55 protein-coding genes and 1 tRNA gene (2 of these 56 running past the window's edge) are annotated in these 56181 nt (G+C 63.3%); 29 read left to right on the forward strand and 27 right to left on the reverse strand.

All coding sequences use genetic code 11. From position 1 onward, the window contains the following. On the forward strand, nt 1–21 hold the end of the coding sequence (locus tag QQK95_RS27200; protein WP_284277498.1) for an aldehyde dehydrogenase family protein. 1437 nt of this gene lie to the left of the window's left edge; only the last 21 of its 1458 coding nucleotides appear in the window; its start codon lies beyond the left edge, outside the window; it ends in the stop codon at nt 19–21. Nucleotides 22–198: 177 nt separating this feature from the next. Then, a complete protein-coding gene (locus QQK95_RS27205; protein WP_284277499.1) occupies nt 199–987 on the forward strand; it encodes a 2-keto-4-pentenoate hydratase in 789 nt (262 codons plus the stop codon). A 21-nt stretch (nt 988–1008) separates the two neighbouring features. Here the strand turns inward: QQK95_RS27205 and QQK95_RS27210 are convergent, their stop codons facing one another. The 5 genes from QQK95_RS27210 to QQK95_RS27230 form a co-directional block, all read right to left on the reverse strand. After that, a complete protein-coding gene (locus QQK95_RS27210) occupies nt 1009–1815 on the reverse strand; it encodes an ABC transporter permease (protein WP_284277500.1) in 807 nt (268 codons plus the stop codon). Continuing rightward, the gene (locus QQK95_RS27215; protein ID WP_284277501.1) at nt 1815–2648 is read right to left on the reverse strand and encodes an ABC transporter permease; all 834 of its coding nucleotides are present in this window, start codon (nt 2646–2648) and stop codon (nt 1815–1817) included. Before QQK95_RS27215 ends, QQK95_RS27210 begins: the two co-directional genes overlap by 1 nt. A gap of 19 nt (nt 2649–2667) precedes the next feature. After that, the gene (locus QQK95_RS27220) at nt 2668–3780 is read right to left on the reverse strand and encodes an ABC transporter substrate-binding protein (RefSeq protein ID WP_284277502.1); all 1113 of its coding nucleotides are present in this window, start codon (nt 3778–3780) and stop codon (nt 2668–2670) included. Nucleotides 3781–3849: 69 nt separating this feature from the next. Continuing rightward, nucleotides 3850–4944 carry an ABC transporter ATP-binding protein gene (locus QQK95_RS27225; RefSeq protein WP_284277503.1) on the reverse strand — a complete coding sequence of 365 codons (1095 nt, stop codon included), beginning with the start codon at nt 4942–4944 and terminating at the stop codon, nt 3850–3852. A gap of 136 nt (nt 4945–5080) precedes the next feature. Next, nucleotides 5081–5968 carry a LysR substrate-binding domain-containing protein gene (locus QQK95_RS27230; RefSeq protein ID WP_140887277.1) on the reverse strand — a complete coding sequence of 296 codons (888 nt, stop codon included), beginning with the start codon at nt 5966–5968 and terminating at the stop codon, nt 5081–5083. A gap of 75 nt (nt 5969–6043) precedes the next feature. Between QQK95_RS27230 and QQK95_RS27235 the strand changes: the two genes are divergently transcribed. The 5 genes from QQK95_RS27235 (at nt 6044) to QQK95_RS27255 (ending at nt 12236) form a co-directional block, all read left to right on the forward strand. Further along, nucleotides 6044–7684 carry a zinc-binding metallopeptidase family protein gene (locus QQK95_RS27235; protein WP_284277504.1) on the forward strand — a complete coding sequence of 547 codons (1641 nt, stop codon included), beginning with the start codon at nt 6044–6046 and terminating at the stop codon, nt 7682–7684. Then, on the forward strand, nt 7671–8603 hold the full coding sequence (locus tag QQK95_RS27240; protein ID WP_284277505.1) for a dimethylarginine dimethylaminohydrolase family protein: 933 nt from the start codon (nt 7671–7673) through the stop codon (nt 8601–8603). The genes QQK95_RS27235 and QQK95_RS27240 overlap by 14 nt, the downstream gene beginning before the upstream one ends. 221 nt (nt 8604–8824) lie before the next feature. Beyond that, nucleotides 8825–10978 (forward strand): transglycosylase domain-containing protein, encoded by a 2154-nt coding sequence (locus tag QQK95_RS27245; protein ID WP_284277506.1) that lies wholly within the window; start codon nt 8825–8827, stop codon nt 10976–10978. A gap of 111 nt (nt 10979–11089) precedes the next feature. Further along, entirely contained in the window at nt 11090–11674 is a 585-nt protein-coding gene (locus QQK95_RS27250; protein WP_284277507.1) for a DUF1214 domain-containing protein, read from the forward strand. Then, nucleotides 11667–12236 (forward strand): DUF1254 domain-containing protein, encoded by a 570-nt coding sequence (locus tag QQK95_RS27255; RefSeq protein WP_284277508.1) that lies wholly within the window; start codon nt 11667–11669, stop codon nt 12234–12236. The genes QQK95_RS27250 and QQK95_RS27255 overlap by 8 nt, the downstream gene beginning before the upstream one ends. Nucleotides 12237–12280: 44 nt before the next feature. On the opposite strand, the gene QQK95_RS27260 is transcribed toward QQK95_RS27255, so the two are convergent. Next, nucleotides 12281–12466, reverse strand: a complete 186-nt coding sequence (locus tag QQK95_RS27260) for a hypothetical protein (protein WP_056563609.1) — start codon at nt 12464–12466, stop codon at nt 12281–12283. 210 nt (nt 12467–12676) lie between these two features. On the opposite strand from QQK95_RS27260, the gene QQK95_RS27265 reads away from it, so the two are divergent. Continuing rightward, the gene (locus QQK95_RS27265) at nt 12677–13711 is read left to right on the forward strand and encodes a hypothetical protein (RefSeq protein ID WP_284277510.1); all 1035 of its coding nucleotides are present in this window, start codon (nt 12677–12679) and stop codon (nt 13709–13711) included. Here the strand turns inward: QQK95_RS27265 and QQK95_RS27270 are convergent. The 3 genes from QQK95_RS27270 to QQK95_RS27280 form a co-directional block, all read right to left on the reverse strand. Further along, nucleotides 13689–14036, reverse strand: a complete 348-nt coding sequence (locus QQK95_RS27270; RefSeq protein WP_284277511.1) for a DUF1491 family protein — start codon at nt 14034–14036, stop codon at nt 13689–13691. The genes QQK95_RS27265 and QQK95_RS27270 overlap by 23 nt on opposite strands. Nucleotides 14037–14243: 207 nt before the next feature. Further along, the gene (locus QQK95_RS27275; protein ID WP_284277512.1) at nt 14244–15035 is read right to left on the reverse strand and encodes a peptidoglycan-binding domain-containing protein; all 792 of its coding nucleotides are present in this window, start codon (nt 15033–15035) and stop codon (nt 14244–14246) included. Further along, entirely contained in the window at nt 15010–16758 is a 1749-nt protein-coding gene (locus QQK95_RS27280) for a sensor histidine kinase (RefSeq protein WP_284277513.1), read from the reverse strand. Before QQK95_RS27280 ends, QQK95_RS27275 begins: the two co-directional genes overlap by 26 nt. A gap of 533 nt (nt 16759–17291) precedes the next feature. On the opposite strand from QQK95_RS27280, the gene QQK95_RS27285 reads away from it, so the two are divergent. Both QQK95_RS27285 and QQK95_RS27290 read left to right on the forward strand, forming a co-directional pair. Beyond that, on the forward strand, nt 17292–17642 hold the full coding sequence (locus QQK95_RS27285) for a DUF5330 domain-containing protein (protein ID WP_284277514.1): 351 nt from the start codon (nt 17292–17294) through the stop codon (nt 17640–17642). A 101-nt stretch (nt 17643–17743) separates the two neighbouring features. Next, nucleotides 17744–18172: a SufE family protein gene (locus QQK95_RS27290; protein ID WP_284277515.1), complete on the forward strand. Its 429-nt coding sequence runs from the start codon at nt 17744–17746 to the stop codon at nt 18170–18172. Nucleotides 18173–18262: 90 nt separating this feature from the next. Here the strand turns inward: QQK95_RS27290 and QQK95_RS27295 are convergent, their stop codons facing one another. Continuing rightward, complete coding sequence (locus QQK95_RS27295) at nt 18263–18688, reverse strand: Ros/MucR family transcriptional regulator (protein WP_019857114.1); 426 nt, start codon at nt 18686–18688, stop codon at nt 18263–18265. Nucleotides 18689–19134: 446 nt separating this feature from the next. Then, nucleotides 19135–19503, reverse strand: coding sequence for an SH3 domain-containing protein (locus tag QQK95_RS27300; protein WP_284277633.1), 369 nt, complete (start codon nt 19501–19503; stop codon nt 19135–19137). Nucleotides 19504–19618: 115 nt separating this feature from the next. On the opposite strand from QQK95_RS27300, the gene QQK95_RS27305 reads away from it, so the two are divergent. The 3 genes from QQK95_RS27305 (at nt 19619) to QQK95_RS27315 (ending at nt 22909) form a co-directional block, all read left to right on the forward strand. Then, nucleotides 19619–21727 carry a S9 family peptidase gene (locus QQK95_RS27305; RefSeq protein WP_284277516.1) on the forward strand — a complete coding sequence of 703 codons (2109 nt, stop codon included), beginning with the start codon at nt 19619–19621 and terminating at the stop codon, nt 21725–21727. An 11-nt stretch (nt 21728–21738) separates the two neighbouring features. Next, a complete protein-coding gene (locus QQK95_RS27310; RefSeq protein ID WP_284277518.1) occupies nt 21739–22365 on the forward strand; it encodes a LysE family translocator in 627 nt (208 codons plus the stop codon). A 154-nt stretch (nt 22366–22519) separates the two neighbouring features. After that, nucleotides 22520–22909 (forward strand): SET domain-containing protein, encoded by a 390-nt coding sequence (locus QQK95_RS27315; RefSeq protein WP_284277519.1) that lies wholly within the window; start codon nt 22520–22522, stop codon nt 22907–22909. A gap of 7 nt (nt 22910–22916) precedes the next feature. On the opposite strand, the gene QQK95_RS27320 is transcribed toward QQK95_RS27315, so the two are convergent. The 4 genes from QQK95_RS27320 to QQK95_RS27335 form a co-directional block, all read right to left on the reverse strand. Next, nucleotides 22917–23864 carry a cytochrome c gene (locus tag QQK95_RS27320; protein ID WP_284277521.1) on the reverse strand — a complete coding sequence of 316 codons (948 nt, stop codon included), beginning with the start codon at nt 23862–23864 and terminating at the stop codon, nt 22917–22919. A gap of 9 nt (nt 23865–23873) precedes the next feature. Beyond that, entirely contained in the window at nt 23874–24311 is a 438-nt protein-coding gene (locus QQK95_RS27325; RefSeq protein ID WP_284277522.1) for a c-type cytochrome, read from the reverse strand. Nucleotides 24312–24473: 162 nt separating this feature from the next. Further along, nucleotides 24474–25073 (reverse strand): superoxide dismutase, encoded by a 600-nt coding sequence (locus QQK95_RS27330; RefSeq protein ID WP_284277523.1) that lies wholly within the window; start codon nt 25071–25073, stop codon nt 24474–24476. Between the two features lie 178 nt (nt 25074–25251). After that, the gene (locus QQK95_RS27335; protein ID WP_284277524.1) at nt 25252–26130 is read right to left on the reverse strand and encodes a branched-chain amino acid aminotransferase; all 879 of its coding nucleotides are present in this window, start codon (nt 26128–26130) and stop codon (nt 25252–25254) included. Nucleotides 26131–26284: 154 nt separating this feature from the next. On the opposite strand from QQK95_RS27335, the gene QQK95_RS27340 reads away from it, so the two are divergent. Both QQK95_RS27340 and QQK95_RS27345 read left to right on the forward strand, forming a co-directional pair. Beyond that, nucleotides 26285–26944, forward strand: a complete 660-nt coding sequence (locus tag QQK95_RS27340) for a haloacid dehalogenase type II (protein ID WP_095770795.1) — start codon at nt 26285–26287, stop codon at nt 26942–26944. A gap of 174 nt (nt 26945–27118) precedes the next feature. Then, nucleotides 27119–27952, forward strand: coding sequence for a L,D-transpeptidase (locus tag QQK95_RS27345; RefSeq protein WP_284277525.1), 834 nt, complete (start codon nt 27119–27121; stop codon nt 27950–27952). Nucleotides 27953–28037: 85 nt separating this feature from the next. Here QQK95_RS27345 and QQK95_RS27350 read toward each other — a convergent pair whose 3' ends face one another. The 7 genes from QQK95_RS27350 to QQK95_RS27380 form a co-directional block, all read right to left on the reverse strand. Then, nucleotides 28038–28850, reverse strand: coding sequence for a 3-methyl-2-oxobutanoate hydroxymethyltransferase (locus tag QQK95_RS27350; RefSeq protein ID WP_284277526.1), 813 nt, complete (start codon nt 28848–28850; stop codon nt 28038–28040). A 9-nt stretch (nt 28851–28859) separates the two neighbouring features. Beyond that, entirely contained in the window at nt 28860–29642 is a 783-nt protein-coding gene (locus QQK95_RS27355) for a hydroxypyruvate isomerase family protein (protein WP_284277527.1), read from the reverse strand. 1 nt (nt 29643) lies between these two features. Next, complete coding sequence (locus tag QQK95_RS27360) at nt 29644–29955, reverse strand: MocE family 2Fe-2S type ferredoxin (protein ID WP_284277528.1); 312 nt, start codon at nt 29953–29955, stop codon at nt 29644–29646. Nucleotides 29956–30067: 112 nt separating this feature from the next. Beyond that, a complete protein-coding gene (locus QQK95_RS27365; RefSeq protein WP_284277529.1) occupies nt 30068–30892 on the reverse strand; it encodes an ATP-binding cassette domain-containing protein in 825 nt (274 codons plus the stop codon). After that, complete coding sequence (locus QQK95_RS27370; RefSeq protein WP_284277634.1) at nt 30892–31893, reverse strand: ABC transporter permease; 1002 nt, start codon at nt 31891–31893, stop codon at nt 30892–30894. Before QQK95_RS27370 ends, QQK95_RS27365 begins: the two co-directional genes overlap by 1 nt. 156 nt (nt 31894–32049) lie before the next feature. Then, on the reverse strand, nt 32050–33030 hold the full coding sequence (locus QQK95_RS27375; protein ID WP_284277530.1) for a sugar ABC transporter substrate-binding protein: 981 nt from the start codon (nt 33028–33030) through the stop codon (nt 32050–32052). Between the two features lie 108 nt (nt 33031–33138). After that, nucleotides 33139–34146, reverse strand: a complete 1008-nt coding sequence (locus tag QQK95_RS27380; RefSeq protein ID WP_284277531.1) for a sterol desaturase family protein — start codon at nt 34144–34146, stop codon at nt 33139–33141. A gap of 284 nt (nt 34147–34430) precedes the next feature. Between QQK95_RS27380 and QQK95_RS27385 the strand changes: the two genes are divergently transcribed. Beyond that, nucleotides 34431–35468: a LacI family DNA-binding transcriptional regulator gene (locus QQK95_RS27385; RefSeq protein ID WP_284277532.1), complete on the forward strand. Its 1038-nt coding sequence runs from the start codon at nt 34431–34433 to the stop codon at nt 35466–35468. Between the two features lie 37 nt (nt 35469–35505). Here QQK95_RS27385 and QQK95_RS27390 read toward each other — a convergent pair whose 3' ends face one another. Beyond that, nucleotides 35506–37053 (reverse strand): helicase HerA-like C-terminal domain-containing protein, encoded by a 1548-nt coding sequence (locus tag QQK95_RS27390; RefSeq protein ID WP_284277533.1) that lies wholly within the window; start codon nt 37051–37053, stop codon nt 35506–35508. Nucleotides 37054–37360: 307 nt separating this feature from the next. On the opposite strand from QQK95_RS27390, the gene QQK95_RS27395 reads away from it, so the two are divergent. From QQK95_RS27395 to QQK95_RS27410, 4 genes are all read left to right on the forward strand, one after another. After that, nucleotides 37361–38803 (forward strand): methylmalonyl-CoA mutase subunit beta, encoded by a 1443-nt coding sequence (locus tag QQK95_RS27395; RefSeq protein WP_284277534.1) that lies wholly within the window; start codon nt 37361–37363, stop codon nt 38801–38803. After that, nucleotides 38800–40920 carry a methylmalonyl-CoA mutase gene (scpA, locus tag QQK95_RS27400; RefSeq protein ID WP_284277535.1) on the forward strand — a complete coding sequence of 707 codons (2121 nt, stop codon included), beginning with the start codon at nt 38800–38802 and terminating at the stop codon, nt 40918–40920. The genes QQK95_RS27395 and scpA overlap by 4 nt, the downstream gene beginning before the upstream one ends. A gap of 75 nt (nt 40921–40995) precedes the next feature. Continuing rightward, complete coding sequence (locus QQK95_RS27405) at nt 40996–41217, forward strand: AbrB/MazE/SpoVT family DNA-binding domain-containing protein (protein WP_284277536.1); 222 nt, start codon at nt 40996–40998, stop codon at nt 41215–41217. Next, nucleotides 41214–41603 carry a type II toxin-antitoxin system death-on-curing family toxin gene (locus QQK95_RS27410; RefSeq protein WP_284277538.1) on the forward strand — a complete coding sequence of 130 codons (390 nt, stop codon included), beginning with the start codon at nt 41214–41216 and terminating at the stop codon, nt 41601–41603. Before QQK95_RS27405 ends, QQK95_RS27410 begins: the two co-directional genes overlap by 4 nt. On the opposite strand, the gene greA is transcribed toward QQK95_RS27410, so the two are convergent. Next, complete coding sequence (greA, locus tag QQK95_RS27415) at nt 41600–42073, reverse strand: transcription elongation factor GreA (protein WP_284277540.1); 474 nt, start codon at nt 42071–42073, stop codon at nt 41600–41602. The genes QQK95_RS27410 and greA overlap by 4 nt on opposite strands. A 109-nt stretch (nt 42074–42182) precedes the next feature. Here greA and QQK95_RS27420 point away from each other — a divergent pair, with 109 nt between their 5' ends. Further along, nucleotides 42183–43559 (forward strand): TIGR03808 family TAT-translocated repetitive protein, encoded by a 1377-nt coding sequence (locus QQK95_RS27420; RefSeq protein ID WP_284277541.1) that lies wholly within the window; start codon nt 42183–42185, stop codon nt 43557–43559. On the opposite strand, the gene QQK95_RS27425 is transcribed toward QQK95_RS27420, so the two are convergent. Together QQK95_RS27425 and QQK95_RS27430 are read right to left on the reverse strand one after the other, a co-directional pair. Then, nucleotides 43552–44556: an asparaginase gene (locus tag QQK95_RS27425; RefSeq protein WP_284277542.1), complete on the reverse strand. Its 1005-nt coding sequence runs from the start codon at nt 44554–44556 to the stop codon at nt 43552–43554. The two genes, QQK95_RS27420 and QQK95_RS27425, sit on opposite strands and share 8 nt — an antisense overlap. A 125-nt stretch (nt 44557–44681) precedes the next feature. Next, nucleotides 44682–45848: an acetyl-CoA acetyltransferase gene (locus QQK95_RS27430; protein WP_284277543.1), complete on the reverse strand. Its 1167-nt coding sequence runs from the start codon at nt 45846–45848 to the stop codon at nt 44682–44684. 344 nt (nt 45849–46192) lie between these two features. On the opposite strand from QQK95_RS27430, the gene betI reads away from it, so the two are divergent. The 5 genes from betI (at nt 46193) to betB (ending at nt 52498) form a co-directional block, all read left to right on the forward strand. Beyond that, nucleotides 46193–46783 carry a choline-binding transcriptional repressor BetI gene (gene betI / locus QQK95_RS27435; RefSeq protein WP_284277544.1) on the forward strand — a complete coding sequence of 197 codons (591 nt, stop codon included), beginning with the start codon at nt 46193–46195 and terminating at the stop codon, nt 46781–46783. Next, nucleotides 46780–48309, forward strand: coding sequence for a choline-sulfatase (gene betC / locus QQK95_RS27440; protein WP_284277545.1), 1530 nt, complete (start codon nt 46780–46782; stop codon nt 48307–48309). Before betI ends, betC begins: the two co-directional genes overlap by 4 nt. Beyond that, complete coding sequence (locus QQK95_RS27445) at nt 48309–49310, forward strand: threonine/serine dehydratase (RefSeq protein WP_409371714.1); 1002 nt, start codon at nt 48309–48311, stop codon at nt 49308–49310. The genes betC and QQK95_RS27445 overlap by 1 nt, the downstream gene beginning before the upstream one ends. Beyond that, on the forward strand, nt 49303–50955 hold the full coding sequence (gene betA, locus QQK95_RS27450; RefSeq protein WP_284277547.1) for a choline dehydrogenase: 1653 nt from the start codon (nt 49303–49305) through the stop codon (nt 50953–50955). Before QQK95_RS27445 ends, betA begins: the two co-directional genes overlap by 8 nt. 79 nt (nt 50956–51034) lie before the next feature. Beyond that, the gene (betB, locus tag QQK95_RS27455) at nt 51035–52498 is read left to right on the forward strand and encodes a betaine-aldehyde dehydrogenase (protein WP_284277548.1); all 1464 of its coding nucleotides are present in this window, start codon (nt 51035–51037) and stop codon (nt 52496–52498) included. A gap of 8 nt (nt 52499–52506) precedes the next feature. On the opposite strand, the gene QQK95_RS27460 is transcribed toward betB, so the two are convergent. Further along, nucleotides 52507–54747: a mannose-1-phosphate guanylyltransferase/mannose-6-phosphate isomerase gene (locus tag QQK95_RS27460; protein ID WP_284277549.1), complete on the reverse strand. Its 2241-nt coding sequence runs from the start codon at nt 54745–54747 to the stop codon at nt 52507–52509. A 180-nt stretch (nt 54748–54927) separates the two neighbouring features. Between QQK95_RS27460 and QQK95_RS27465 the strand changes: the two genes are divergently transcribed. The 3 genes from QQK95_RS27465 to QQK95_RS27475 all read left to right on the forward strand — a co-directional run. Next, nucleotides 54928–55004: transfer RNA gene (locus QQK95_RS27465), tRNA-Pro, on the forward strand. 449 nt (nt 55005–55453) lie between these two features. Next, the gene (locus tag QQK95_RS27470; protein WP_284277550.1) at nt 55454–55906 is read left to right on the forward strand and encodes a pyridoxamine 5'-phosphate oxidase family protein; all 453 of its coding nucleotides are present in this window, start codon (nt 55454–55456) and stop codon (nt 55904–55906) included. A gap of 27 nt (nt 55907–55933) precedes the next feature. Continuing rightward, a protein-coding gene (locus tag QQK95_RS27475; protein ID WP_284277551.1) for a DUF6064 family protein crosses the window boundary here: on the forward strand, nt 55934–56181 show its 5' portion. Its footprint extends 406 nt past the window's final position; only the first 248 of its 654 coding nucleotides appear in the window; the start codon lies at nt 55934–55936; its stop codon lies beyond the right edge, outside the window.

Raw genomic sequence — 56181 nt, forward strand, 5'->3', positions numbered from 1 at the left:
ACTGCTTACGTCGTGGCTTGAGCGGCCGTTGACCGTCCGCATCTCCCTTATCCGCGTTGCGCCTGGCCATAGGCATGGCGAGCGGAACGTGAATGTGGACACTCGATTGCTGGTCACCTAAACCTTGCCTCAACCAGGCGGGTCCACATGACGGAATGTTCTTCTGCTGGGCGCTTCCTTTGATTTCCGGAGGTGATGATGCTCGACGCAGAGAAGGCCAGGGCCGCGTCTCGGTTGCTGGTCGGCCATTGGGACAACGGCACGCGTCTCGACGCCATACCCGAGGCGTTGCGCCCACAAACGCGGCTCGACGGCTACGCCATACAGTCGCGTGTGATGGATCGTTCGTCAGCGCCGCTTTTCGGTTGGAAGATTGCCGCGACCAGCCCTGCCGGACAAAGGCACATAAACGTGGATGGCCCGATGGCCGGGCGTCTTCTGGCCGAAAAATCGGTCGAAGTTGGCGGGACCGTTTCCCTGGCGACGAGCAAGATGCGTGTGGCCGAGATCGAATTCGCCTTCCGCTTCGGCCGCCAATTGCCGCCTCGCCCGGAACCCTATGAAATCGCCGAGGTCATGGATGCCGTGGCGAGCCTGCACCCGGCAATCGAAATTCCGGACTCACGCTACAATGATTTCTGCGCCGTCGGGGCGGCGCAGCTCCTAGCCGACAATGCCTGTGCCAATCTGTTTGTCATCGGCGAGGCTGTCGTGGAGGATTGGCGCGACGTGAACCTCGCGGAGCACCCGGTGGTCGGTTTCGTTTCCGGCAAGTCGCGGCACGATGGATCGGGCGCGGCCGTGCTGGGCGACCCGCGTATCGCGCTCACATGGATCGTCAATGAACTGTCTGGGCTCGGCATAGCACTCGAGCCGGAACAGTTGGTGATTACAGGCACCTGCGTGACGCCGATCAGCGTCGAGGCAGGTGACGAAGTCATCGGCGATCTGGGCAGGTTCGGCCGCGTCTCGGTGCGGTTTGTCTAGTGCCCGCGACGGCGGCGGCCCTCAATGCCCGGCGTGTTGCCTGGTGACCACACTGCGCACCGCCAGCACCAGCACCGTGATGATGATCAGGATGACCGAGAGGGCGGCGATCGCCGGGTCGATGTTGTCGCGCAGGCCCATCCACATCAGGCGCGGCAGCGTGATGGCGTTGACCGAGGTGATGAACAGCGTGACGCCGATTTCTTCCCAGGAAAGCACGAAGGACAACAGTGCTGCTGTAACGATGCCGAACTTGATGTTTGGCATGATGACTCGCGTGGCGCGCTCCCACACAGTTGCGCCGAGCCCCCTCGCCGCAAGGTCGATGCGGCGGTCGAGCTGGCTGAGCGAGACCAGGATCAGCACCGTGGCGAAAGGCACCGTCATGACCGAATGCGCCATGGCGACGCCGAGCCAGGTATCGTAGCCGAAGAACGAGCTGAAGCCGGAGATCGAGGTCAGCAGGAAGTAGAGCGTGATCGCCGAGACCACCGGCGGCACCACCATCGGCAGCAGCACGAAGCCAACGAGGGCTGCGGTGAAACGCGGCTGGAACATCCACACGCCAAGGCTGAAACAAAGCGCCAGCACCGTGGAAATCGCGCTGCTGACGACGCCGATGCGGATCGACAGAAGGATCGACTGGAGCCAGCGCGGATCCTCGATCAGCGAGCGATAGTGGCGCAGCGACAGTTCGCCCGTCGGCATCGCCAGCATGCGGCTCGGCGTCAGCGACACCGGGATGACGGCGAGCAGCGGCATCAGCAGGAACAGCGCCACAAGCGCGGCGAGGATCAGCGAGACGGGACCGGGGCGATAGGTCGGCATCAGATCAACTGCTTCGGTCTGACATAGCGGAACAGCAACGCCATCAGCGCGCCGACGAACAGCACAAGCACCACGCTGATCGCAGCCCCCAGCCCCCAATCCGGGCTCTGGAAAATCCTGAGATAGATCAGTTCGGCGATCATCACGCTGCGGCCGCCGCCGAGGATCGCCGGCGTGACGAAGAAGCCGAGCGAGAAGACGAACACGATCAGCGCCGAGCCGATAATGCCGGAGCGCGTCATCGGCACGAACACCGTCCAGAAGGTGCGCATGCGGCTGGAGCCAAGCCCGCGCGCCGCAAGCAGCACGCGGTCGTCGAGACTGCGCATGGCGGACGCCAGCGGGAAGACCGCGAAGGGAATGAGGAAATGCGTCATGCCGACGACGACGCCGAACTCGTTGCGCACCAGGGTCAGCGGCTCGGAGATGAAACCGATCGATTGCAGCCAGGTGTTGATCAGGCCGCGATTGGACAAAAGCGCCACCCAGCCGAAGGCCCGCGTCAGCACCGAGATCCAGAATGGCACCAGGATGCAGAACTCGGCGACGAGGCGCTGCGCCGGGCTGCCGCGCACCCAGACGACCGTGATGGCATAGGCGGCGGCGACCGACACAACCGTGACGATGGCCGCGATGCGCAGCGTGCGGATGAACACCGACTGCACCAGATCGTCGGTGAGCAACGCCTGGTACTGGCCAAGCCCCGGCGTCGGCAGGGTGAAACTCCACTTCACCACGCCGAGAAACGGCCAGGCATAGGCCAGCACAAGGAACAGGAGCAGCGGCGCCATCAACAGCGCCGCGCCCATCCTGTCGGAGAGAACGCCTCTCATCTCAGATCAGCATCCCGCCTCAGGCGGAGATGATCTTGGTGTATTCGTCGAGCGCCGCGCCGTAGTTCTTGGCGTACCAATCCATGTCGAGCGCGATCTGCTTCTTCATGTTTTCGGGATCGACCGGGTTGATGCGCTTCTTGTCGGCCGGGATCAGCGCATCGGCCGCCGGGTTGGCCGGGCCTTGGCCGAGCTTGTCGAACATGACGAGCTGCTTTTGCGGATCCTGCGCGCTGGCGATGAACTTCATCGCCGCGTCCTTGCCGCCGGGATTGTTCTTGAGCACGGCCAGCGCACCGGGCGAGATCAGGCCCTGGTCCCAGATGAACTTGATCTTGCCGCCGGAATCCTGCTCGATCAGCGAGGCGCGGGTCGACCAGACGATGGCCATCGAGGCTTCGCCGTTGAGCAGCACGCTCTGGCTCTCGGCGCCGCCGCCCCAGTAGGCGACGACGTTTTCCTTGAAGGCGGCGATCTTGTCATGCGCCCGCTTCAGGTCGAGCGGATAGAGCGATGCCGGCGCGATGCCGTCTGCCAAAAGCGCCGCTTCCCAGCTCGACACACCCCATTTGTAGAGCGAGCGCTTGCCGGGGAACTTCTTCACGTCGAAGAAGTCGGCCATGCCGGTCGGGGCATTGCTGCCGTATTTCTCGGAATCATAGGCGATGACATAGGAGAAGAAGTAGGTCGAGGCGGCATATTCCCAGCCGAAGCCGGGACGCATCTTCGTCTTGTCGACGATCTTGTAGTCGATCGGCTCGAGCGCGCCCTGGGCGCCGAGCGTGATCGCCGAGAACGGATCGACGTCGACCAGATCCCAGGTCGGCGCGCCGCTCTTGAACTGCGCCGAAATGGCGCCTTCGGTCGGGCCCGAGCCGTCCATCTTGACGGTGATGCCGGTGTCCTTGGTGAAAGCCTGGCCATAGGCTGCATCATAGGCGGTGATGGCGTCGCCGCCCCAATTGACCAGCACCAGTTCCTTGGCCGCGGCAAGGGCACCGGTCGAGCGCAGCAGCATCGGCGCGCCGGCGAGCACGAGGGCTGCCAGTTGCGTGAACTGGCGGCGCGAGATCTCGCCGCGTCTGGTCCTTTCGGACAGCGTTTCGATGGCGTGTTTCTTGGTGTCGTTCATGTCAGTTCCCCTTTGTTTTCGTTGATTTCAGCCCGGAAGCCGGTGCGGCGTATCAGGCCGCGCCGGCGCTCATTGTCCTCCGTCCGGAAGGAGGAAACCCTTTTCCGCCGGCCAGGTCAGCCAGACCGAATTGCCTTTGCTGAGCGCTGCGGCAGCAACCTCATTCGGCACCGAGACGGTCACCTTCGCGCCCTGCCGTGTGGTCAGATCGAGCTTGGTCGCCGCACCCAGATAGGTCGAAGCAGTGGCGGTCGCGGCAATGCCGTTTTCGCCGACAGCCGCTTCGCGCGCGATCGACATGTGTTCGGGCCGGATCGCCAGGATGGCGTCGCCACGGACCTTCTCGGCCTTGCAATGCATATTGACCGCACGGTCCTCGCAAAGGCCCGTCGAGCCATTGTCGGCGGGCTTGACCCCCTTCAGCGGCAGCATGTTGATCTCACCGAGGAATTCGGCGACGAAGCGGTTGTCCGGCCGGTCGTAGACTTCGTCCGGCGCGCCGACCTGCAGCAATTTGCCGTGGTTGAAGATGGCGACGCGCGAGGACAGCGCCAGGGCCTCGCTCTGGTCGTGGGTGACGAAGACGAAAGTGGTGCCGGTTTCCTGGTGCAGGCGCTTCATCTCGGCCTGCATCTGGCCGCGCAGGCTCTTGTCCAGCGCCGAGAACGGCTCGTCGAGCAGAAGCACGCCCGGTTCGAACACCAATGCGCGCGCCAGCGCGACACGCTGCTGCTGGCCGCCGGAGAGCTGCGAGGGCAGTTTCTTCTCATGGCCGACCAGACCGACGCGCTCGATCATCTCGCCGACGCGCTTCTTGATGTCGGCGGCCGATTTCTTGCGCACCTTGAGCGGGAAAGCGATGTTGGCCTCGACGCTCATATGCGGGAACAGCGCATAGCCCTGGAACACCATGCCGGCGGCGCGCTGCTCGGCCGGGCGGTCGGTGATGTCGGTGCCGTCGCTGAAAAGCTTGCCTTCGGTCGGCTGCACGAAGCCGGCCAGGATCATCAGGAAGGTGGTCTTGCCCGATCCGGAGGGGCCGAGCAGCGTCAGGAACTCGCCGCGGCCGATATTGAGCGACAGATTGTCCAACGCACGGAACGAGCCGAAGCTCTTGCCGATTCCAATTGCCTTGATCTCTGCGGCCCGGCCGGGTTGCTGCATCCTGCCTCTTCCTCAGTCCTGGCTGAAATCGTAGGCAGGCCGGCGGCTCACCGCAACCGAATAGTTTTCGCCTGATCGGCAAATTTGATTCACGTCTGGGCGTTGGGACGCGTCCAATCTTCCCATCCAGGGGCGATTAGAGTCGGCTCTCCGACAGCTTCGCCCTGAGCCAGTCGCTGAAGGCGTTGAGCACGGGATGACCGGCCTTGGCGTGCTCGAAGACCAGGAAATAGGAGCGTGGCGACGGCACGGAAGCTTCAAACGGCTTGACCAGCCGGCCTTCGCTCAGCGCCCGGCGGCCGGTCAGCTCATCGCCCATGGCAATCCCCTGGCCGGCGACCGCCGCCGAGAAGACGAGGTTCATGTCGGAAAAGAAGATGCCGCCTTCGGTATCCGGGTTCTCCACCTTGGACAGCGCCAGCCAGCGCGCCCAGTCCTCGGTGTCGGAGAGATGCAGCAGGTTGGCGCGCAGCACGTCCGCCGGCTTGGAAAAGCCGCCGACCTTGTTGAGCAATGTCGGGCTGCAGAGCGGCGTGAAGTGGACTTCGCAGAGCAGCTCCACCACCCGGTTCGGCCAGTTGCCGACGCCGAAGGCAATGAAGGCGTCGGCGTCCGGATTCGAGACGTCATCGAGTCGGCGCGGCGTCAGCACCGAGAGCGCCACGTCAGGGTACATCTGCTGGAACTCGCCGATATGGGTGCACAGGAACATGGAGGCGAAGCCGGGCGGGCACGAAATGGCGAAGGAGCCGCCGACGCCGGCGCCGTTCGTCTGCGCTCCCGCATCACCGAGCACGGTCAGCGCCTTCCTGACATCGGCTGCGTAGCGCTGGCCGCGCGGCGTCAGCGCCACCCCCTTGCCTATGCGCTGCAACAGATCGAAGCCGAGATCGCGTTCCAAAAGCCGCAGCTGGTGGCTCACCGCGCTGCGGGTGAGGTGCAGTTCGTCGGCGGCACGCCAGACGCTGCCGTGGCGGGCGAAACTGTCGAGGGCGCGCAGCGCCTGTGTGGATGGAATTCTCAAGAGGTGAACCGAATTTGCATGAACCGGGAAAACATATCACTTTTTGGCGAGCCGCTTCACTGCTTTCTTTGATGCATGGACAAACCGGTGACGACATCGGCGCAAGAGACCGCCCTTGCCTGCCTCGACGGCATCCAGCCGCTGCTGTCGGCCTGGACGCGCACCATCTTCGATTTCGGTGAGACCGCCTGGCGCGAATACCAGTCGGCCGCCTGGTATGTGGAACGACTGAAGCGAGAAGGCTTTACCGTCGAGGAAGGTTCCGGCGGCATGCCGACCGCCTTCTGCGCCCATTGGACGAATGGCGCCGGCCCGACGGTCGGTATGTATGCCGAATACGATGCCGTGCCGGGCAACTGCCAGGACGCTGTCACCGTGAAGCAGCCGCGGCCCGGCCTTGGCGTCGAGGCCGGCGGCCACACCGATCCGCATTCGGGGCTCGGCATGGCAAGCCTCGGCGGCCTGCTGGCCGCCAAGGCGGCGATGCAGCACCACGGCATTCCAGGGACGCTGCGCTTTACCGGCGAACCTGCTGAAAAGGTGCGCGGCTCGAAGCCGATCCATGCCGCGAAGGGGTATTATGACGGCCTTGCCGGCATGATCTCCTTCCATCCCTTCTACATGCTGCCGCTTTGCAACACGGCGCGCTGGGACACGCATTGCGGTGCCGCCTACGCCATGATCTACCGCTTTGTGTGCGACGAACCCGAAAGCTGGGTTCGCGCAGGCGATGGCGCGCCGATCCCGCAGGCGCATTCGGCGGTCCGCGCGCCCGGCGCCAACGACGCGCTGATGACGATGTACATGGCCTCCAAGGCGCTGCGCGATTCCATGCTGCCGCATCAGGGCGGCTGGTCGATCAGCGAGGCGATCCTGACGGCGGGCCAGGCGACCGCCGACAATCTGCCGGCGGGGCTGGCGGAGATCCAGTACATGATCCGCGTACCGACGCTTCGTATGGCCGAGCAGGTGACGGCCGTGCTCGACCGCAATGCGGCGGCCGCCGCTGCGATCAGCGGCTGCCGATACGAGCGCCACTGGGTATCGAAATCACGGCCCGGGCTGGCCAATCACGCCATGGCCGAGATTGCCTATGAGGCGCTGTCGACGGTCGGGCCGCCGCGCTGGGACGAGGCCGCCAGGGCGATCGGGCGCGAAATCCAGGTCAATGCCGGTGGTACCGCGACCGAGAACCCGTTCATCGATGAGTTGGAGCGGCTGATTTCCCCACAGGACGCCGAAGCGATCCTGCGTCGCGACCTGCCGCCTTCGCAGGTGAATTCGACCTCCGACGACTATACCGACATGAGCTGGCATACGCCGACCGCGCGCTTTTACGTCGCCCGTCCGGCGCTGCGCTCGACCAACGGCCACGCCTATCCCTCCTGGGTGATGAATGCCCTGGGCGGCATTTCCGCGACGATCGATCCGATGGTCACCTGCGCGGCCAAGACGGTTGCGCTGGCGGCGTTGCGGATGCTCGAGGATGGAAAAGCCCGCGATGCGGCAATGGACGAGTTCACCGCCCGAACCGGCGGCGGCGTTGGCGGCACGAACTGGATCGCGCCGCTCTGCGACTACGAACCGCCGATCAACTTCCGCTGGCCGGAATATGTCACCACCGCGCGCGGCCGCGACTGGTGGATCCCGAGCAACGCACGAACAGACCAACCCTTGAGAACAAGCCCACGAGGAGAACCGCATGACCGTTCATGATCGCATCGTCGCCGAGCCGTTTTCGCTGCAGCGCCGCAATCCGGCCGGCGGCACCAAGCCACTGACATCATGGGGCTTCGCCAACGAAACCGACGTCTTGACCGACGTGCTCTTGGGGTCGCCAAATTTCCTGCGGCATCTGTCGACCAGTTCCCTGTCGCGCAAGCACCTGCGCGAGGCACCCTGCAACGTCCAGATCGCGCAGGCGCAGCACAAGGACCTGGTCGCCGCCTATGAGCATTTCGGCGTCAACATCCACTGGCACGAGCCGACGCCGGAGCTGCCGATGCAGGTCTATTCCCGCGATTCCAGCGTCATGACGCCCTACGGCGCCATCATCACCGCCATGGCCAATTGGTGGCGGCGCGGCGAAAATTATGCCGCCATCCGCACCTATGAGAAACTCGGCATCCCGATCTATGACATGGTCACGGCGGGCACGTTCGAGGGCGGCGACTTCAACGTCATCGAGGACGGTGTGGTGCTGATCGGCTGCGGCGGCGCCCGTACGCAAGAAGAAGGCGCCCGCCAGGTGCAGGCCTGGTTCGAGAAGGAGGGCTGGGAAACCCGCATCGCCTTTATCGACGAGTATTACGTGCATATCGACCTGATGGTGGTGCCGATCGCCGAAAAGCTGACCGCCGTCTGCCTCGCCTGCACCGAGCCCGGCATCGTCGACTGGCTGAGGGGCAAGGGCCACGAGATCATCGACGTGCCCTTCCAGGACACGATGGCGCTCGGCTGCAACTTCATGTCGCTCGGCAAGGACCGGGTGATCGCGCCAACTTCGAGCCAGACGCTCATCGGTCAGCTCAAGGCGCGCGGCTTCGAGGTCGCGGCCGTCGACATGAGCGAGATCTCCAAGACCGGCGGCGGCATCCACTGCATGGCGCAGGCGCTGAAGCGCGAAGCGGCCTGAACCGCCCAGGCCTTTCCTGTCAGTCCGCCCGCCTGCTGTGATCAGGCGGGCGGACGATCGGATAGGACCGTTCCCTGCCCTCCCGTCGACAAACCTTGCAGCTGTGTCCTTGCCGCCCTTGTGGGCGCCCATAAAATGGATGAATAGTCGGGACAGGGCGCTGCCCTGAAATTGCCGGCTTGCGGTTTTCAGGTCACGCCACAGCCGAGCCGGGTTTTTGAATGGTCAGCCCTGAACCGCGCAAGAGAAGAGGTCCGATCGCGTCGCGCCTTCTGGCGCTGGACGCCTGGATCGATTCCTCGCTCTACGAGATCGGGTTCAAGGCGCGGCAGTTCTGGGAAGCGGCGACGATCTTTTCGCGGCGTTTCCGCCTGAAAGGCTGGCGGCGCGGCATCATCGAGATTTTGAGCGAAGGTTTTACGCTCGGCGCCGGCGGCATCGTGGTGATGCTGGCGCTGGCCATTCCGGCGTTCCAGGATACGGCCGGCGACTGGCGCGCCCAGGGCGACTTCGCCGTAACCTTCCTCGACCGCTATGGCAACGAGATCGGCCAGCGCGGCATCATACAGCGTGATTCCGTGCCGGTCGACGAGATGCCGGATCATGTCATCAAGGCGGTGCTTGCCACCGAGGACCGGCGCTTCTTCGATCACTACGGCATCGACGTTCTCGGCCTGTCGCGCGCGATCTTCGAGAATGTCCGGGCGAATTCCGTCGTCCAGGGCGGCTCGAGCATCACCCAGCAGCTGGCCAAGAACCTGTTCCTGACCAATGAGCGCACCTTCGAGCGCAAGATCAAGGAAGCCTTCCTGTCATTGTGGCTCGAAGCCAATCTGTCGAAAAAGGAAATCCTGCAGCTCTATCTCGACCGCGCCTACATGGGCGGCGGCACGTTCGGCATCGAGGCGGCGGCGGACTTCTATTTCGGCAAGAGCGTCAAGGATCTGAACCTCGCCGAGGCAGCGATGCTGGCCGGCCTGTTCAAGGCGCCGACCAAATACGCGCCGCACATCAACCTGCCGGCGGCGCGCGCACGCGCCAATGTGGTGCTGTCGAATCTCGTCGATTCCGGCTTCATGACCGAAGGCCAGGTGCTGCAGGCAAGGCTGCATCCGGCCGACGTCGTCGACCGCGGCGAACAGAAGAGCCCCGACTATTTCCTCGACTGGGCCTTCGACGAGGTCAAGAAGATCGCCAAGCCCGGCCAGCATTCGCTGGTCGCCCACACCACCTTCGACGCCAACATCCAGAAGGCGGCGGAAGAGTCCGTCGAGTTCCACCTGCGCCAGTTCGGCAAGGAGTACAACGTCACCGAGGGTGCCGTGGTGGTCATCGAGACCAATGGCGCGGTCCGCGCCATCGTCGGCGGCCGCGACTACGGCGCCAGCCAGTTCAACCGCGCCACCAAGGCGCTGCGCCAGACCGGCTCGTCCTTCAAACCCTATGTCTACGCCACGGCGATGGAACACGGCTTCACGCCCAACTCGATCATATCAGGCGGGCCAATCAGCTGGGGCAACTGGTCGCCGCACAATTACAGCGGCGAATCAGCCGGCAACATCACGCTGATCATGGCGATGGCCAAGTCGATCAACACCGTACCGGTGCGGCTGGCCAAGGACCATCTCGGCATCGCGCCGATCAAGGCGATGGCCGAGGCAATGGGCGTGGAATCGCCGCTCGAGGCGCACAAGACGATGGTGCTCGGCACTTCGGGCATGACCGTGATGGACCAGGCGACGGGCTACAGCGTGTTCGCCCAAAACGGCTTCGTCGGTTCCCGGCACGGCATCACCCAGCTCGTCACCCGCACCGGCGACGTGGTGTATGACTGGACCAAGGATGCGCCGCCGCCGCACCGGGTGCTGTCCGAGCAGGCGCTGAAATCCATGAACACCATGCTGGCGGCCGTGCCGGTGATGGGCACGGCCCGGCGTGCGCAAATTCCCAACATCGTCGTCGCCGGCAAGACCGGCACGACGCAATCCTACCGTGACGCCTGGTTCGTCGGCTTCACCGGCAACTACACAGCGGCCGTTTGGCTGGGCAACGACGATTTCACCCCAACCAAGAACATGACCGGCGGCTCGCTGCCGGCAATGGTGTGGCAGCGCCTCATGGTCTACGCGCACCAGAACATCGACCTGAAGCCGATCCCTGGCATCGACAAGCCTTTCGTCGACGAGGATATCGCGGCCAAGGCCGCGGAAGCGCAGAAGAAGAGCGAGGAACAGGCCGCGGCCGACGCGGCGGCCGAACGCCCGGCGGTGCTGTCCAGCCGGACCACGCAGACGCTGAGGGACATGACGCAGATGTTCCAATCCGCCCCCAAACTAGACGCCCCCGCCTCGCCCGAAACGCTCTCGGCGCTGTGACTTCGGCCCCGGCGCGGGCCAAGCCACCAGGCAAATGCATCACGCCCGCTTGCCACAAGGCCCCGCGCCGCGATATCCCCGAACGGCAATCCTTCGCGCACGCGGCCCTTCATGCTCAAGAACGCCTTCCTGATGCTGCTTTCGCTTGCCATAGCCATTGGCGGCGGCGGCGCCAGCGTCTGGTATGCGCTGAAGATCCAGGACGGCGTCGGCGCTATCCGCATCGGCCAATGGACCGCCTTCCCCGATATCGGCACGCCAGCCGCCGACCCCTATTCCAAGGCGCGCGTGGCGCGCGAGGGCGTGCTTGCGCTCGGCCGCGCCGAAGGCCTGTCCTTCGTCGCGGAAAATGACGCTGCCGGCGACCAGCTCAAGCGCGAATGCAGCTACAGAATAGAGGGCGGATTCCCGACCGCCCGCTTCTGGACGCTCTATGCCGCCGACCAATCGCTCGGCGTCGTCGAAACCGGCAAGCCGCGGCTTGCAGCACTTCAGTCCTACGAGGTGCTGCGCCAGGCCGACAATTCAGTGATCATCTCGGTCGGCCATCACCCCATGCCCGGCAACTGGCTTCTGACCGACGGTTCCGGACGGATGTATTTCGTCCTGACCTTCTACGACACGCCGATCGCCAGCAGCACCGGCCTGTCGGACGTCTCGCTGCCCAGGATCGTGAAGGCCGGCTGCGATGCGTAACGTCCTGGCCGCGCTACGCCGTCTTTTTCACGCCGTGCTGCTCGGCCTGGTCGGCGCCGGCATCGTGCACATCGTGGTGCTGCTCCTGGTGCCGGAATTTTCGGAACGCGATGCCTGGTCGCGACTGTCCATGGCATCCGACCTCTACCGGATGAACCGGCTCGATGCCGAGGCGGGCGGCGCGCCGGTGGTGAAATCGGTCGACCCGCTGTTCTATGCCTCCGCCTGCCGGTTCGACCTCGAGGAAGGCATGGTCCGCATCAAGGCGCCGGGGAACGTCCCCTTCTGGTCGGTGTCGGTCTATGACCGCAACGGCCACAATATCTATTCCTTCAACGACCATACGGCGACCGGCGGCAAGCTGGACGCCGTGGTGCTGACGCCGGCGCAGATGATCGACGTGCGCAAGGACTTGCCCGAGGACCTGCAGGGGGCGATCTTCGTCGAAGCGCCGATCGACGAGGGCATCTTCGTCATCCGCAGCTTCGTGCCGGACGACAGCTGGAAGCCGATCGTGTCGCGCTTTCTCGATCAGAGCTCCTGCGAGCTGCAGGATTTCTAGGCAGCCAGCCAGAAGTCCAGGCCCTGAAAAACCAGGCCGCGGCTTCAGTGATGCGGCACCGGCGTCCGTGGCGATCCCGGCTTGTCAGGCCCGGCAGGCCGCGCTTCGCCGGTGCTGGACCGCTCATAGCGGATACCGGGAAAGATGATCACCGCCGCCGGTATTTCGGTGGTTTGCTTGGCTCGATTGGTCGGTGCCGCACGCGGCACGAAAGACAGTACCATGCCCATGATTCGCGCATTCCTCTCGGTTTCCCCGGAGCACAACGCAACGCCTCCAAATATCATTAAGGCCGGCAGAGGGTTAACGGAGCGCTAACGGATCACCGCTAACTTGATCTTTGTCTTGAGGTCAGGAGGTTCTGACCGGGGCAACCGCGAAACCGACACAGTCCCGGTTGAGCGTGGTCAAGGCTGTGTATCGAGTATCGGGTATCCTTCGTGTCATCTTCGGACTTCAGGCAAATCGCGATACGGACGGAATCGGGCAAGGCCGAAAGGCTGTTCCGCGCCGCGGTATCGGCGTTCTGCTCGCTGACCCGCCCGTCACGCCGCGAGATCGGCCAGCTCGAAGACCTGACGCTCCCTTTGTTCGACGATGTGTCCGTCGAATCGCGACGCTACGTGGCCGCCGCCCTTTCCGAATGTGAATATGCCCCAGCAGCACTCGTGCGCCGCCTGTGCGAGGAGCCGGTCGACATCGCCGCGCCGCTGCTGATCCGCTCGCGCGCCGTCAGCGATATCGACCTCATCGCGCTGATCGGCCGGCACGGGCTGCCGCATGCGCGCGCCATAGCGCGCCGCAAGGACCTGAACCCGACCATCGCCGATCTGATCAGGGCGCTGGAACGGCCGACACTGGTGCGAGTACGGGAACCGGACGTGCACGCCCCCACGGCGCCAACCGTCGCAGCCGCGAATGCGGAAGCTGCCGGGGACAATGCTTCTAGCCAGCATTCTCCCGGCATTGCCGCCGAAAATGCGAGGCGCAGGCTGCGCTCCATGATGCGCACCAGCGACGAAGCATCGGCGGCGAAGGTCGATGCGTTCCCCGGATCGGAAACCTATGTCAAGTTGCGCGAGACGGCGCTGACGGGGAATGCCGCGTTTTTCCAGACCGCGCTTGCGGACGCGCTCGACATCGATTTCTCGACCGCGCGCTCGCTGACTGCCAGCCAGAACTATACCTCGCTGCTCGCGGCACTGCGCTCGCTCGACTTCAGCGAGGACAGGGCCTTCCTGATCACCGTCGCCATCTATCCCAGCCTGTTCCCGCATCCGCAGGCCATCCGCACCTATCTCGACCGCTACCGCCTGCTGCATCGCGATGTGGCTCTGGACAGGGTACGGGGATGGAAGGCCGAGGCCCTCTCCAGGATGGTTGGTGACGCGTCGCCCGCAAACAGCGACAGCCGCAAGGCCTCGAACAGCGACGAAGCCTCGGCCCCCGCCCTCAGGGCGTCTTCACGGAAATAAGCTCCTCGACGGGAACGGTACCGGCCTCGATCTCGACCACCCAGATGTCGGGATCGAATTTCTTTTCCCTCTGAAGCCGGGCATCGAGCACGGCCGGATCATCGCCGGCGGCGATAAGGCTGAAGAAACGGTCGTCGGGCTTGGCCGAATCGTAGCTTGTCTGCGGCGCAGGCCCGTAGAGGGCGACGTCACCCAGCCTGCCCCGCGTCAGCACGAAAACAGCACCGGCCTCGGTCGCGCCACGGTTGACCACGGCGGCAAATCCGCCGGCGCCGAAAACGCGGCGCACCAAGGCAGAAACCCACAGATCCGATGTGACGCGCATAAGAAAGCTCCGAAAGCGTGCGGGATATCTAAAGCAGATGGCCGTTTCAAGGAAACGGCCATCTGCTCTAACTCTTTGTTTTTGACGCAATTCCCCAGGGAAAGCGCAACGCGCTTTTCCCGGAAAACCGCTCACACTTTTCCTGGAATTGCTTGCCGATAATTCCGCCGCTCGGCGAGCCGTCGTTTCGGCCTCGTTGGTCGGACCTCAGTTGGTCAGGCCGATCTCACGCATCTTGACGTAGACGATCTCGTCGGGCTCGCCGGTCTGCGGCAGGCCGAACAGCGACTGGAATTCCTTGATCGCCGCCTTGGTGCGCGCGCCGACGACACCGTCCAGCCGCATGTCGTCATTGCCGAACGCCTTGAGCCCGGCCTGGATCTTGACGATGCGGGGATCAGGTCCCTGGGTCGGGCCGGCATCCGTCTGCCCGGCATTCGCCTGCCCAGAATTTGTCTGGAGAGACACCGGGACGGCGGACGGCGTATCCGGGCGCGGCTGCGGTTTGGGCACCGAAGCGGTCTTCGGTGTCGCGCCAAGCTGATCGAGCAACAGGGCATCGATCTCGCCCGAAGCGTTGAGACCGACCTTCTGCTGATAGGCCTGTATGGCCTTGCGCGTGTTGGGGCCGGAAATGCCGTCGACCGTGCCGGAATAGAAGTCGAGGTCCTTCAATATGCCTTGCACCTGTTCGACCACCGGATCGCCCTTCATCGGGGCGGGCGCCGCATTGGGCCGCACGATGTTGATCGTCGTCTCCGGCTCGTCGGAGGGCGTGTGCGCCTGGAAGTTGCGGGTGGCGAAGAACGCCCCGGCGTGCGGGAAAGGCTGATACCACAGCGCATTCGCCGAGACGTAGAACAGCGTCACCAGGAATGCCGTCGATCCGCCCACCAGGACGGGGTTGCGCGAAATCATCCCGCCGACCGCGATGGCACCGTCCTGGAAGGCGTTGCTGCGGCGTTTGACCGCCTTAGGCTGTTTTGCGGAGCGAGCCATTTCTGTCCCCTTTCGCCCTCGTCACCGGCATCGTCAGCACCCCTGCCTCGTTCGCCGGGCGCCCCTTCGGCCCGTTGACCGGCAGGCTGATGGTCACCGTAGTGCCCTCGCCCGGCATGCTTTCGATCGACATGGTGCCTTCGTGCAGCGCCACCAGCCCCTTCACCAGTGACAGGCCAAGGCCGGTCCCCTCGAAACGGCGCGTATAGTCGTTCTGGATCTGCGTGAAGGGTTTGCCGAGATTGGCGAAATCCTCCTCGGCAATGCCGATGCCGGTGTCCCTGACCCAGAAATGCAGGCGCGAACCGATCCGCTTGGCGCCGACGACGACATCGCCGCCATCGGGCGTGAACTTGACCGCATTGGAGACGAGATTGATCAGGATCTGCTGCACGGCGCGGCGATCGGCATTGATTTCGCCGGCGTCGGGAGCGATCTGCGTCTGCAGATTGATATTCTTGGCCTGCGCCTGCAGCCGCATCATCGACTGGCACATGTCGACGGCTTCCATGAACCGGAACGGCTCCGGATCCGCCGTGTAGGCGCCGGATTCGATCCTCGATACGTCAAGTATGGATGTCACGACAGCCAGAAGATGCTGGCCCGAATCGCGCACCAGGGTGACATATTCCTTCTGGCGCGGATCCTTGAAGGCGCCGAACATCTCGTGCAGCAGCATGTCCGAGAAGCCGATAATGGCGTTCAGCGGCGTGCGCAGCTCGTGGCTGACCACCGCCAGGAACCGGCCCTTGGCCACTTCCGCGGCTGCCGCCGTCTCATTGGCTTGCGCCAGTTCCTCACGCAGCCGAGCCGTCTCGTCATTCTCGCGCAGCACCAGCGTGAAGACGTCGCTCTGCTCCTCGCCACGCAGCAGTTCGAGCAGGAACGGCCGGTAGTTGTCGGCCATCGAGCGCATGTCATTCTGGCCATTGCCGTTCTGGGGCAGCCTGACGCGCAATTCGAGGCGGCGCGAGACAGCACCATCGCGCATGTCGGCCAGGGCGCTGAGATAGGAGACACGGTCCGACAGATGGACGCGGTCGAAGAAGCCGGTTCCGGAAAGCAGTTCCGGCGGCAATTTCAAGAGCGTGCGCGCCTTGGCGGACGCATCGAGCACCTCGCCATGGCGCGCGACCCGCAGGATCACCGCGTCGATGATGTCTTCCAGCCGGTCGCCGGTATCCAGCGTATCGGCCGCACCGGCGCTATCGCGAAACGCCGACAGGCGCGGGATCAGCGTCATCGCCCAGGCCAGCGGCACCAGCCAATGCCAGGCCGCGATCTGTGCGCCCGCGAAGGGCAGGAAGGCCGCAGCCAGAGGCTGAAGGGCAATGGCGGCAGCGGCCGAGACCGCTCCCCACAGGGCCGCACGCCGCGAAGCGCCGATCCACCAGGCTTCGAAGGGTAGCGCCACGGCAAGCACGGCGACGGGAGAGCTCAACCCGCCGGCGGCGGCGATCAGACCGCCAAGGGCAACAGCCGCCATGGCCAGGGCAACCGGTGCCGCCGCGGCTATCTTGCCGGTAGCCGCCACCAGCAAGGCAACGAACCAGCACAGACCAAAGGCGGCAAAGATAGCGGCCATGGTCACGGCGGCGCCCATGCCTGACGTGACCAGCGTGACCGCGGCACCGGCGGCAAAGAATGGCGCTGCCAGCATGACGCCGATGAAACGGCGCTGGCGCTCGCGGCCGCTCTGCCCAAGAATGGAGGGATGGACCATACGTTCGCAACCGGCGGCAATCGCGCCAGGCAATTCAGCGTATCTGGCCTTGATCGGCATCAACTCAACGCACTCGCACTCGTCGTGAACAGCTCTGCTTTTGCAGATTGTTTTGATTGGCTCCGAAACTCTCATCCAGCGTTTAAGGAATGGATAAGGCAGGGCCGACCAAAGCCCGGCCTGTGGCAAATATCGGGATCGCGGCGGTCGAAAACCCGGGCAAATGCCGCCATAGTAAATGGAGGGTTATCTGCGAACGCCTGCCGTCAGCGGACCATGGACGGGGAGAGAACCGATCGAATTACAGAAAACCGCAATGAAACCAACTAGATACATGGTTATCAAGAGGTAACGAAAATCGTCCCGATATGAAACAAATCCAAGGCAAAACGCTTCGTTTCGAATTTGCCTAAAATTTGAGGAAAATTGTCGCTGTGCGTGCAAGCCGTCCTTTGCGCCTGTGTGCCAACATCCTGCCCATAAAAGAGGTCATGCCATATGATGCATGATCCGGTCACGACGAGAGGCAAGGCATGTTCTTCCTGATAAGAATGGCTTTCTGGTTTTCACTGGTGCTGCTGGCGCTGCCGCTGGGTGTCGGTTCCGACGAGCCGGGGCAGGAAAGCGTCGGGCCGATCCAGGCCCTGTTCGCGGCACGCGACGCGGTGGGCGACATTGCCGGCATCTGCGAGCGCAAGCCCGATGTCTGTGAAACCGGCAAGTCGGCGATGCACACCATCACCGCGCGCGCCAAGGAAACCGCCAAGATCGCCGCCGCAATGCTGGACGACAAGTCCACCGCCCCCGACACCTCGACAATGACGGGAAGCGTGGCGGAAGAGATCGTCCTGCCCGAGACCGTCAACCTGCCGGTCAAGAATTAAGCCGTCTCGACGGCGCACCGCGGGCCGTCTGCCCTCTCGACGCCCGTGGTGTCCTTGTTTTTTCCGTGACGCGGGGCCGCCGCGTGACTATATCCGGGGTCATGACGACCACGATCCAGACGATCCGCGACGACTTCTCCTTCCTTGACGAATGGGAGGACCGCTATCGCTACGTCATCGAGCTCGGTGAGGCGCTGCCTCCCTTTCCCGATGAGGAGCGCAATGCCGCCAACAAGGTGCCGGGTTGCGTCAGCCAGGTCTGGCTGACCACCGAGCGGGGACCGGGCAGCGATCCGGTCATCACCTTCACGGGGGATTCGGACGCCCATATCGTGCGTGGTCTGGTCGCCATCATGCTGGCGCTGTTTTCCGGAAGGACCGCCAGCGAAATCCAGAAAACCGATGCGGAAGCGACGCTGAGGGCGCTCGGCCTGGACGAGCACCTGTCGCCCCAGCGCGCCAATGGCCTTCGCTCGATGGTCAAGCGCATCAAGCGCGATGCCGAGATGGCGCTCAAGCAGACCGCCTGACGCCCTCCGGCCAGCCGGCAATCCTGTTCACCAAAATCAAACGGCGCCCGAAGGCGCCGTCGATGTCGGTTCGACCTGACGGAACAGCGACTACCGCGCCTTGCGCTTGCGGCCAAGGCCCATCTTCTTGGCGAGCTGCGAGCGGGCTGCCGCGTAGTTCGGAGCAACCATCGGATAGCTCGGGTCGAGATTCCACTTTTCGCGATACTGCTCCGGCGTCAGGTCATAGTGGGTCATCAGGTGACGCTTGAGCGATTTGAACTTCTTGCCGTCTTCAAGACAGACAATGTAGTCGTCATGAACCGAGCGCTTCGGGTTGACAGCCGGCTTCTGCTTGTCGGCAGGAGGCTGTTCGGCGGTTCCGCCCACACGCCCGAGAGCGGCATGGACATCGGATATGAGGTTCGGCAATTCGCCGACCGGCACGGGGTTGTTGCTGACATAGGCGGCCACCACATCGGCGGTCAGCTCGATCAGCGCATCGTTGTTTCTGGAAGGTGTTTCGACAATATCCATGGTCTTCAGGCCCCAACAAGAGTTACGTCGGTATACGCCCTTTTTTAAAGGCAGGGCATCGCACGAATTTTGAGCAGGTAGAGTTTCTACGATTCGTGTCGCGGGCACATCAATGCGACCATGGAGCAAGTAAGTCAATTCACCCTTTGCATTATATTTAGGAAAGTTGATCAACTATTCGCCAGTCAGCTTCAATCTTTCGTGCATCATGTAATTTTTCGATATTTCGCTCGCCAAACCGACATCTCCTGACGTTACGTCAGCTGAACGTTACATTCGCGATAACTCACAAAGCAAGTTTCAATGCTCTGGTTTGCTTTGCCAGGGCGCCGTCAATCTTGGTTGTTCACATCTGTCCACAAAACCACAGGTTGCCGCTCATCTTTTCGCAGGCAACCAGGCGGCATGTCCCTCCGGCCGCACCGAGATCGATCGACGACCGTCAATCAATACGGGACGATGTACTTGCCATAGGCCCAGCCGGTAACGAAGGCGCCGTTCTTTGCCGGGTCGTGCCAGACTTCGCACCAGCGATAGCGAGCCGCCTGCTGTTGCTTCCATGCCGGTTGATTGTCGATGTCGAGCAGGTTTACGCCGCCGGTGCATCGTCCGGTCATCTGCAGGACGGTTCCGTTCGGGTATGCGGCCTGCTTCCGGGATGTGCCGGACGGATATTTGCGCACGTTGAGCGTGTCGCCGGACGGTACATTGGCCACTTGCCAAGCCGCGAATACGGTCGCATGAGACTGGCCGGCAAGGACCAGAGTCAGCAAAGCAACGGCGAAAGTCGCAGCGATCCGAGATCGAATAGTCATCATCTTCCTCCCGGCCCGTCTCACGGAGCCGACACCACCTCTAGGTTACGGCCCTTGAACCCACCCTGATCGGCGTGTTCATTCATCATCCAAGATAGTTCCCAAGCGAGACGCAATGACCAAGACTTCCCGATTTCCGATCGTCAGCCCGCCGACACCGCAGAAGCGGCCGATTTTCGACACGCATCACGGCATCACGCGAACCGACGAATATGCTTGGCTGCGGGCCGACAACTGGCAGGAGATGTTTCGGGACCCCTCCCTGCTCGATGCAGGCATCCGCGCCGAACTCGAGGCCGAGAATGCCTACCAGTCGAAGCTGATGGCCGATACTTCAGACCTGCAGAAGCTGCTTTTCAAGGAGATGAAGGGCCGCATCAAGGAAGACGATTCCTCCGTTCCGATGAAGGACGGGCCCTATGCCTATGGGTCTTCCTTCAAGCTCGGCGGCGAGCAGCCGCGCTATTTCCGCATGCCGCGCGACGGCGGAACCGAGCAGATCCTGCTCGACGGTGACCTCGAGGCGGAAGGCAGGGCCTATTTCAGGCTCGGCGGGGTCGACCATTCGGCCGATCACCGCAAGCTGTTGTGGGCCTTCGACGACAAGGGTTCCGAGTTCTACACGCTGCGCGTTCGCGACCTTGCCGATGGCAAGGAACTGGCGGACCAGATTCCCGCTACAGGCGGTTCGGGCGTGTGGGACGCAGGCAATGACGGGTTCTTCTACACGCGTCTCGACCCCAACCATCGGCCTTCGAAGGTGCTGTTCCACGCGCTCGGACAAGACCCTGAAACCGACCGCCTTATCTATGAGGAAACCGATCCCGGCTTCTTCATGAATGTCGACGGCACCCGCGACAACCGATGGATCATGATCGGCATCAACGATCACGAGACCTCGGAATATCGCCTCTTGAGCGCCAGCGATCCGTTTGCCGAACCCAAATTGGTTTCGCCGCGCGAGACCGGCCTTCAATACGAGCTGGAGGAAGGCGGCGACATCTTCTTCATCCTGACCAATGCGGACGGCGCCAAGGACTTCAAGATCATGACGGCGCCGGCAACCGATCCGGTCCGCGCCAACTGGCAGGAACTGGTGCCGCATGAACCGGGCCGGCTGATCCTGTCGGTGATTGGCTTCAAGGACCATATGGTCCGGCTCGAGCGCAAGGAGGGCCTGCCGCGCATCGTCGTGCGCGACCGCACCAGTGGCGAAGAGCATCTTCTGTCTCTCGATGAGGAGGCTTTCTCGCTCGGCCTGTCGGGGTCCTATGAATACGACACCGAGATCATGCGCTTTTCCTATTCGTCGATGACAACGCCGGCGCAGGTGTTCGACTACAATATGCGCACCCGCGAGCGGGTCTTGCTCAAGACCCAGGAGGTGCCATCGGGCCATGACGCGGACCATTATGTCACCAGGCGGCTGATGGCGCCCGCCGCCGATGGCGAGTTGGTGCCGATCTCGCTTCTGCACCATCGCGACACGCCGCTCGATGGATCAGCTCCTTGCCTGCTCTATGGCTACGGCTCCTACGGCATCACCGTGCCGGCGGCCTTCAACACCAACTGCCTGTCGCTGGTCGACCGCGGCTTCGTCTACGCCATCGCTCACGTGCGCGGCGGCAAGGACAAGGGTTACGGCTGGTATGATGACGGCAAGCGGGCGCACAAGATGAACACGTTCACGGATTTCATCGCCTGTGCGCGCCACCTCGTTGCCGAACGCTATACCGCGCATGACCGCATGGTCGCGCAAGGCGGCTCCGCCGGCGGCATGCTGATGGGCGCCGTCGCCAACATGGCGCCGGACTGCTTTGGCGGCATCGTCGCCGAGGTTCCCTTCGTCGACGTGCTCACCACCATGCTCGACGCGACCTTGCCGCTGACACCGCCGGAATGGCCGGAATGGGGCAATCCGATCGCGTCCGCCGATGACTACCGCACCATCGCCGCCTACTCGCCCTACGACAATGTAGCAGCGCTCGACTATCCACCGATCCTCGCGCTTGCCGGCCTCACCGATCCGCGCGTCACCTATTGGGAACCGGCCAAATGGGTGGCGCGGCTGCGCGACCGCAAGAGCGGCGACAATCCGGTGCTGTTCAAGATCAACATGGATTCCGGCCATGCCGGCGCCTCCGGCCGGTTCTCACGCCTGGAAGAAATCGCCTATACCTATTCCTTCGCGCTGAAGGTGACAGGAAAGGCGCAGCTAGCCTAGGAGAGGCTCAAATGATCGATCTGTCCACGTTGATTGCCTATATCGCCGTCGTGCTCGGCTTCGTCTTTATCCCGGGTCCGGCCACGCTGTTGACGATCGCCCGGGCAACGAGCTCGGGAACGAAGGTCGGGATCGCGACCGGCGCCGGGATCGCGGTCGGCGACATATTTCACACTGTCATGGCGATGGTCGGCATCTCGGCGATCATTGCCACGTCGGCGACGCTGTTCAGCATCGTAAAATATCTCGGCGCGGCCTATCTCGTTTACCTCGGCATTCGCGCCATCATCGAGAAAACGCCGACCGATCCCTCTGCCGGCGCGCTCGCGATCTCCGCCGGCAAGGCGTTTCGGCAGGCGGTCCTGACCGAGGTGCTCAACCCCAAGACCGCACTGTTTTTCCTGGCATTCCTGCCTCAGTTCGTGCGCCCCGAAAACGGAACGGTGATGCTCCAATTGGCCGTATTGGGAATTGTCTTCGTCGTACTCGGTCTTTTCAGCACGGTCGTCTTTGCCGTGAGCGCCGGTCGCCTCGGCAGTTTTCTGCGCCGAAATCCGACCGTGCTGAAATGGCAGGGCAAGGTTGTCGGCGGCATCTACTGCGCCCTGGGCGTCCGCCTAGCCTTGCAGCAACGCTGAGGTTCCCAGACAGCGCGTTCACTTTTGGGTTTGGCGATCATGACTTTTTGAATTCCATATTGCTCATTTCCACTCGCAATTGCGATGGTCGCGCGTTACCCCAATGCACGACTTTTCCCGGGCGACGAAGCCCGCACTCGCACAAGGGTCCATTATGCTGCTCGTCGACGTCTATCTCGACAAATCGCCGATCCAGGGCATCGGCGTCTTTGCCAAGCACCACATCCCCAAGGGCGCGCTGATCTGGAAGCTAGACCCCCGCTTCGACCGGATCATCGACGTCGAGACCTATGAGGGAGAAACCGGGCCGGTGAAGAACTATCTCGACCGCTATTCCTACCCGGACCGGCGCGATCCGGCCTATATCGTCTTCGAAGCCGACGACGCCCGCTACATGAACCATGACGACGAGCCGAATTGCGATGTCTCCTCACCCGAGGAAACCTTTGCGCTGCGCGACATCGCGCCCGGCGAGGAACTGACCTGCAACTACAATCATTTCTTCGAGACGGGCTTCGATTTCCTCGGCGATCGGCACCTCTAGTCGACAATCAGCTCGCCGGCTTGCGCGCGGGATAACCGTTCGCGTGCGGCGGTACGGCCTTGAGATAGGCGGCGATCGCGGCACGGTCCCCTGCTGTCAGTTCCGCCATGTTGCGCTGCACGTCGACCATCGCACCGCCGACGGAATCGAAATTGGGTGTGAAGCCGGTTTCGAGGTAGTTGGCTATGTCGGATTCCGACCAGCTGGCGATGCCGCCCTTGCCCGATGTGATGTTGGGCACGACGCCTGAGCCCTCTGCGGCCACGGCACCTGCCAGCCACTCGCCTTTCTTCGTTCCGCCTGCGAAGTCGCGCGGCGTGTGGCATTCGCCGCAATGCCCTGGCCCCTCGACCAGATAGCGGCCGGCCACCACCGGGGCGGGTGCGCTATCGGCCAAGGCAACAACAGGCTGGCTGGCGAGATAGAGGCGCTTCCACAGGCCGATGCCACGCCTGATGTTGAACGGGAACGCCAGCGAATTGCCCGGCGCCCTGCCGGCGACGGCGGGCAGCGTCTTCAGGAAGGCATAGAGATCGGCAATGTCCGATGGCTTCATGCGGGCATAGGACGCGTAGGGAAAGGCAGGGTAGAAATGCTCGCCGGACGGCGACACGCCCTTGAGCATGGCGTTGGCGAGATCCTCGACCGACCACGCACCGATGCCGTCCTTGGGGTCTTGCGAAATGTTGGGCGGAACGAAGGTGCCGAACGGCGTCTTGAGTTGCAGGCCGCCGACGAGCTGAAGCCGCGCATCGCCCTGCGAACCCGGCTTCGCATGGCAGGATGTACAGCCGCCGGCATAGAAGATCCGCTTGCCCTTGGCCACATCACCTGGTCCTAGCTTGGCCAAGATCGCACTGTCTAGCCTGACGGGCGCCGACAAGGCCCATGCAGCGACCGCGCCGACGCCGCCCAAAATGACGACGGCGCCGACGAGTTTTTTAAGCCAGGGCATTGCCGGCTATCAGCCTTTTTTCACCCGGTAAGTCTGGTGACAGGCGCCGCAATCGCCACCGAGGGTGTTGATCTGTCCCTTCAACGCATCAACGTCGGCAGGAGCAGCAGCAGTCGCGGCCTTGACGTTGGCCAGATACTTGTCCTCGGCGGCCTTGAAGCCGGCCGTGTCTTCCCAGATTTTCGGCCCCGCCGTGGTGTCGCCTGCATCGCTGCCTTTCGGGAACAATGCATCGACGTCGAACTTCTCGGCATTCGCCTGCAGCGCCTGCAGCTGCGCCAGCACGGCAGCGGCATCAAAGGAGTCCTCGCCCTTGGCGACCTTCGCCAAGCCGCCGACGATCTTTCCGCGCTCCTTCATCAGAGCCTGCCGGTCGATGATCGGATCGGCAAAGGCCGCCGAACCGGCGAAGGCGAGCATTGAGATGGCGATGACAAGCTTTCTCATTCATTTGGCTCCGTGATGAAGGTATTTGGGACACGACGTTAACGGATGCGGCGGACGGAATATTCCCTCGCCTCGGATGGTTTTTTCCGGGCCTTCGCAGCCACCGATATCGGCACAAAAAAGGAAAAGCCCCGGGATTGCCGGGGCCTTTCTGACTGTCGATTACTTCGCCTTTTCGTAGAGTTCCAGCACATGATCCCAGTTGATCAGGCTGTCGACGAAAGCCTCGAGATACTTCGGCCGGGCGTTGCGGTAGTCGATGTAATAGGAGTGCTCCCAGACGTCGACGCCGAGGATCGGCGAGGCGCCATGGACGAGCGGGTTTTCGCCGTTGGGGGTCTTCGAGATCGCCAGCTTGCCGTCCTTGACCGAAACCCAGGCCCAGCCCGAACCGAACTGCGTCGTCCCGGCTGCGATGAAATCAGTCTTGAACTTGTCGTAGCCGCCGAGATCGCTGTCGAAAGCCTTCTGCAACGCGCCGGGCAGCTTGTTGCCGCCGCCGCCCTTCTTCATCCACTTCCAGAAATGGATGTGGTTGTAATGCTGCGCGGCATTGTTGAAGAGACCGGCATTCTTGCCGAACGACTGCTTGACCACCTCTTCGACCGACAGATCACCCATTCCGGCCTCGGCAGCCAGCTTGTTGCCATTGTCGACATAGGCCTTGTGATGCTTGTCGTGGTGATACTCCAGCGTCTCTTTCGACATGTAAGGCTGCAAGGCCTCATAGTCGTAGGGCAGAGCGGGCAATTCAAAAGCCATGGGTAGTACTCCCTCGTGGAAAAAATCCGGTATGGATACCGGATTAAGATAGGACTGGATTGAGCTGGAACAACTCCGGAAGTGAAGCGCCGGTTCCCTTTCTAAGCGGGTTCCGGAAAACTGTCACACGGTTTTCCTGCGGCGAAGCGCGCAGCGGCAAAAAGGCCGAACCGGCGTGTCAGGCAGCCGACGCCGAATGCGCCCAATCCCAATAAAGCTCGCGCGCCTTCTTGGCCACCGGGCCCGGTTGCAGATTGCGATCCTCGATGCGGGTGATCGGCACCACCTTGGAATGGTTGCCGGTCGAGAAGATTTCGTCCGCTTCGAGGAAATCGCGCACCGACAACGTCTTTTCCGTCGTCTTGAAGCCGTACTCGCCCAGCAGCGCCATCGTGCGCGAGCGTGTGATGCCGGACAGAAAGGTGCCGTTCGGCGCCGGCGTCAGCACGTGGCCATCCTTGACCAGGAAGATGTTGGAGCTTCCGGTCTCGGCGACGTTGCCCAGCATGTCCAGAACCAAAGCATTGTCGAAGCCGCGCATCTTGGCCTCGAGGATGGCGCGGCCATTGTTGGGATAGAGGCAGCCGGCCTTGGCGTTGGTCGGCATGGTCTCGATCGTCGGGCGCCGGAACGGCGATACCGTCACCGAAAACCCGGTCGGCGAGATCATCGGCGATTCATAGAGGCAGAGGCAAAAACGTGTCGAAGCGGGATCGGCCGGCACGCCCATGTAGCCGCCGTGCTCGGCCCAGTACATCGGCCTGATATAGACCGCCGTCTTGCCGTCGAATTTCTTCAATCCATCCCAGGTCAGCCCGACGATCTGTTCGGGCGACATGTTCGGCTTGAGGCCGAGCGCGATCGCCGAGGCATTCACCCGCCTGGCATGGAGGTCGAGGTCGGGCGCCACGCCCTCGAACCAGCGCGCGCCGTCGAACACGCTGGTGCCAAGCCACATGGCGTGGCTGCGCGGCCCCAGTATGGCGACATTGCCCTCGTACCAGTCGCCGTCGACGAAAGTCCATGTCGCGGATTGCGCCGCTGCCGCCAGTGTCATCGCGTTGTCCCGTTCCGATCAATCTTGTGTGACAACATTGGATGATGCTTTGGCCGTTGCCGTCAACGGGCATCGGGGAGTTTTATTGAGGCCAGCGGCGGCGCGATGCAATCAAGGCTTGCACCTTGCCCCGCCTCGCCTCAAAACTGTCGCCATGCAATACGCCGCCTATGTTTTCGACGCCTACGGCACGCTGTTCGACGTGCACGCCGCCGTGCGCCGCCATGCCGACCGGATCGGCCCGGACGGCCAGTTGCTGTCCGAAATCTGGCGCGCCAAGCAGCTCGAATATTCCTGGGTGCGCTCGCTGATGGGCGCCTATGCCGATTTCTGGCAGCTGACCGAACAGGCTCTCGACTTCGCCTTGCGCAAGGTCCCCTCCGCCGATCCCGGCCTCAGGACAAAACTGCTGGAAGCCTATTGGCGGCTGGACTGCTACCCGGAGGTGCCGGCGGTGCTGAAGGCGCTCAAGGCCTCTGGAGCCAGGCTGGCGATCCTCTCCAACGGCTCGCCCGAAATGCTGGAAGCGGCGGTCAAATCCGCCGCGCTCGACCAGGTCCTGGACGATATTTATTCGGTCGATACGGTGCGGCGCTTCAAGACCGATCCGGCGGTCTACGACATGGTCGCCACCGGCTGGCGCCTCTATCCCGGCGCGGTGTCCTTCCAGTCCTCCAATCGCTGGGACATCGCCGGCGCTACCAAATTCGGCTTCCGTACGGTGTGGATCAACCGCTCCAACCAGCCGGAGGAATACCGGGACTTTCCGCCGGCCCTGATCCTGCCGACCCTCGAAGCGCTGGTCACCGCCTGAGCTGTCGAGCTGTGACCCAGGCGCCACAGTGGCGGCGCAGTCACAGCTTCGCCTTTGTTTGTCCACGTTCGGGCCAGAATCGGAACCGCCTATCGCCTCAGGTGTTGTCAGGCACCCGTATAGCGGCAAGCGTATTCACGCTTTGTTGCAATTTGAGTCCTAAAGAAGGCAGCCATGTCCATAGCCGAAATCGAATCCTATCGCCTGAGCCGTCGCGGCTTTCTCAACGCCGCAGCATTAGGCGCCGCATCGATCGCGGTTTCCGCATGCGCCACCACCGGGCCAGGCCCAGTCGAGCCGCCTCCGCCGCCAACCTATGTCGAGCCTCCGCTTGCCGATTATGCGTCGATGTACGCGGCCGTCAGCGATGGTGGCTTCGACCTGCCAGCCATCCCCTTCGACAGGATCGATCCACAGTTCCTGCGCCAGATCGTTCCCGACCCGACCGGGCAGAAGCCAGGAACCATCGTCGTCGATACGACGGGCCATTTCCTCTATCTGGTTCGTCCGGGCGGCCAAGCCATCCGCTATGGCGTCGGCCTCGGGCGGGCCGGCTTCGAATGGTCGGGCGACGCCGTCGTCCAGTGGAAGCAGAAATGGCCGAAATGGACGCCGCCGGATGAAATGATCGCCCGGCAGCCGGAATTGAAGCCGTACAGCGCCGACAATGGCGGCATGCCTGGCGGGCTGAAGAACCCGCTCGGCGCGCGCGCGCTCTATCTCTTCCAGGGTAATGTGGACACGCTTTATCGCCTGCACGGCTCACCGGAATGGAAGTCGATCGGCAAGTCGGTTTCGTCGGGCTGCGTGCGCCTGATGAACCAGGACATCATCGACCTCTACGACCGCGTGCCCTCGAAAACCCCCGTCATCGTGACCAGCGATGCCAGCCAGCCGATGGCGGCGGCAGCGACGGCGAACCACAAGGCCATCCCGATCGACGCCGGCGTGCCGGACGGATCGGTGCTGCTCGGACCGGTCAAGGCAGTGACGAACGCGATCTTCTGAGTTTGTCGAAGGAGCGGCGGACAGCCGTCGCTCCTGCCATGCATGTGGGTGCCGCAGCCTAAAGCGATTTCGAGGGCGGTATCCGTCAGAGGCCAAGCGGGGCCTTGAAGGCCGCGAGTTCTTCGTCGGCGATCGAGACGACGTGCTGCGGCTCGGGATAAGTGCCGATCTTCACGTCGGAGATGAACTCGCGATAGGCGGCGATGCGCTCGCGCTGCAGTCGCTCATACTCGGCGGCGAAGTTGCGGTAGGTTTTGGCGTGGCGTGGCTTGTGGCCTGAGGTGTGGCCGAGTACGTCCTCGCTGAACAGATACTGCGCATCGGCATGCGGTCCGGCGCCCATGCCAAGCATGATCATCGGCGTGCTTCTGGTGATCAGTTCGGCAATCCGGTCCGGCACCACTTCCAGCTCGGCGCCGAAGCAGCCGATGGTTTCAAGGCGCTTGACGTGGTCCCACACCGCACGCGCACTCTCGGCCGTCCTGCCGACGGCCTTGAAACCGCCGGTCCAGGTGCATTGCGAAGGGATCAGGCCGACATGGGCGACGACCGGCACGGCGTTGTCGCACAGCGTCTTCTGGATATCGAGCGAGGCGGCGGAGTAGAAGCAGTCGCCGCCGATGCGCATGAAATGGTAGGCGGTTTTCAGATAGTCCTCCGCCGTAACCAGATTGCCGGCGGGGCCGTAGGGAAGCCCGACCTGCACAAAGCAGCGGCCGGCCGCCTCGCGCATCTCGGGCGAGAAGAAGCGGCCCTCGATCGAAAGCATGTCGACGCCGGCCGCGTCGGCCGCCGCCGCCTCTTCGAGCGAGGTGACGTAGAGCATTGAAATCTTGTGCCCGCGGCCCTTCATGGCGCGCACGTCGGCGACGGTGGGCCGGGTATTTTTGCTGACCATTTTGTTCCCTCAGATGGTGAAAGCTTCGCGGAAGGCTTGCAGGGCGGCCTCAGGATCGCCGGAGGCGAACGCCTCCATGCCCACCGGCCCGCGGTAGCCCATGTCCTTCAGCGCATGGGCGATACCCCGGTAATTGATCTCGCCGCTGCCGGGCTCCATGCGTCCGGGCACGTCAGCCACCTGGACCTCGCCGATCCAGGGCAGGCAGGCGCGGCACAGCTCGATCAAATTCCCTTCGCCAATCTGCGCATGGTAGAGGTCGAGGTTGAGACGCAGACCGGGCCGGTTGACATCAGACACTAGCGCTAACGTGTCTTCCGCTCGTCCAAACGGCACGCCGGGATGGTCGACCGACAGGTTCAAATTCTCCAGCGTGAAGATCACGCCTTCCGCCTCGGCGAGGTCGGCGATGCGGTTCAGCGTGTCGCGCGCCTTGAGCCACATGGCGCCGGTGGCAGCCTCGCAAGGAGTGACCGGCAGGCCGCCTTCGCCCAGCCCGGTGCCGTGCAGATTGAGCCGCGCGACGCCAAGGCGCTTGCCGACCGCCGCCGTCGTCTTGGCCGTCTTCAACAAGTCGGCAGCGCCCTCATCATCGGCAAGTCTGCCGCTGAGATAGCCGTTCATGATCGAGAAGGTCGCGCCGGATTTTTCCAGCATCGCGAGGTCATGCTCGGGCCAGTTCCAGAGGCCGACCTCAAAACCCATTTCGGTGAGGCGCCGTACGCGGAATTCCATCGGTTTGTCGCGCCATAGCATCTCGGCGCAGGCCGCAAGCGTAAACGTATCGGACATGTCAGACCTCGATGTACACGCGGCCGTCCTCGACCTTTGTGGTGTAGGTTTTCAGGTTCACGCAGACCGGCGCGCGCAGTGCTTCGCCGGTCCGGTAATCGAACACGCCGCTGTGCTTCGGGCATTCGATCCTGTGTTCCATGACCAGCCCGTCGCCCAGATGCACCTTCTCATGCGTGCACAGCCCGTCGGTGCAGAAGAATGCATCGTCGGGACTGCGGTAGATGGCGAATGTCCGACCCTCGTGATCGAAGCGAATGACGTCCTCTTCGTCGATATCATCGGTCGCGCACGCGTTGATCCATTTTGCCATTGTCACTCTGCCGTCTGTCTTTGGTTGTTTGAAAAAGGCGGCCGGCGGACCACGCATTCCGCCGGCCGTACATGAAGATGCCCGGGAGGAGGAGATGGGCGTCTTCACTGAGTTATGCGTGGCTTGCGCCACGCGGCGCGTGCCCGTCATCAGCCGCCGAGAAGCTCTCGATCTCGGCCTCAAGCTCGGCCATCTGCTCGCCGCCCGCCATCAGGTCAGTGATCGCCTCGCGGCTTTTCTCGCCCTTGCGGAAGTCGGCGGCCTTGGCGCCTCTGATGAGCACGGCGAAGTGGTCGCCGACGGTCAGCGCATGGACGACATTGTGGGTGATGAAGATCACCGCGATGCCCTTGCGGCGGGCCTGCAGCACGATGCGCAGCACATGCGCCGCCTCTTTGACGCCAAGCGCCGCGGTCGGCTCGTCGAGGATCAGCACGCTGGCACCGAAATGCACGGCGCGTGCGATCGCCAGCGCCTGGCGTTCGCCACCCGACAGCCCGCCGACCAGGCGGTCGCCGTCGTCGATGCGGGTGATGCCGAGCTGGCGCATTTCGGTGACGGCGATCTCGTTGGCGCGCTTGCGGTCGTAGATCGTGAGCGGTCCCCAACGCCGTGTCGGCTCGGCGCCGACGAAGAAGGAGCGGCCGATGCTCATCAGCGGGAACGTGCCGCCAAACTGATGGACGGTGGCGATGCCATGGTCGCTGGCGTCGCGCGGGCTGTCGAAGGCGACTGATCTGCCGTCCATTTCCATCGTGCCCGATGTCGGCCTGTGAACGCCGGAGAGGATCTTGATCAGCGTCGACTTGCCGGCGCCATTGTCGCCGAGCAGGCACAGCACCTCGCCTCGGTTAACCTCCAGCGAAATGTCGTGGAGCACGTCGATCGGGCCGAACGACTTGTTGATTCCGGTCAGCCTGAGCAGGGGTGCGGCCATCAGCGTGCCCTCGATTTGGCGCGTGGCGCGTAGGTCAGTGCCATGGTGCGGAAGGTGTTGTTCATCAGCACGGCTGCCAGCAGCAGGACGCCGATGATCAGGCTCGCCCAGTTGGCGTCGAAGCCGGTGTAGAAAATGCCCTGGTTGACGATGGCGAAGGTCAGCGTGCCCAAGACGATGCCGACAACCGAACCATAGCCGCCGGTGAGCAGAACCCCGCCGATGACCACCGCGATGATCGAGTTGAAGATGAAGGATTGCCCGGCGGCCACCTGGGCGCTGTTGTAGAGGATCGCCTGCGACATGCCGACGAAGGCGGCGCACAGGCCGCTGCTCATGAACAGCGCGATGGTTACACGGTCGGTCGGGATGCCGGCATTGCGGGCGCTGACGGCGTCGCCGCCCATGGCCAGGATCCAGTTGCCGAAACGAGAGAAATTCAGGATGAAGCCGACGATCAGGATGGCGGCGATCCACCAGAACAGCGTCACCTCGAACTTGCCACCAAGATAGTCGCCGAACAGGAGCTTGGCGGTGGGGCCGCTCTTCAGTGCGACGCTGGTGCTGCCGGACAAGATGACCGAGAGTCCGAGCGTCAGGCCGGCCAGTGCGAACAGCGTGGCGAGTGTGACGACGAAGGATGGCACTTTGGTGCGGATCACCAGTACGCCGTTGATGAAGCCGACGGCGAGCCCAAGGCCAAGCGCGGCAAGGATGCCGACGATGATCGGAAGGCCGTAATGACCCGACAGGATGGCAATGGTCATCGAACTGGCGGGGACCATCGAGCCGACGGAGAGGTCAAGATGCCCGGCGATCATCAGCAGCCCTATGGGAAGCGCGATGATGCCGAGTTCCGAGGCGACGTTGAGCCAGCTCGCAGCGCCACCGGCCGACATGAAATTGGCGCCCCCGAAGATCGAGAAGAAGACCAGAACGGCGATCATGCCGATCAGCGAGCCAACCTCGGGGCGCCGCACTAGGCTGCCGATCGAAGGCATCGAAGAATGCTGAGGGGGTGGCGCGGTGGCCGCCATCGCGGATTGGTGGTGGGCTTGGGATGTCATCGAAATGTCCCTGGCTTGAACAATGGAGAGCCTGGCGCGCGGGGCAGATGATGTCCGGCCCTCAGACGGGACGGACATCATCTGCACAAGCTAGCGGGCGCCGGCAGTTGCACCGGCCATTGTCGCGTCGACATTGGCGGCGTCGACGATCCCCGGTCCGGTCAGCACCGGCTTGGTCGGCAGGTCGAGCCCATAATTGACGAAGCCGTTCAGCAGCGACACTGCGAGATAGCCCTGCAGATAGGGCTGCTGGTCGACAGCAAACATCTGCGTGCCGGCCTTGATGCGCTGCAGGCCGGTCTCGTCCATGTCGAAGGAAGCGAGCTTGACCTTGTCGCCGGCATTGGCCTGGCTGATGGCGTTGGCGGCGCTGTTGGCGTCGCCGGCGCTGATGGTGATGACGCCGTCGATGGTGTTGTCCTTCAGCACGGCGGCCTTTATCGCCTCGGCGACAGCGGTCGGGTTGCCGAAGCTGGACGAGGGCAGCGGCAACTGGCTCGATTTGCCGCCGCTCTTGGCGATGGCGTCGGCAATGCCCTTGCAGCGGTCTTCGGTGTTGGTGGCGCCCGGCAAGGTGTTGACGCACAGCACGTTCTTGGCGCCATGGCCGCCATAATAGGTGCCGCCGCCAAGACCAGCCGCGTATTCTTCATTGCCGACATAGTTCATGGCGCCCAGCCGCTTGGCCGCGTCCATGCCGCCGGAATTGTAGATGATGAGCGGAACGCCGGCGGCGACGACTTCCTTGAAGGCGTCGTCCATGGCCTCGGGCACCCAGTCGGGGCCGACAATGGCGCTAGGCTTCTGGCTGAGCGCGGTGCGGATCAGCTTGGCCGCATCCGGGCCGAGATTGTCGTAGTTCTGCGGACCGAGCCAGGTCACCGACCCCCCGGTCAGTTCAGCGACCTTACCGGCATCGTCGGCGCCCTTCTTGACCTTCGACCAGAACGGGTCGTCGGCCTTGCCGCCGATGACGAAGATCTTCGCCCCGTCGGCCATTGCCGACGTGGCTGATGTCGCCGCCACGCCCGCAAGCATGATCGCCGTCAGCAGTTTCGTGATTGTTTTCATTTCATTCCTCCCGGTTGCCGTCGTCCGACGGGTTAGAAAAACAGCTGCTTCGTCGTTCCGCGCGCCTCTCCCGATTGCGCGCGTTTCAAATGCTCGCCTCGGCGTTGCTCACGCCCTGGCGTTCATGCGTTCCTTCTTTTTCTGGAAGCGGGCGTCCATCATGGCTTCGCCCTCCCTTGTGCCGTCGTGCCAGGTGCCGAACCACCTATCGAGCGGGATCAGCCCGTCGCCGCCGTAGTTCACCTCGAAATATTTGTGGTGCAGGTAGTGCGTGTAGGCATGGCTATTGACGGCCGTGTCCTCGGTCACCTCGAGCTTGTCGAAGCCGAGATGGCCATTGACGGCCCCGAAGCCGGCAACATGCAGCTGGAACAGCGCAACGATCGGATTGGACGGGATGATCAAGTGCCAGAAGGCGACCGCGTGATAGAGAAACCCTTCCACCGGATGCATCGACAGCGACGACCAGGGCGAGGGGTTGATCGAATTGTGATGGACCGAATGGATCCAGCGATAGAGCGGTCCCCAGTGGATCAGGCGGTGGATGAAGAAGAAATGCACCTCGTGGATGGCCGGCGCTATCAGCACCAGTGCGGCGAGGTAGACCGGGTGATCCTGCCAGCCGACCCATGGCACACGGCCATTGGCAAAGCACCATAGAAAGATGACCTCGACCACCGTCCATAACGGAATGGTGATGAAGAACGAGCGCAGGAAGTTGTCGAGGTTCTGGCTCTGGAACCAGAAGACGTCGGAGGGCGCATCGGCTGGGAATTTGTGGTTGTATTTGAAGCGTGTCGCCTGGGCGCGCTTGACGTAGTAGCGCAGCTCGAAGATGCCGTAGAAGACGAGGATCGCCGCCGCATTGACGGCATAGAGCCACAGTGCCCAGCCCCAGCTGATCGTCTTCATCGTCTCTACGCTCGGCACGACATAGAACCAGTAGAGCAGCGCCGTGGCCATGTGGAAGGCATTCCACGGCCAGATGTAGCCTGGCAACCACGCCAGGATCTTCGGCAGCCTGGGCGGCCAGTTCCATAACGGCGCGCCCTCGATGCGTCCGTTCGGCTTCCAGTCGCCGCGCTTGTCGCGCACGCCGTATTTGAGATCGTCCATGCAATTTCTCCACCCGCAATGCCGCACCCGCAACGCCTTGGGATGGGCCGCACGCGCGCGCTGCCTCGCACCGCCCGAGAGCGGTGACGAAAACCTGTCTGCGCTGTGCTGCTGCTATCCCTGGCCGGCGGTGCGTCCGCCTTGCTTGCTTTGGACGAGATAAACATCTTGATCCAAAATGAATCAAGAATAGAATGTTTGTTCCAATTGGATTGTGTCATTCATATCAATCTGGCATGACAAATGATATTTTCGTATCAATTGCGACAGGCGGATGAGACGAAATGGATCAGAACAAGCGGCCGACGATAAGGGATGTGGCCGCCGAGGCGAATGTCTCGGTGGCCACCGTCAACCGGGTACTGAGCGGCTCGGGCGCCGTTCGCCAGGGCATGAGAGAGCGTGTCCGGCTGGCGGCCGAGCAGATCGGTTTCTACGGCATGGGCGCCCTGCGCAGCCGCGTGGCGGCCGCCCGGCCGCGCTACCGGTTCGGTTTCCTGCTGCACCAGCCCGGCCGCGCCTTCTACCGCAACATGGCCGAGGCGCTGCGCCTGGCAACCGAGGCGGTGCCCGATTGCGAGATCGAGCTGCGCACGGAGTTTCTGGACGATCTGTCACCGCAGAACGTCGCATCGCGGATGCTGGCGCTCGGCGCCGAATGCGACGCCGTTGGCGTCGTCGCAGCGGTTCATCCCCTCGTCACCCAGGCGGTGGACACATTGCATGCCCGCAACGTGCCGGTCTTTGCGCTGATCTCGCAGATTTCGGCGACCGGGCATGCGCGCTACATCGGACTGGACAATTGGAAAGTCGGGCGCACCGCGGCCTGGGTGTTCGAGCATGTCTGCCGCGCGCCCGGCAAGCTCGGCATCCTTGTCGGCAACCACCGCTATCGCTGCCAGGAGATGAACGAAAGTGGCTTTCGCTCCTATTTTCGCGAGCACGCCCCTGGCTTCACACTACTCGAGCCGCTGCTGACTTTCGAATCCAGCGCCATTGCGCAGGAGATGACCGAAAAGCTGCTGAACGAAAATCCGGACCTGTCCGGGCTTTATGTCGCCGGCGGCGGCATCACCGGCACTATTGCTGCCCTACGCTCCACCGGCAGAGCCGGAAGCCTCGTTGTTGTCGGCTATGAACTGATGGAGTCGACCCGCTCGGCGCTGCTCGACGGCACCCTGACCTTCATCATCTCGCACCCCCTCGCCCGCATTGCGCAAGAGACCTTGGCCGGCATGATCCGCGCTGTCTCAACGCCGAACGAAGGCGGGAATTTTACAAACATCCTACCCTTCGAGATCTACACCCGCGAAAACATTTAGCAGGTTGCGCTCGACTCGCTACCGGCCCTGGCGCGGCTCAGCGGCCTCTCGACAGGCTCCCCAGGATCCCGCGCACGATAGCGCGTCCGACCGATGAGCCGACCGAGCGCACCACCGACTTGATGGCGGCCTCCGCCACGGTCTGGCGATTGGAGGGGCGCGGCGCCGGTGCGCGGCGGCCACCGGACTGCGGTGCGGGGTCATCATTGCCGAAGCCCGGAATGGTCCAGCGCGAACCGCCGGTGCCTGCCTGCTGGGCTTGCGCTTCAGCGTCCTGCGCGTCCTTGGCCTTTTTCTGCAGGATCTCGAAGGCCGATTCGCGGTCGACGACCTGGTCGTACTGGCCGGTGACCGGACTTTCCGCGATCAGCTTTTGCCGCTCGGCGGGGGTTATGGGTCCAAGCCGCGACGATGGCGGGCGGATCAGCGTGCGCTGCACCATGGACGGCACGCCCTTGGCTTCCAGTGTCGAGACCAGCGCCTCGCCGGTGGCGAGCTGGGTGATGGTGGTGGCGCAGTCGAAATCGGGATTTGGCCGGAATGTTTCCGCCGCCGTCCGCACTGCCTGCTGCTCACGCGGCGTATAGGCGCGCAGCGCGTGCTGGACGCGATTGCCGAGCTGCGCCAAGACCTTTTCCGGGATATCCAGGGGGTTCTGCGTGACGAAATAGACGCCGACGCCTTTCGAGCGGATCAGGCGGACAACCTGCTCGACACGGTCGACCAGCACTTTCTGCGCCTCGTCAAACAAAAGATGCGCCTCGTCGAAGAAGAACACCAGCTTCGGCTGGTCGGGATCTCCGACCTCGGGCAGTTCCTCGAACAGCTCAGACATCAGCCAGAGCAGGAAGGTCGCGTAGAGGCGCGGATTCATCATCAGCTTGTCGGCGGCCAGCACGCTGACGGCGCCCCGGCCGTCACGCGTGGTGCGCATGATGTCGGAGATGCGCAGGGCCGGCTCGCCGAAGAAGTTGGCCGCGCCCTGTTGCTCCAGCACCAGCAGCGTACGCTGAATGGCGCCTACCGATGGCTTGGTGACATTGCCGTAGCGCGCGCTGATCTCCTCGGCGCGCTCGGCGATGTTGGCAAGCAGCGCCTGCAGGTCCTTGAGATCGAGAAGCAGCAGACCTTCTTCATCGGCGATGCGGAAGGCAATGTTCATGATGCCTTCCTGCGCGTCGGTCAGGTTCATCAGCCGCGACAGGAGCAGCGGTCCCATTTCCGAAATGGTCGCGCGAATGGGGTGGCCCTGCTCGCCGAACAGGTCCCAGAAGATGACGGGGAATTCCTGGAAGTCGTAAGGGTCGAGCTTGACCTGCGCGGCCCGCTTGACCAGGAAATCCTGCGCCGTGCCCATCATTGCGATGCCGGACAGGTCACCCTTGATGTCGGCGCAGAACACCGGCACGCCGGCATTCGAAAACCCTTCCGCCAGGATCTGCAAGGTGACGGTCTTGCCGGTGCCGGTGGCACCGGTCACCAGGCCATGGCGATTCCCATATTGCAGCAGCAGCTGTTCCGGGCGCTGATAGCTGTCATCGGGCTTGCGGCTGGCGCCGATGAAAATACTTGTGTCGTCAGCCATATCCAGGGTCTCCGCAAACTGATGTGTCAAAAGCCAGCCTTTGCCCGAAGGTATAGTGAGGCTGTCGGACAGCGACAATGCCAATTGTCCAGAGCGGGGCCAATCGTCCCGATCAGGCCCATCGCCGAAATCGGATTTTGGAACTTGCGGATTTTGCTGGTGTTTGGCAATCGTTCATGGTTCGCCCATGCAGGCCGACCTATATCTGGTGGATCGAATTCAGACCCGGGATGCGCATTGCGATAACCGACCGGGAACCGTAGACTGAACCGCCCGGCTGGTGCGGCCATATGAACGAGGAAGATGGATGGGCGCCGGAGCCTTGACCAAGGATGTTGAACCAGCAGGCGCCGAGCGCCAGCGATGGCTGGCCCTGGCGGAAAAGGCACTGGCAGGCGCATCCTTCGAGGAAAAGCTGGTTTCGCACACCGACGACGCCATCCGCATCGAGCCCCTCTATGACCGGGTAAGCGGGGCCGAACCGCTCGTGCGCACGAATCCCCGATCGCCCTGGATTGTCAGCCAGCGCGTCGACGACCCCAACGTCGATCGCGCCAAGGCCCAGGTTCTGGACGACATCGCGCAGGGCGCCACGGGGCTGTCCCTCGTCTTCGAAGGCGCTCCGAACGCATTCGGCTACGGCCTGCCGAGAACCGCTCAGGCGCTGGAAACGGTGCTGGAGGGCGTGCCCCTCAATCGGATCCAGATCCGCATCGACACCCATCCGTGGAGCCGCCCCATGGCCGACTGGCTGGTGGCCTTCCTGAGCAAGCGCCGCTCCGATCCGGCAAAGCTCAACCTGTCCTTCGGCATCGATCCGGCGGCGATCCTTGCCGGCACCGGCCGGCTGCGCATGTCGATCGAGGCACTGCAGGAATCGATGCCGCAATCGCTGGCGCACTTCTTCTCGATGGGCGTTCCCGGCGTGCTGTTGGAAGCGGACGGTCGCGTCTTCCACAATGCCGGCGCCACGGAAGCGCAGGAACTCGGCATCATGCTGGCTTCGGCGGTCTCATATCTGAGAATGTTCGAGAAGGCGCGGCAGCCGCTCGTCTATGCCGCGCCCCATATCGGCTTCGCGCTCAGCGTCGACCAGGACCAGTTCCTCTCCATGGCCAAGGTACGGGCCTTGCGCAGGCTGTGGGCACGCGTGCAGGAGGCCTGCTCGATCCCCAACTCCACGGCCAACATCCATGCCGAGACATCATTCCGCATGATGACGGCGCTGGATCCCGAAACCAACATACTGCGCACGACGATCAGCTGCTTCGCCGCGGCGGCTGGGGGAGCCGATTCGATCTCCGTCCTGCCGCATACGATCGCGCACGGCCTGCCGGCGCCTTTTGCCCGTCGCGTCGCGCGTAATGCCCAGCTGATCATGGCCAATGAAAGCCATGTCGATCATGTCGCCGATCCCGCCTATGGGTCCGGCGCGGTCGAGGCGCTGACGGCGGACCTTTGCGAAGCCGCCTGGGCCGAGCTGCAGGCGATCGAGGCCGAAGGGGGCGTCCTGTCGAGCCTTCGGGACGGTCAGATCCAACAGCGCGTTCGCACTGCCGCCGCCCGGCGCGACGCGGCATTCAAGGCCGGTGAGCGGGCCATCATCGGCACCACGCTCTATCCGCAGAAGAGCGAACGCCCGGTCGAGACGCTGGATGCTGAGCAGCGGCCTGCCTTCACGGAAGGCGTCGTCTTGTGCGAACCGTTGTTTCCGGTCCGCATCGACCAATCCATCGGGGCAGCCTCTTGATCCCGGATTTCAGTCAAATCGGCTGGGCGCCGCCGCGCCGCGCGCCTGTCGAGGTCAAAGGGCAGCGGACGACGCCGGAAGGGCTGGTCGTCAAGCACCTGTACAATCAGGGTGACCTCAAGGGCCTGCCGCATCTCGACACCTATCCGGGGCTGCCGCCCTTCGTGCGTGGCCCCTACCCGACCATGTACGTCCAGCAGCCCTGGACGATCCGGCAATATGCCGGCTTCTCCACGGCCGAGGAATCCAATGCCTTTTACCGGCGCAATCTCGCCGCCGGCCAGAAAGGCCTGTCGGTCGCCTTCGATCTCGCCACGCATCGCGGCTATGACAGCGACCATCCGCGCGTTGCCGGCGATGTCGGCATGGCGGGCGTCGCCATCGATTCCATCCTCGACATGCGGCAGCTCTTCGACGGCATTCCGCTCGGCGACATGACGGTGTCGATGACGATGAACGGCGCGGTACTGCCGATCATGGCGCTTTACATCGTCGCGGCGGAAGAACAGGGCGTTGCGCAGAAGGATCTGGCAGGCACCATTCAGAACGATATTCTGAAGGAGTTCATGGTCCGCAACACCTACATCTATCCGCCAAAACCCTCGATGCGGATCGTGTCGGACATCTTCTCCTACACCTCGAAGAACATGCCGAAGTTCAATTCGATATCGATCTCCGGCTATCACATGCAGGAAGCCGGTGCGACGGCCGACCTGGAACTCGCCTATACCATAGCCGACGGCATTGAATATGCCCGCGCTGGTGTCGCTGCGGGCCTCGATATCGACCGCTTCGCGCCGCGCCTGTCTTTCTTCTGGGCGATCGGTATGAACTTCTTCATGGAAGTGGCCAAGCTCAGGGCCGCGCGCCTGCTGTGGGCGACGCTGATGAAGAAGAATTTTGCGCCGAAGGACGAGCGCTCGCTGTCGCTGCGCACCCATTGCCAGACGTCCGGCTGGTCGCTGACCGCGCAGGACCCGTACAACAACATCATCCGCACCATGATCGAAGCGATGGCCGCGACCCAGGGGCACACCCAGTCGCTGCACACCAACTCCTTCGACGAGGCGATGGCGCTGCCGACCGATCATTCGGCGCGCATCGCCCGCAACACGCAGCTTATCCTGCAAAAGGAATCCGGCACCACGCGCATCGTCGATCCCTGGGGCGGCTCGGCCTATCTCGAACGGCTGACGCATGATCTCGCAGCGCGCGCACTGAGCCATATCGAGGAAGTCGAGGCTCTCGGCGGCATGGCCGCCGCGATCGAACAAGGCATTCCCAAGTTGCGCATCGAGGAAGCGGCGGCGCGCACGCAGGCACGCATCGATTCCGGCGAGCAGATGCTGGTCGGCGTCAACGCGCATCGCCCCGAAAACGACATCGAGGTCGATGTGCTGAAGATCGACAATGCCGAGGTCAGGGCCCGGCAATTGTCGAAGCTGCAGCGGCTAAAGGGCACGCGCGATGTCGCTGCGGTGGAAAGCGCGCTCGATGCGCTGACCCGCGCCGCGCAAGGCAATGAGAACCTCTTGGAGTTCGCCGTCCGCGCCGCGCGCGCCAACGCGACAGTCGGAGAGATCTCGTTTGCGCTCGAAAGAGCCTTTGGCCGCCACGTCGCAACGGTGCAGACCATTTCCGGCGTCTACCGCAAGGCACTTGGCGACAGTCCCGTGGTCGACGGGCTGCAGGACAAGCTCGCTGCTTTCGAGAAGAAAAACGGCGGCAAGCCGCGCATCCTCGTTGCCAAGATGGGACAGGACGGCCACGACCGTGGACAGAAGGTGATCGCTACGGCCTTCTCAGATCTCGGCTTCGATGTCACCGTCGGCGCGATGTTCCAGACACCGGAAGAGATCGCGAAACTGGCCGTCCAGCATGACGTCCATATCATCGGCGCCTCGTCACTGGCGGCGGGACACCTGACGCTGATCCCGGAATTGCGCGACGCGCTGAAGAAGCTCGGCCGCGGCGACATGCTGATCGTGGCCGGCGGCGTCATCCCGCCGCAGGACTACGAGGCGGTGCTGCAAGCCGGCGCGGCGGAAATCTTCCCGCCGGGGACGGTTATTCCGGAGGCAGCGGACCGGCTGATGGATCGGCTGCTGGCGGGCTAGTAGGCTTGTTATAATCCTTGTTGCAACATGCCGTCGATCGAGTTATAATTGGCGTTGCAACAGGATAAATCCGTCATGAACACGACCATTCGCAAGATCGGCAATTCCGAAGGTGTGATCCTGCCAAAGGAACTGCTTGAACGTCTGAACATGAAGACGGGCGATCAGCTTCAGATCGTCGAAACGGACAAGGGCATTGCCCTTGAACCGGTGGACGACAGTTTCGAGCGGCAAATGGAAGCTGCCCGCAGGGTCATGGACAAGTACAAGGTCGCGCTTCAGAAGCTCGCGGAATGAGCTGGGAGTTCCTGACCCGGCGCGCGGTCGAAGCCATGCATGCGGAGCAGTTGCGCAGGCATGGCGGAGCACAGGGTTTGAGAGATGAAAACGCTCTTGAATCGGCGCTCGCCCGCGCAGAGAACAAGGCCAACTATGAAGTCCCTTCGGTCGAGGATCTCGCAGCCGCCTATGTCTTTGGCATTGCTAGGAATCATGCCTTTGTCGACGGGAACAAACGGACTGCCATCGTTGCCGCCGGCGCATTTTTGATTGTGAACGGCCACATCCTCACAGCCGACAACGGTACGCTCTACGAATTCGTCATCGCCGTTGCATCAGGCGAAATCGATGAAGCGGGTGCCGCAGCGTTCTTCCGCGACCATGTCGTCAAGCTTGAAGACTAACTGTCCGAGAGCTTGACGATTTCCCATTCCTTGCCGTTGACGGCGGCCACGTCGCCGACCTTCTTGCCGAACAGTGCGACGGCCATCGGCGAAACATGCGAAATGCTTCCCTTGGTGGGATCGGCCTCGTCCTCGCCAACGATCTTCCAATGCACTTTCTTGCCGTCATCGCCTTCCAGCGTGACGCCCATGCCGAAGCGCACGACGTCGCTGCCGGGCTCCGGCACGGAAAGCTCGGCGTTTTCGCGCCGGGCCGTCCAGTAGCGCAAATCTCGCGACACGACCGCGATGCGCTCGCGGTCGGCTTTCTTCTCGGCTTTCGCCAGAACGTCGCGCAGATCAGCCAGATTCTCCTCGATCTGCGCCAGACCGCGCTCCGTCACCAGGTTGCGGTGCGGACTGATCGGCCGCTCGCCGACGCCGGCGATGGCATTCTCGCTGTCTTCTTCGCGGGTAAAAGCTCTGCTCATTGCCTGAACCTAGGCCTCGAGCGGCTGCTCGACAAGTCATTGTGAAAAGGAACCCAACGTTTGGCACGATTCCTGCGAGATCAGGGTTGAACGCTGGGATTCTGTGCCGATGTTGAACAGACGAACGCTGCTAACCGGAACCGCCGGCTTTGCCGTTGTGGGCCTTGTGCTCGGCAAAGCGGCGGCCGCCGGCCTGACCGGTGTCGAAAAAGCCTCGATGCGCGGTTCCATCAATGCCACCGAACTCGGCGTGCAGCCCGGCACATTCGACGACCAGAGCAAGGCCTTTGCCAAGCTGCTTCGCGACGCAAACAGCCGGGATGTGCCAGTGTTCCTGCCGGCGGGCACCTATGTGGTGTCCAATCTCTCACTGCCCAGCCGCGTGCGTCTTTCCGGCGTGCCGGGTGCGACGCGGATCGTCTATGGCGGCGACGGCCATCTCTTCATGGCTGAACAAGCCGACCATATCGAGCTGAGCGGCCTGGTCTTCGACGGGTCGAACCGCTCGATGGGCGACTATGCGCAAGGGCTGCTCGATCTTCGGCGGGTCGGCCATCTCGTCGTCGACAACTGCCAGATAACCGGCAGCGGCAAGAACGGGCTGGCGCTGGAACATGCGGCAGGCCGCATCGAACGCTCCGACATATCGGGCGCGGCGGACGCCGGCATCTATTCGGTCGAGGCGGCTGGACTGGCTATATCAGGCAACACGGTCTCCGACTGTGCCAATGGCGGCATCCTCGTGCATCGCTGGCAGGCGGCCGAAGACGGCACCCTGGTGACCGGCAATCGTGTCGAACGCATCGGCGCGCGCAGCGGCGGGACCGGCCAGAACGGCAATGGCATCAACGCCTTCCGTGCCGGCAACGTCATCATTTCTGGCAATGTCGTCTCGGATTGCGCTTTCTCGGCGATCCGCGCCAACAGTTCCAGCAATCTGCAGATATCCGGCAATACCTGTTCGCGCTCGGGCGAGACCGCGGTCTATTCCGAATTTTCGTTCGAGGGTGCGGTCATCAGCAACAACATCGTCGATGGCGCGGCCAACGGCATCTCGATCGTCAACTTCAACGAAGGCGGCCGCATGGGTGTCTGCTCCGGCAACATCGTGCGCAACCTGTCGACCAGCGGCCCCTACACCGCCGATCCGCCCGGCTTCGGCGTCGGCATCGGCGTCGAGGCAGACACCATCGCGTCCAACAACGTCATCGAGAACGCACCGCTCTACGGCATGTCGATCGGCTGGGGGCCGTATCTGCGCAACGTCGTGGCCACCGGCAACATCATCCGCAAGGCAGGCACGGGCATCGTCGTCAGCGTGGTCGAGGGTGCGGGCACGGCCGTCATCTCCGACAACGTCATCGACGGCGCGCTGAAGGGCGCCGTCATCGGCCAGCGCTGGGCCGAGCCGGTGACGGCAGACCTCACCCAGCTAAGCAGCAGCGGCTTTGCGCATTTGACCGTCGAGCGCAACCGCGTCAGTTGAGGGCGGCAGTCGGCCTCAGCGAGCCTACCTTGGCTCCGATCCGGCTTTGGATCGGCGCGTTTGCCAGTTCGATGAGCTTCGCCGCCAGGGCCTCGTCCGCACGCAACAGCCTGGCGAGGACGGCGGCGACCATGGCTTCACTCGCGCGGTGGGCGCCATCATCGCATTTGAGCGCGATACCGAGACCAAGCTCCGGAATTGCGGCACAGTGGACACCTTCGGCGCCGCCTTTCGTAAATATACGCCCGGGTGCTGCTTCCATCAGCGCGACGTCTTCGCGGCCGGTACCGGCGACAAAGAACGGTTCTGCCATGCAGGCGGCCAGCAGCCGCTTTGCCGCCTTGGTCCGCTCGGGGCCGAAACCATTTTGCGTGGCCATGCGGGCAAAGCCCAGCGCGAAGCTCTTGAGCGGCACCGCATAGGTCGGGATCGAGCAGCCGTCGGTCGCCCGCTCATCGGCGCCATGGACAGCACCCGTGACCGACTGCATCGCGTCTCGTACCATCTCCTGCAAGGCGTGCCCCGCCTTGACGTAGCCATCGTGCGCAATGCCGGAGTGCACGCAGGTGCAGAGGAAACCGGAATGTTTGCCCGAGCAATTGTTATGAAGCGCGTTGGGTGAACCGCCGGCGCGGGCGAGTGCAAGCTCGGCGCCATGGTTCGAAGGCCAGTGCGCGCCGCATTCGAGCGCGGACCCGTCGAGCCCGGCCTTGGCCAGCATGGATCGCGCCAGTTCGACATGCTCCGGCTCGCCCGAATGCGAGGCGCAGGCCAGCGCGAGTTCGCGATTGCCAAAGCCATAGGCATCGGCAGCACCCGTTTCGACCAGTGGCAAGGCCTGGATGGCCTTGACCGCCGAACGCGGAAACACTGGTTTCGAGGTGTCGCCGATCTCCAGGACCGCTTTGCCGTCGGCATCGAAGACCGCGACGGCGCCGCGATGCGCGCTCTCGACGATCGCGCCGCGCAGAACCTCGACCAGAACCGGATTTGCCATGCCACCTCCCGCAGCGCATGACCTCGAAAATCGAATCGATTCTCGAGGTCATGCGCAAAATCAAAGTGCTACAGCGTCCTTTGCGCGCCCCAAAAGGCGCGCGGCGCTGTAATGTCGGGGGCGGTTTACCTGATCCGGTCGAGAATGGAAACGTAGTTGGCGACCGCGGCTCCACCCATGTTGAAGATGCCGCCAAGCTTCGCGCCCGGCACCTGGATGCCGCCGGCTTCGCCGACAAGCTGCATGGCGGTCAAGACATGCATGGAGACACCCGTGGCACCGATCGGATGGCCCTTGGCCTTCAGCCCCCCGGAGGGATTGACCGGCAGGCGGCCGTCCTTTGCCGTCGTGCCGTCCAGAGCCAGCTTGGCGCCCTCGCCCGGCCTGGCCAGGCCCATCGCCTCGTATTCGATCAGTTCGGCAATGGTGAAGCAGTCATGCGTCTCGACGAAGGAGAGATCGTCGAGCGTCACGCCGGCGTTCTTCAGCGCGCGGGTCCAGGCCTGCTCGCAGCCTTCGAAGGCCAGGATATCGCGCTTCGACATTGGCAGGAAATCCTGCACATGCTCGTTGGCGCGGAAGGCAACGGCGCGGCGCATCTTCAGCGCGGTTGCCGTGTCGGCAAGGATAAGGGCGGCGGCGCCGTCGGAGACCAGCGAGCAGTCCGTGCGCTTGAGAGGACCGGCGACGAAGGGGTTCTTCTCGCTCTCCTGCCGGCAGAATTCATAGCCGAAATCCTTGCGCATCTGCGCATAGGGATTGTCGACGCCGTTCTTGTGGTTCTTGGCGGCAATCATCGCCAGCGCGTCGGACTGGTCGCCATAGCGCTGGAAATAGGCCTGTGCGATCTTGCCGAAGACGCCCGCAAAGCCGGCCGGTGTCTCGCCGTCTTCAGGCAGATAGGACGCTTTCAGCAGGTTCTTGCCGATCTCGGGTCCCGGCGTCGTCGTCATCTGCTCGGCGCCGACCACCAGCACGATGCGGGCAGCGTTGGCGTCGATGGCACGGATGCCTTGCCGGACCGCCGCCGATCCCGTCGCGCAGGCATTCTCGACACGCGTCGCCGGCTTGAAGCGCAGCCGGTCGTCGGCCTGAAGCACCAGGCTCGCGGTGAAATCCTGCGCCGAGAAGCCGGCGTTGAAATGGCCAAGCACGATCTCGTCGACCTCGTCCGGCGCGATGCCGGCATGGTCGAGCGCATCCGTCGCGACCTTGACGATGAGGTTTTCGAGCGTCTCGCCCTCGAGCTTGCCGAAGCGCGAATGCGCCCAGCCGACGATGCATGCGGTCATGGCAATCTCCATCCTTGGGCGCCGCCAAAGCTGTGTTGGGTTTCAGATGATGCCGGCCTGCAAACGGCAGCTTTCTGCGCTTCCGGTGCTCACGGACTTGAATGTCCGCTCCACCCCGGTTTTCGAAAGCCATCGTTTTCGGCTCGGCCTCACCTGAAGCTCAACACACTTAGCATACCGGGCTCACGGCGCACTTCGCCTTTATTGTTCAAATGTAAACATTCTCTCTCGGACCGTGAAGGGCCGGAACGAGATAATCGCTTGGCACAGGTCACGCTCACGTCGATTTTTTGTTGATTGACGCGTCAATAAAAAATAACCTCTGCGAAAAAATCGGGAACAGCATGCCAAAAGTCGGAATGGAGCCACTGCGCCGCAAGGCGCTCATCGACGCGACGATCTCGGCGATCGGCGAGCGCGGCTCGCTCGACGTGACCATGTCCGAGATCGCAGGGCGCGCCGGTGTGTCTTCCGCACTTGCCCATCACTATTTCGGCGCCAAGGACGAACTGCTGTTCGCAACAATGCGGCACATCCTCGCCGAACTGACCATCGACATGCGCCGCGCCCTGCAATGCGCCAAGTCTCCGCGCGAACGCGTTTCCGCCGTGGTCGCCGTCAACTTCTCCGACATCCAGTTCCAGGCCGAAACCATCGCCGCCTGGCTTGCCTTCTATGTCGAGGCGCAGAAATCATCGGCCTTGCGCCGGCTGCTCAAAATCTATGCGCGGCGGCTGCATTCGAACCTGATGAGCGGGCTGACCGGCATCCTGCCCAGGGCCGAGGCCGACCGCGCCGCCGAAGCGACAGCGGCGATGATCGACGGGCTCTACATCAGGCGTGCGCTGAAGGATGGCGTGCCCAACGCAGCGACCGCGATCGCGCTGGTCGAGGACTATCTCGAAACCAAACTCGGCGAGCGGCAGAAACAGTGACAGCCAAGCGACCCAATTTCCTGATCGTCATGGTCGATCAGCTCAACGGGACTCTTTTTCCCGATGGGCCTGCCGCGTTTCTGCATGCGCCGCATCTGAAGGCACTCGCGGCGCGTTCGGCCCGATTCAGGAACAACTACACCGCCTCGCCGCTCTGCGCGCCGGGCCGCGCCTCGTTCATGAGCGGCCAGTTGCCGTCGCGCACCGAGGTCTATGACAACGCCGCCGAATTCGCCTCGTCGATCCCGACCTTTGCCCATCACCTGCGCGCCGACGGCTATCACACCGTGCTGTCGGGCAAGATGCATTTCGTCGGTCCAGACCAGTTGCACGGCTTCGAGGAACGGCTGACCACCGACATCTATCCCGCCGATTTCGGCTGGACGCCGGACTACCGCAAGCCCGGCGAGCGCATCGACTGGTGGTATCACAATCTGGGCTCAGTGACCGGCGCCGGCGTCGCCGAGATCTCGAACCAGATGGAATATGACGACGAGGTCGCCTTCCACGCGGTGCAAAAACTCTACGACTTCGCCCGCGTCTCCGACGATGCCACGCATCGGCCCTGGTGCCTGACGGTTTCCTTCACCCATCCGCACGATCCCTATGTGGCACGGAGGCAGTACTGGGATCTCTACGAGGATTGCCCGGCGCTCGAACCCGAAGAGGGCTTCATCCCCTATGACAGGCAGGACCCGCATTCGCAGCGGCTCTACAAGGCTTCCGACTACGACAGTTTCGACATCACGGCAGAACAGATCCGCCGCTCGCGGCGCGGCTATTTCGCCAACATCTCCTATCTCGACGACAAGGTCGGCGAACTGCTGTCGGTGCTCGAGCGCACGCGCATGCTCGACGACACGATCATCCTGTTCTGCTCGGACCACGGTGACATGCTCGGCGAGCGCGGCCTGTGGTTCAAGATGTGCTTCTTCGAGGGCTCGGCGCGGGTGCCGCTGATGATCGCCGGCAAGGGCATCCTAGCCGGCCTGATCGAGGCGCCGGTGTCCAATCTCGACGTGACACCGACGCTGTGCGATCTCGCCGGCATCGACATGAGCGCGATCGCGCCGTGGACCGACGGCCAATCACTGCTGCCTCTGCTGAACGGGAAGCCACGCACCGCGCCCGTGTTGATGGAGTATGCGGCCGAGGGCTCCAACGCGCCTTTGGTGGCGATCCGCGACGGCCGCTACAAGTTCGTCCACTGCGAGATCGATCCGCCGCAACTCTATGATATCGAAGCCGACCCGCATGAATTGAGCAATCTTGCCACTGATCCGGCGCATGCGGATCGTGTGACTGCTTTCATGGAAAAGGTGCGCGCACGCTGGGACATGGCGGCCTTCGATGCCGCCGTGCGCGCCAGCCAGGCGCGGCGCTGGGTGGTCTATCCCGCGCTGCGCAACGGCACCCACTACCCCTGGGAATTCCAGCCGCTGCAGAAGGCCTCGGAACGCTACATGCGCAACCACATGGATCTCAACGTGCTCGAAGAGCAGAAACGCTTTCCGCGAGGCGAATGATGGCAGGCCTTCTCGTCCCTTCGCTGGCTCATCTCAAACAGGCCTATGCCGTCACCTCCAGGGCGACGCAGATCACGCCGCTGCTGGAATCCACAGCACTTGCCCGGGAGACCGGCGCAGCGCGCGTGTTCATCAAGCCAGAATCGCTGCAATGGGCCGGATCCTTCAAGATACGCGGCGCCTATTGGCGGCTGAAGCGGCTTTCGGCCGACGAGGCGAAGAGGGGCGTCGTCGCCTATTCCTCCGGCAATTTCGCGCAAGGACTGGCGGCCGCCGGCCAGGCGCTCGGCATTCCCGTCACCATCGTCATGCCGATCGACGCGCCGGCCGCCAAGCGTGACGCGACGGCGGGCTATGGCGCGCGTGTCGTGCTGACCGACCATGGCGAGCGTGCGCGAGAAGAGGTCGCCGCCGCCAAGGCGCGCGAGATCGCCGAGACCGAGGGGCTGGCCCTGCTGCATCCCTTCGACGATCCGGAAATCGTCGCCGGCCAGGCTGGCGCCGGCCTTGAAGCGCTTGACCAGCTTGAGGCCAAGGACGCCAGCGCCGATCTGTTGTTCTGCTCGGTCGGAGGCGGCGGGCTGATCGGCGGCGTTTCGCTCGCCTTCCACTATCTGTCGCCGACGACGGAGATCATCGGCGTCGAGCCGGAAGGCTTCAACGGCATGGGCTCGTCGCTGGCGCATGGCAGCATCGAGACCATGCCGATCGGGCCGAAATCGATTTGCGACGGGCTGATGTCTCGACGGCCCGGTGACGCGCCGTTCGCGGCGGTCAAGACCGCCGGCGTTCGCGGCATCACCGTCGACGATCAATCGGTGCGGCGTGCCATGCGGATCGCCTTCGAGCGGATGAAGCTGGTGCTGGAGCCGTCCGGGGCTGCGTCGCTGGCGGCGCTGCTCGGCGGGAAAGTGGATGTGGCGGGTAAGACTGTCCTTGTTGTGGCTACCGGCGGCAATGTCTCGCTCGCCGATTTTATGGCGCATATGAACCATGCTTGAAGCGGATTTCGTCATCATCGGCTCCGGCTCGGCCGGCTCGGCCATGGCCTATCGCCTGTCGGAAGACGGCAAGCATTCGGTCATCGTCATCGAATTCGGCGGCAGCGATATCGGGCCACTGATCCAGATGCCGTCGGCGCTGTCGATCCCGCTCAACATGAGCCTCTACGACTGGGGCTTTGCCAGCGAGCCGGAGCCGCATCTCGGCGGCCGCGTGCTCGCGACGCCGCGCGGTAAGGTGATCGGCGGTTCGTCCTCGATCAACGGCATGGTCTATGTGCGCGGCCATGCCCGCGACTTCGACCATTGGGCCGACGAAGGTGCGACGGGTTGGGGCTTCGCCGACGTACTCCCCTACTTCAAGCGCATGGAAGACAATGACGGCGGCGAGGACGGCTGGCGCGGTCATGGCGGGCCGCTGCATGTGCAGCGTGGCTCGCGCAAAAATCCGCTCTACGGCGCCTTCGTCGAAGCGGGCCGCCAGGCCGGATTCGAACTGACCGACGACTACAACGGCTCGAAGCAGGAAGGTTTCGGGCCGATGGAACAGACCATCCGCGGCGGCCGCCGCTGGTCGGCGGCATCAGCCTATCTGAAGCCGGCGCTCAAGCGGAAAAACGTGAGTCTGGTCAAGGGCTTTGCCCGTCGGGTGATCATCGAGAATCAACGCGCCGTCGGCGTCGAGATCGAGGCTCACAAACAGATTCAGGTCGTTAAGGCGCGACGTGAGGTGATCGTCGCCGCCTCGTCCATCAATTCGCCCAAAATCCTGATGCTGTCCGGCATCGGCCCGGCCGAGCATTTGCGCGAAAACGGCATTGCCGTGGTCGCCGACCGGCCCGGCGTCGGCCGCAATCTGCAGGACCATATGGAGCTCTATATCCAGCAGGAATCGACCAAGCCGATCACGCTGAATTCCGTGCTGAACCCATTTTCCAAGGCGCTGATCGGGGCGCAATGGCTGTTCTTCAAGTCCGGCCTCGGCGCCACCAACCATTTCGAGGCGGCCGCCTTCGTGCGCTCGCGCGCCGGCGTCGATTATCCCGACATTCAGTACCATTTCATCCCGGCGGCTGTGCGCTATGACGGCAAGGCGGCGGCAAAATCGCACGGCTTCCAGGCGCATGTCGGGCCGATGCGGTCGAAGTCGCGTGGCGCGGTGACGCTGCGTTCGCCGGACCCGAAAGCAAAGCCGGTGATCCGCTTCAACTACATGTCGCATCCGGACGACTGGACGGAGTTCCGTCACTGCATCCGGCTGACCCGCGAGATCTTCGGCCAGTCGGCCTTCGACGCCTATCGCGGCCAGGAGATTTCGCCGGGCAGCCATGTGCAGTCGGACGACGAGCTCGACGTCTTCATCCGCGACCATGCCGAGAGCGCCTACCACCCCTGCGGCACCTGCAAGATGGGCCGCGCCGATGATTTGATGAGCGTTGTCGATCCGGAATGCCGGGTCATTGGCGTCGACGGGCTGCGGGTCGCCGATTCCTCGATCTTCCCGCGCGTCACCAACGGCAATCTCAACGCGCCGTCGATCATGACCGGCGAGAAGGCGTCCGACCATATCCTCGGCCGCACGCCGCTGGCGCCGTCCAACCAGGAGCCATGGATCAATCCGCGCTGGCAGCAGTCGGACAGATAGAGCATGATCCACCCGACAGATTGAGCCGTCCCTAGATCGAGCCGCCCATTGTTGGGGCGCAGACATTCGGAGACTACCCATGCGCGCCCAGCCCACGGCATCGCACTATGTCAACGGACGCTATATCGACGACGAGCAAGGCGCGCCGCTGCCGGTCATCTATCCGGCCACCGGCGAGACCATCGCCATGCTGCGCTCGGCGACGCCGAATGTGCTGGAGCTGGCGATCGAGGCCGCGCGCGCCGCGCAGCCGGCCTGGGCGCGGCTGAAGCCGGTCGAGCGCGGGCGCATCCTGCGCCGCGCCGCCGACATCCTGCGCGCCCGCAATGCCGACCTCGCCCGTATCGAGACGCTCGACACCGGCAAGGCGATCCAGGAAACGCTGGTGGCGGATGCACCATCGGCCGCGGACTGCCTTGAATATTTCGGCGGCGCGGTCGCCGCCTATAATGGCGAGGCCGTCGATCTCGGCGGGCCCTTCGCCTACACGCGGCGCGAGGCGCTCGGCGTCTGCGTCGGCATAGGCGCCTGGAACTATCCGATCCAGATCGCCGGTTGGAAGTCGGCGCCGGCGCTCGCCATGGGCAACGCCATGGTGTTCAAGCCGTCGGAAAACACGCCGCTTTCGGCACTGGCGCTGGCCGAAATCTACAGCGAGGCCGGTCTGCCCGACGGGCTGTTCAACGTCGTGCAGGGCTATGGCGACGTGGGCGCGGGCCTCGTCGGCCACGATGTGGTCGCCAAGGTTTCGGTGACCGGCTCGGTGCCGACCGGGCGCAAGGTGCTGTCGCTTGCCGGTTCGAAGATGAAGCACGCGACGATGGAGCTCGGCGGCAAGTCGCCACTGATCGTCTTCGACGATGCCGACATCGAAAACGCCATTGGCGGCGCCATGCTCGGCAATTTCTACTCCACCGGCCAGATCTGTTCGAACGGCACGCGGGTCTTCGTGCAGAGCGGCATTCATGACCGCTTCGTCGAGCGTCTGGTCGAGCGGACGAAGAAAATCCGCATCGGCGACCCGCTCGATCCCGAAACGCAGATGGGACCGCTGGTCTCCAAGGCGCAGCATGAGAAGGTGGTCGGCTATATCGCGGTCGGCAAGCAGGATGGCGCTGTTCTCGCCTGCGGTGGCAATGTGCCGTCGCTGCAAGGTTTCGACGGCGGCTTCTTCGTCGAGCCGACGGTGTTCACCGGTGTCACCGACACCATGCGCATCGCCCGCGAGGAGATTTTCGGACCGGTCATGAGCGTGCTGAAATTCGACGGCGAGGACGAGGTGATCGACCGCGCCAACGACACCGAATTCGGACTTGCCGCCGGCGTCTTCACGCGCGACCTGCCGCGCGCCCATCGCGTCATCGCCGAACTGCAGGCCGGCACCTGCTGGATCAACGCCTACAATCTGACACCGGTGGAAATCCCCTTCGGCGGCTTCAAGCAGTCCGGCATCGGCCGCGAGAATTCGCTGGCGGCGCTGGCGCTCTACTCGCAGCTGAAGTCGATCTATGTCGAAACGGGGGACGTCGCGAGCCCCTACTGAGCCGAGCTCTAGACCGCCTCCCCCGCCGTCCCATCCAGATACTGTGTCAACGCGCAGACGAGGTGATAAAAGATGCTGGCCGGCACATCCGACGCCAGCGAGCGGCCGCGCTCGTCGATGCGGTCGATCCAGAGGCCGAGCGGCGCCGGGTCGATGTGCCAGCGGAACAGCCGGCCGACACGGGCCTCGATCTCGGGCTTGAGGTCGGGACCGCCTGAGCCGTCCAGCGCGATCGCCGCCTTGATGGCTTCGGCCTGCGGCCAGCTGCGCGATATCAGGTCGAGCGGCAGGCCCTGCCTGGAGACGGCGCCATAGGCAAGGCCGGTGGCCCGGTTCAGGCCATTGGCGATGGCTGAGGCATAGAGTTTCCTGGCGAAGCCGCTCAGTTCGGCCTGGCCGCTGCGTCCGGCGAAATCGACCAGGAGCGAAGCCCATTCGAAGTGATGACCTGGCTCGGTCCAGCCCCCTTTATCGCCCGCGGCCGGTTTCCATTCGGCATCGAAATATTCGCCGAGCGTCCAGCTCTCGGGGTCGAAGAAATGGCTGCGGAAGAGGTCGATGATGCGAGCCGCGCGGCGCAGATGGGCGCGCTCGCCGGTCGCCTGATACCAGGCGAGAAAGGCCTCCAGCAAATGCATGTGCGGGTTTGAGCGCCGCTCACCCTTTCCGTCCGATGTTTCGAGGAAGCCGGTCATGCGGTGATCCTCGAGATGGGCATCGAGGAAGGCGAAGGTTTCCTCGCCGAGCCGCAAGGCATCGGGATTGCCTGACATATGCGCATGCGCCAGCGCCAAGAGCACGCAGGAATGATCGTAGGCGTCTTCCGTGGCGTCAGCGACAGCGCCGTCGACATTCAGCATGCGCACCCAACCGCCCCGTTCGGTGCGGCCCTTCGCCGCCATGAAGCCGATGCCATGCGCGATCAGCCGCTCGGCCGGGCCAGTCCAGCCGCGCTCCTTGGCCACCGCGAAGGCATAGACCTGACGGGCCTGCGTGCGCATGCGCTTCGGCTTCATCAGCGGGGAGCCGTCGAAGCCAAGCGCTTCATGGAACCCGCCATGGCGCTCGTCGACGCCCGCTGTCGACCACAGCGGCAAGGTTTCCTGGAACAGCCAGTGGTGCACACGCCGCCGCCAGGCGCCGCTTTCGATGACGCGGTCATGCGCCGGCGTGAACCTCGTCTCCAGCCGGCCCGATTTCTCGAGCTGCTCGACCACCTTCTTGACATGTTGGCTGTGGCTGACCGGAGCGACGAACGTCGCATCGGCGGTCGAGACGATGGCGACATCCTTCATGCCAATTGCCGACAAGAGGCGCCCATCGCTGCGGATGTAGGAGTTCTCGCAATCGATGGCGACGACATCGCCGACGATGACATTGCCCTGGTCATCGGCGGGGCCGACATCGAGCAGCGACTGCCAGGAGCCGAGATCGTTCCAGCGGAAGCCGGCGGGCACCATCGCGATGTCCCTCGCCCGCTCCATGATGGCATAGTCGATCGAATTCGACGGGATGGCCGCGTAGAGATCGAGCGGCATATAGAGGCCGGACAGATCCGACGTCGCCGCCTTGTAGGCGGCTTCGGTGGTCCGCCAGATGTCGGGCTCGAAGGCGGCGAAGGCGTCGCGCATGGCAGCGGCGCGAAACAGAAAGATGCCGGTGTTCCAATAGAAGTTTCCGGCTTCGAGATAGCCTTGCGCGGTCGCGAAGTCCGGCTTTTCGACGAAGCGCGAAACATCTGATACCCCGCCCTTCTCGGCGGAGACCTCGATATAGCCATAGCCGGTTTCGGGCTGTGTCGGCTTTATGCCGAACACCACGAGCCGGCCGGCGCGCGCCGCCTCGGCGCCTGCCTCGACGCTCTGCCAGAACTGCCCTGCCGTCGATATTTCGTGGTCCGACGGCACCACCAAAACCAGGCTGTCACCGAATTCGGACAAGGTGCGCAGCGTTGCAAGGGCCACCGCCGCGGCGGTGTTGCGCCCCGTGGGCTCGAACAGCGGACCGCCGCCTGCAAGATCGAGGCCGGCGAGATCGGCATGGACGCGGTCGGCGTGGCGCTCCGAAGCGATCAGGAAGATCGGCGTTTGACCGTCGGGCCTTGCCGCCAGGCGGCGCAAGGTCTTGGCCAGCATGGAGCCATCACCCGAAAAATCGTGAAACTGCTTCGGATTGTCCTCGCGCGAGAGCGGCCAGAGCCGCGAGCCGACGCCGCCGCTCATGACAAAACTGACGATGCGCTGACTCATTCGGGTCTCGTGTACAGAAGGCTATGGTGCCCGGTTGCTAGCACACAAGCCCTAAGCGGTGTTAGTCCGATCGGGTGTGCGCCGCGATGCCAGCCATACGTGTGGCGAAATGCGACAGAAGTGCTGCCATTGGCGCTTGCAGGAATGAAGTGTGGCGGCTATAAGCCCGCCGACTGGTCACGGAGTGTAGCGCAGTCTGGTAGCGCACCTCGTTCGGGACGAGGGGGTCGCAGGTTCAAATCCTGCCACTCCGACCAGAAAAAACAGATACTTAAATATCTGTTTCTCCCGATGCCCCACAGATTGAGATCGCGTTTCGCGCGCACCGGGAGCGTAACCCTATATCCTTCCTGCTCTCTGCAATGCTGCTCTCCGGTTGACCAATCGTTCTGGACGGCGACACGATCGTGCTCGATGGAGCGCATGTCCGAATCGCCAATATCGACACCTGTGAGATCAATCACTTCCATTGCGATGCGGGGTTGCCGCTTGGGTCGACATCCTGGTGCTGATCGACCGCGTTAACGCGTCCGATGTCATCTCCGCCAACGCCCGGCTTCATAGCCAGTACCGGGCGCATGACAGATTGCGGAGCAGTTTGGCCCGGAAGCTCATCAGCCGCGCTGGGTATATTTGACACGCATCAAAGCCGGACGATCCCCGTTGGCACTACCATGGCTACGTCTTGCTTTTTTGGGGATAGGCCATGGATCAGAAAATCAGAGACACCATTCTCAATCTGTTGAGCACGCACCGCATCATGACGGTTGCCACTTTACGGCCTGACGGCTGGCCCCAGGCCACCACCGTGGGATATGTGAACGATGGCTTGACCCTCTATTTCTTGTGCGGTCTTGAGAGTCAAAAGGCCAAGAATCTAGCGAGGGACAACCGGCTTTCCCTCACGATTGACCATGACACCGCCGATCTGATGGCGATCACTGGCCTGTCGATGGCGGCCCACGCCGAACCCGTGCAGGACCGGGCCGAAGCGGAGAAGGTTCTCAGCATGTTGCCGTTGAAATACCCGGACGCCCCGCCCTTGCCGATGAAGATGCCAGGTCCGGATGAGGTTCGGATATTTCGGGTGATGCCGACGATCATTTCGGTGCTCGACTACACCAAGGGCTTTGGACACACGGACCTCGTCACCTACTAACGAAACGTCTTCCCGCACAGTTTGGACATGAACTTGCCATTCGGTGTTGAACAGTTCTTTGCGGTATTCACCGCTTACAACAGGGCGATCTGGCCGTTCCAGATTGTCGCCTATGCCCTGGGCGCGTTTGCCGTCGGTGCGATACTGAGCGGCCGTTCGCCTGCCCGCGAGAGGATCGTCTTCACCGTCCTGTCACTTCTGTGGGCATGGAATGGAGTGGCCTACCAGTTGATGTTCTTTTCGCCGGTCAATCCGGTGGCAAAAGTATTTGCCGG

Source organism: Mesorhizobium huakuii (assembly GCF_030160235.1).
GTDB lineage: Bacteria > Pseudomonadota > Alphaproteobacteria > Rhizobiales > Rhizobiaceae > Mesorhizobium > Mesorhizobium huakuii.

Coding starts and splice junctions, on each gene's coding strand:
- QQK95_RS27290 (WP_284277515.1), top strand. CDS start 17,744: ATGACGACCACGATCCAGACGATCCGCGACGACTTCTCCTTCCTTGAC.
- betI (WP_284277544.1), top strand. CDS start 46,193: ATGCCAAAAGTCGGAATGGAGCCACTGCGCCGCAAGGCGCTCATCGAC.
- QQK95_RS27335 (WP_284277524.1), bottom strand. CDS start 26,130: ATGACACTGGCGGCAGCGGCGCAATCCGCGACATGGACTTTCGTCGAC.
- QQK95_RS27305 (WP_284277516.1), top strand. CDS start 19,619: ATGACCAAGACTTCCCGATTTCCGATCGTCAGCCCGCCGACACCGCAG.
- QQK95_RS27385 (WP_284277532.1), top strand. CDS start 34,431: ATGGATCAGAACAAGCGGCCGACGATAAGGGATGTGGCCGCCGAGGCG.
- QQK95_RS27360 (WP_284277528.1), bottom strand. CDS start 29,955: ATGGCAAAATGGATCAACGCGTGCGCGACCGATGATATCGACGAAGAG.
- greA (WP_284277540.1), bottom strand. CDS start 42,073: ATGAGCAGAGCTTTTACCCGCGAAGAAGACAGCGAGAATGCCATCGCC.
- QQK95_RS27280 (WP_284277513.1), bottom strand. CDS start 16,758: ATGGTCCATCCCTCCATTCTTGGGCAGAGCGGCCGCGAGCGCCAGCGC.
- QQK95_RS27430 (WP_284277543.1), bottom strand. CDS start 45,848: ATGACCGCATGCATCGTCGGCTGGGCGCATTCGCGCTTCGGCAAGCTC.
- QQK95_RS27300 (WP_284277633.1), bottom strand. CDS start 19,503: ATGACTATTCGATCTCGGATCGCTGCGACTTTCGCCGTTGCTTTGCTG.
- QQK95_RS27330 (WP_284277523.1), bottom strand. CDS start 25,073: ATGGCTTTTGAATTGCCCGCTCTGCCCTACGACTATGAGGCCTTGCAG.
- QQK95_RS27295 (WP_019857114.1), bottom strand. CDS start 18,688: ATGGATATTGTCGAAACACCTTCCAGAAACAACGATGCGCTGATCGAG.
- QQK95_RS27470 (WP_284277550.1), top strand. CDS start 55,454: ATGGATCAGAAAATCAGAGACACCATTCTCAATCTGTTGAGCACGCAC.
- QQK95_RS27365 (WP_284277529.1), bottom strand. CDS start 30,892: ATGGCCGCACCCCTGCTCAGGCTGACCGGAATCAACAAGTCGTTCGGC.
- QQK95_RS27380 (WP_284277531.1), bottom strand. CDS start 34,146: ATGGACGATCTCAAATACGGCGTGCGCGACAAGCGCGGCGACTGGAAG.
- QQK95_RS27395 (WP_284277534.1), top strand. CDS start 37,361: ATGGGCGCCGGAGCCTTGACCAAGGATGTTGAACCAGCAGGCGCCGAG.
- QQK95_RS27260 (WP_056563609.1), bottom strand. CDS start 12,466: ATGGGCATGGTACTGTCTTTCGTGCCGCGTGCGGCACCGACCAATCGA.
- QQK95_RS27220 (WP_284277502.1), bottom strand. CDS start 3,780: ATGAACGACACCAAGAAACACGCCATCGAAACGCTGTCCGAAAGGACC.
- QQK95_RS27370 (WP_284277634.1), bottom strand. CDS start 31,893: ATGCCTTCGATCGGCAGCCTAGTGCGGCGCCCCGAGGTTGGCTCGCTG.
- QQK95_RS27235 (WP_284277504.1), top strand. CDS start 6,044: ATGGACAAACCGGTGACGACATCGGCGCAAGAGACCGCCCTTGCCTGC.
- QQK95_RS27315 (WP_284277519.1), top strand. CDS start 22,520: ATGCTGCTCGTCGACGTCTATCTCGACAAATCGCCGATCCAGGGCATC.
- QQK95_RS27320 (WP_284277521.1), bottom strand. CDS start 23,864: ATGCCCTGGCTTAAAAAACTCGTCGGCGCCGTCGTCATTTTGGGCGGC.
- QQK95_RS27345 (WP_284277525.1), top strand. CDS start 27,119: ATGTCCATAGCCGAAATCGAATCCTATCGCCTGAGCCGTCGCGGCTTT.
- QQK95_RS27355 (WP_284277527.1), bottom strand. CDS start 29,642: ATGTCCGATACGTTTACGCTTGCGGCCTGCGCCGAGATGCTATGGCGC.
- QQK95_RS27340 (WP_095770795.1), top strand. CDS start 26,285: ATGCAATACGCCGCCTATGTTTTCGACGCCTACGGCACGCTGTTCGAC.
- betA (WP_284277547.1), top strand. CDS start 49,303: ATGCTTGAAGCGGATTTCGTCATCATCGGCTCCGGCTCGGCCGGCTCG.
- QQK95_RS27285 (WP_284277514.1), top strand. CDS start 17,292: ATGTTCTTCCTGATAAGAATGGCTTTCTGGTTTTCACTGGTGCTGCTG.
- QQK95_RS27245 (WP_284277506.1), top strand. CDS start 8,825: ATGGTCAGCCCTGAACCGCGCAAGAGAAGAGGTCCGATCGCGTCGCGC.
- QQK95_RS27250 (WP_284277507.1), top strand. CDS start 11,090: ATGCTCAAGAACGCCTTCCTGATGCTGCTTTCGCTTGCCATAGCCATT.
- QQK95_RS27405 (WP_284277536.1), top strand. CDS start 40,996: ATGAACACGACCATTCGCAAGATCGGCAATTCCGAAGGTGTGATCCTG.
- QQK95_RS27390 (WP_284277533.1), bottom strand. CDS start 37,053: ATGGCTGACGACACAAGTATTTTCATCGGCGCCAGCCGCAAGCCCGAT.
- QQK95_RS27425 (WP_284277542.1), bottom strand. CDS start 44,556: ATGGCAAATCCGGTTCTGGTCGAGGTTCTGCGCGGCGCGATCGTCGAG.
- QQK95_RS27205 (WP_284277499.1), top strand. CDS start 199: ATGCTCGACGCAGAGAAGGCCAGGGCCGCGTCTCGGTTGCTGGTCGGC.
- QQK95_RS27350 (WP_284277526.1), bottom strand. CDS start 28,850: ATGGTCAGCAAAAATACCCGGCCCACCGTCGCCGACGTGCGCGCCATG.
- QQK95_RS27375 (WP_284277530.1), bottom strand. CDS start 33,030: ATGAAAACAATCACGAAACTGCTGACGGCGATCATGCTTGCGGGCGTG.
- QQK95_RS27225 (WP_284277503.1), bottom strand. CDS start 4,944: ATGCAGCAACCCGGCCGGGCCGCAGAGATCAAGGCAATTGGAATCGGC.
- QQK95_RS27240 (WP_284277505.1), top strand. CDS start 7,671: ATGACCGTTCATGATCGCATCGTCGCCGAGCCGTTTTCGCTGCAGCGC.
- QQK95_RS27255 (WP_284277508.1), top strand. CDS start 11,667: ATGCGTAACGTCCTGGCCGCGCTACGCCGTCTTTTTCACGCCGTGCTG.
- QQK95_RS27215 (WP_284277501.1), bottom strand. CDS start 2,648: ATGAGAGGCGTTCTCTCCGACAGGATGGGCGCGGCGCTGTTGATGGCG.
- QQK95_RS27275 (WP_284277512.1), bottom strand. CDS start 15,035: ATGGCTCGCTCCGCAAAACAGCCTAAGGCGGTCAAACGCCGCAGCAAC.
- QQK95_RS27270 (WP_284277511.1), bottom strand. CDS start 14,036: ATGCGCGTCACATCGGATCTGTGGGTTTCTGCCTTGGTGCGCCGCGTT.
- QQK95_RS27420 (WP_284277541.1), top strand. CDS start 42,183: ATGTTGAACAGACGAACGCTGCTAACCGGAACCGCCGGCTTTGCCGTT.
- QQK95_RS27410 (WP_284277538.1), top strand. CDS start 41,214: ATGAGCTGGGAGTTCCTGACCCGGCGCGCGGTCGAAGCCATGCATGCG.
- QQK95_RS27310 (WP_284277518.1), top strand. CDS start 21,739: ATGATCGATCTGTCCACGTTGATTGCCTATATCGCCGTCGTGCTCGGC.
- QQK95_RS27210 (WP_284277500.1), bottom strand. CDS start 1,815: ATGCCGACCTATCGCCCCGGTCCCGTCTCGCTGATCCTCGCCGCGCTT.
- QQK95_RS27445 (WP_409371714.1), top strand. CDS start 48,309: ATGGCAGGCCTTCTCGTCCCTTCGCTGGCTCATCTCAAACAGGCCTAT.
- betB (WP_284277548.1), top strand. CDS start 51,035: ATGCGCGCCCAGCCCACGGCATCGCACTATGTCAACGGACGCTATATC.
- QQK95_RS27325 (WP_284277522.1), bottom strand. CDS start 24,311: ATGAGAAAGCTTGTCATCGCCATCTCAATGCTCGCCTTCGCCGGTTCG.
- QQK95_RS27460 (WP_284277549.1), bottom strand. CDS start 54,747: ATGAGTCAGCGCATCGTCAGTTTTGTCATGAGCGGCGGCGTCGGCTCG.